The sequence below is a fragment of the Clostridium lacusfryxellense genome, assembly GCF_018861735.1.
GTDB lineage: Bacteria > Bacillota > Clostridia > Clostridiales > Clostridiaceae > Clostridium_AD > Clostridium_AD lacusfryxellense.
Window position 1 is genome coordinate 1 of record NZ_JAHLEB010000044.1, and the last position, 43,393, is coordinate 43,393.

The 43,393-nt window shown below is 29.2% G+C and carries 66 protein-coding genes and 1 riboswitch; of the genes, 53 read left to right on the forward strand and 13 right to left on the reverse strand.

Going from position 1 to position 43,393, the window contains the following annotated elements; genetic code table 11:
- Positions 1-179: 179 nt before the first annotated feature.
- On the reverse strand, positions 180-956 hold the full coding sequence (locus tag KPL55_RS19120) for a nitroreductase family protein (protein WP_216308350.1): 777 nt from the start codon (positions 954-956) through the stop codon (positions 180-182).
- 191 nt (positions 957-1,147) lie between these two features.
- Positions 1,148-1,285: a hypothetical protein gene (locus KPL55_RS19125; RefSeq protein WP_216308351.1), complete on the reverse strand. Its 138-nt coding sequence runs from the start codon at positions 1,283-1,285 to the stop codon at positions 1,148-1,150.
- A 373-nt stretch (positions 1,286-1,658) separates the two neighbouring features.
- Here KPL55_RS19125 and KPL55_RS19130 point away from each other — a divergent pair, with 373 nt between their 5' ends.
- Positions 1,659-2,048 (forward strand): iron chaperone, encoded by a 390-nt coding sequence (locus KPL55_RS19130; RefSeq protein ID WP_216308352.1) that lies wholly within the window; start codon positions 1,659-1,661, stop codon positions 2,046-2,048.
- A 32-nt stretch (positions 2,049-2,080) separates the two neighbouring features.
- Positions 2,081-2,635 carry a hypothetical protein gene (locus KPL55_RS19135; protein WP_216308353.1) on the forward strand — a complete coding sequence of 185 codons (555 nt, stop codon included), beginning with the start codon at positions 2,081-2,083 and terminating at the stop codon, positions 2,633-2,635.
- A gap of 32 nt (positions 2,636-2,667) precedes the next feature.
- Here KPL55_RS19135 and KPL55_RS19140 read toward each other — a convergent pair whose 3' ends face one another.
- The 3 genes from KPL55_RS19140 to KPL55_RS19150 are packed head-to-tail and all read right to left on the reverse strand — an operon-like array spanning position 2,668 to position 3,433.
- Complete coding sequence (locus KPL55_RS19140; protein ID WP_216308354.1) at positions 2,668-2,943, reverse strand: hypothetical protein; 276 nt, start codon at positions 2,941-2,943, stop codon at positions 2,668-2,670.
- A gap of 51 nt (positions 2,944-2,994) precedes the next feature.
- Complete coding sequence (locus KPL55_RS19145; RefSeq protein ID WP_216308355.1) at positions 2,995-3,237, reverse strand: hypothetical protein; 243 nt, start codon at positions 3,235-3,237, stop codon at positions 2,995-2,997.
- A gap of 28 nt (positions 3,238-3,265) precedes the next feature.
- Positions 3,266-3,433: a hypothetical protein gene (locus KPL55_RS19150; protein WP_216308356.1), complete on the reverse strand. Its 168-nt coding sequence runs from the start codon at positions 3,431-3,433 to the stop codon at positions 3,266-3,268.
- A gap of 208 nt (positions 3,434-3,641) precedes the next feature.
- Here KPL55_RS19150 and KPL55_RS19155 point away from each other — a divergent pair, with 208 nt between their 5' ends.
- Positions 3,642-4,088 carry a MarR family winged helix-turn-helix transcriptional regulator gene (locus tag KPL55_RS19155; RefSeq protein WP_216308357.1) on the forward strand — a complete coding sequence of 149 codons (447 nt, stop codon included), beginning with the start codon at positions 3,642-3,644 and terminating at the stop codon, positions 4,086-4,088.
- 19 nt (positions 4,089-4,107) lie between these two features.
- Complete coding sequence (locus KPL55_RS19160; RefSeq protein ID WP_216308358.1) at positions 4,108-4,905, forward strand: nitroreductase family protein; 798 nt, start codon at positions 4,108-4,110, stop codon at positions 4,903-4,905.
- Between the two features lie 433 nt (positions 4,906-5,338).
- Here KPL55_RS19160 and sugE read toward each other — a convergent pair whose 3' ends face one another.
- Positions 5,339-5,659 carry a quaternary ammonium compound efflux SMR transporter SugE gene (sugE, locus tag KPL55_RS19165; protein ID WP_216308359.1) on the reverse strand — a complete coding sequence of 107 codons (321 nt, stop codon included), beginning with the start codon at positions 5,657-5,659 and terminating at the stop codon, positions 5,339-5,341.
- 96 nt (positions 5,660-5,755) lie between these two features.
- Positions 5,756-5,859, reverse strand: a riboswitch (guanidine-I (ykkC/yxkD leader).
- Positions 5,860-6,111: 252 nt separating this feature from the next.
- On the opposite strand from sugE, the gene KPL55_RS19170 reads away from it, so the two are divergent.
- From KPL55_RS19170 to KPL55_RS19200, 7 genes are all read left to right on the forward strand, one after another.
- Positions 6,112-6,744: a DUF1361 domain-containing protein gene (locus KPL55_RS19170; protein WP_216308360.1), complete on the forward strand. Its 633-nt coding sequence runs from the start codon at positions 6,112-6,114 to the stop codon at positions 6,742-6,744.
- Between the two features lie 323 nt (positions 6,745-7,067).
- Positions 7,068-7,304, forward strand: a complete 237-nt coding sequence (locus KPL55_RS19175; RefSeq protein ID WP_216308361.1) for a PspC domain-containing protein — start codon at positions 7,068-7,070, stop codon at positions 7,302-7,304.
- Positions 7,305-8,114, forward strand: a complete 810-nt coding sequence (locus KPL55_RS19180) for a YdcF family protein (protein ID WP_216308362.1) — start codon at positions 7,305-7,307, stop codon at positions 8,112-8,114. It begins immediately after the preceding gene.
- A gap of 17 nt (positions 8,115-8,131) precedes the next feature.
- Positions 8,132-9,172 (forward strand): D-alanine--D-alanine ligase family protein, encoded by a 1,041-nt coding sequence (locus KPL55_RS19185; protein WP_216308363.1) that lies wholly within the window; start codon positions 8,132-8,134, stop codon positions 9,170-9,172.
- A 366-nt stretch (positions 9,173-9,538) separates the two neighbouring features.
- The gene (locus tag KPL55_RS19190) at positions 9,539-9,751 is read left to right on the forward strand and encodes a helix-turn-helix transcriptional regulator (protein ID WP_216308364.1); all 213 of its coding nucleotides are present in this window, start codon (positions 9,539-9,541) and stop codon (positions 9,749-9,751) included.
- Between the two features lie 64 nt (positions 9,752-9,815).
- Positions 9,816-10,064 carry a hypothetical protein gene (locus KPL55_RS19195; RefSeq protein ID WP_216308365.1) on the forward strand — a complete coding sequence of 83 codons (249 nt, stop codon included), beginning with the start codon at positions 9,816-9,818 and terminating at the stop codon, positions 10,062-10,064.
- 155 nt (positions 10,065-10,219) lie between these two features.
- Positions 10,220-10,633 carry a YkvA family protein gene (locus tag KPL55_RS19200; RefSeq protein WP_216308366.1) on the forward strand — a complete coding sequence of 138 codons (414 nt, stop codon included), beginning with the start codon at positions 10,220-10,222 and terminating at the stop codon, positions 10,631-10,633.
- Between the two features lie 457 nt (positions 10,634-11,090).
- Here the strand turns inward: KPL55_RS19200 and KPL55_RS19205 are convergent, their stop codons facing one another.
- Positions 11,091-11,414, reverse strand: a complete 324-nt coding sequence (locus KPL55_RS19205) for a hypothetical protein (RefSeq protein ID WP_216308367.1) — start codon at positions 11,412-11,414, stop codon at positions 11,091-11,093.
- 407 nt (positions 11,415-11,821) lie between these two features.
- Between KPL55_RS19205 and KPL55_RS19210 the strand changes: the two genes are divergently transcribed.
- The 8 genes from KPL55_RS19210 (at position 11,822) to KPL55_RS19245 (ending at position 16,602) form a co-directional block, all read left to right on the forward strand.
- The gene (locus tag KPL55_RS19210) at positions 11,822-12,199 is read left to right on the forward strand and encodes an HIT family protein (protein ID WP_216308368.1); all 378 of its coding nucleotides are present in this window, start codon (positions 11,822-11,824) and stop codon (positions 12,197-12,199) included.
- Positions 12,200-12,234: 35 nt separating this feature from the next.
- Positions 12,235-12,768 carry an HIT family protein gene (locus KPL55_RS19215; RefSeq protein ID WP_246599665.1) on the forward strand — a complete coding sequence of 178 codons (534 nt, stop codon included), beginning with the start codon at positions 12,235-12,237 and terminating at the stop codon, positions 12,766-12,768.
- Between the two features lie 178 nt (positions 12,769-12,946).
- Positions 12,947-13,135 (forward strand): hypothetical protein, encoded by a 189-nt coding sequence (locus KPL55_RS19220; protein WP_216308369.1) that lies wholly within the window; start codon positions 12,947-12,949, stop codon positions 13,133-13,135.
- Positions 13,136-13,314: 179 nt separating this feature from the next.
- Positions 13,315-13,782, forward strand: a complete 468-nt coding sequence (locus KPL55_RS19225; RefSeq protein WP_216308370.1) for an HIT family protein — start codon at positions 13,315-13,317, stop codon at positions 13,780-13,782.
- A 91-nt stretch (positions 13,783-13,873) separates the two neighbouring features.
- Positions 13,874-14,320 (forward strand): NUDIX domain-containing protein, encoded by a 447-nt coding sequence (locus KPL55_RS19230; protein ID WP_216308371.1) that lies wholly within the window; start codon positions 13,874-13,876, stop codon positions 14,318-14,320.
- A 131-nt stretch (positions 14,321-14,451) separates the two neighbouring features.
- A complete protein-coding gene (locus tag KPL55_RS19235; protein ID WP_216308372.1) occupies positions 14,452-15,072 on the forward strand; it encodes a nucleoside deaminase in 621 nt (206 codons plus the stop codon).
- A gap of 135 nt (positions 15,073-15,207) precedes the next feature.
- Positions 15,208-15,894: an HAD family hydrolase gene (locus KPL55_RS19240; RefSeq protein WP_216308373.1), complete on the forward strand. Its 687-nt coding sequence runs from the start codon at positions 15,208-15,210 to the stop codon at positions 15,892-15,894.
- Between the two features lie 60 nt (positions 15,895-15,954).
- Positions 15,955-16,602, forward strand: a complete 648-nt coding sequence (locus KPL55_RS19245) for an HAD family hydrolase (protein WP_216308374.1) — start codon at positions 15,955-15,957, stop codon at positions 16,600-16,602.
- Positions 16,603-16,739: 137 nt separating this feature from the next.
- Here KPL55_RS19245 and KPL55_RS19250 read toward each other — a convergent pair whose 3' ends face one another.
- Positions 16,740-17,324 (reverse strand): hypothetical protein, encoded by a 585-nt coding sequence (locus tag KPL55_RS19250; RefSeq protein ID WP_216308375.1) that lies wholly within the window; start codon positions 17,322-17,324, stop codon positions 16,740-16,742.
- Positions 17,325-17,503: 179 nt separating this feature from the next.
- On the opposite strand from KPL55_RS19250, the gene KPL55_RS19255 reads away from it, so the two are divergent.
- The 7 genes from KPL55_RS19255 to KPL55_RS19285 all read left to right on the forward strand — a co-directional run bounded on the left by KPL55_RS19255 (position 17,504) and on the right by KPL55_RS19285 (position 22,526).
- Positions 17,504-17,950 (forward strand): hypothetical protein, encoded by a 447-nt coding sequence (locus KPL55_RS19255; protein ID WP_216308376.1) that lies wholly within the window; start codon positions 17,504-17,506, stop codon positions 17,948-17,950.
- A gap of 195 nt (positions 17,951-18,145) precedes the next feature.
- Positions 18,146-18,745 (forward strand): P-loop nucleotide/nucleoside kinase family protein, encoded by a 600-nt coding sequence (locus KPL55_RS19260; RefSeq protein WP_216308377.1) that lies wholly within the window; start codon positions 18,146-18,148, stop codon positions 18,743-18,745.
- Positions 18,746-19,169: 424 nt separating this feature from the next.
- Positions 19,170-19,760 carry a hypothetical protein gene (locus KPL55_RS19265; RefSeq protein ID WP_216308378.1) on the forward strand — a complete coding sequence of 197 codons (591 nt, stop codon included), beginning with the start codon at positions 19,170-19,172 and terminating at the stop codon, positions 19,758-19,760.
- Between the two features lie 32 nt (positions 19,761-19,792).
- On the forward strand, positions 19,793-20,386 hold the full coding sequence (gene plsY, locus KPL55_RS19270) for a glycerol-3-phosphate 1-O-acyltransferase PlsY (protein WP_216308379.1): 594 nt from the start codon (positions 19,793-19,795) through the stop codon (positions 20,384-20,386).
- Positions 20,387-20,663: 277 nt separating this feature from the next.
- Complete coding sequence (locus tag KPL55_RS19275; RefSeq protein ID WP_216308380.1) at positions 20,664-21,266, forward strand: glycosyl-4,4'-diaponeurosporenoate acyltransferase CrtO family protein; 603 nt, start codon at positions 20,664-20,666, stop codon at positions 21,264-21,266.
- 39 nt (positions 21,267-21,305) lie between these two features.
- The gene (locus KPL55_RS19280; RefSeq protein WP_216308381.1) at positions 21,306-21,911 is read left to right on the forward strand and encodes a sugar O-acetyltransferase; all 606 of its coding nucleotides are present in this window, start codon (positions 21,306-21,308) and stop codon (positions 21,909-21,911) included.
- Positions 21,912-22,064: 153 nt separating this feature from the next.
- A complete protein-coding gene (locus KPL55_RS19285; RefSeq protein ID WP_216308382.1) occupies positions 22,065-22,526 on the forward strand; it encodes a GNAT family N-acetyltransferase in 462 nt (153 codons plus the stop codon).
- Between the two features lie 147 nt (positions 22,527-22,673).
- On the opposite strand, the gene KPL55_RS19290 is transcribed toward KPL55_RS19285, so the two are convergent.
- Both KPL55_RS19290 and KPL55_RS19295 read right to left on the reverse strand, forming a co-directional pair.
- Positions 22,674-23,309: an oxygen-binding di-iron domain-containing protein gene (locus KPL55_RS19290; protein WP_216308383.1), complete on the reverse strand. Its 636-nt coding sequence runs from the start codon at positions 23,307-23,309 to the stop codon at positions 22,674-22,676.
- 237 nt (positions 23,310-23,546) lie between these two features.
- Complete coding sequence (locus tag KPL55_RS19295) at positions 23,547-24,107, reverse strand: TetR/AcrR family transcriptional regulator (protein ID WP_216308384.1); 561 nt, start codon at positions 24,105-24,107, stop codon at positions 23,547-23,549.
- Between the two features lie 123 nt (positions 24,108-24,230).
- On the opposite strand from KPL55_RS19295, the gene KPL55_RS19300 reads away from it, so the two are divergent.
- The 19 genes from KPL55_RS19300 (at position 24,231) to KPL55_RS19390 (ending at position 34,104) form a co-directional block, all read left to right on the forward strand.
- Positions 24,231-25,478 carry a glycosyltransferase gene (locus KPL55_RS19300; RefSeq protein WP_216308385.1) on the forward strand — a complete coding sequence of 416 codons (1,248 nt, stop codon included), beginning with the start codon at positions 24,231-24,233 and terminating at the stop codon, positions 25,476-25,478.
- Positions 25,479-25,691: 213 nt separating this feature from the next.
- Complete coding sequence (locus tag KPL55_RS19305; RefSeq protein WP_216308386.1) at positions 25,692-26,192, forward strand: GNAT family N-acetyltransferase; 501 nt, start codon at positions 25,692-25,694, stop codon at positions 26,190-26,192.
- A gap of 34 nt (positions 26,193-26,226) precedes the next feature.
- The gene (locus KPL55_RS19310) at positions 26,227-26,532 is read left to right on the forward strand and encodes a hypothetical protein (protein WP_216308387.1); all 306 of its coding nucleotides are present in this window, start codon (positions 26,227-26,229) and stop codon (positions 26,530-26,532) included.
- Positions 26,533-26,811: 279 nt separating this feature from the next.
- A complete protein-coding gene (locus KPL55_RS19315) occupies positions 26,812-27,300 on the forward strand; it encodes a GNAT family N-acetyltransferase (RefSeq protein WP_216308388.1) in 489 nt (162 codons plus the stop codon).
- A gap of 104 nt (positions 27,301-27,404) precedes the next feature.
- Entirely contained in the window at positions 27,405-27,767 is a 363-nt protein-coding gene (locus KPL55_RS19320) for a VOC family protein (RefSeq protein WP_216308412.1), read from the forward strand.
- A gap of 87 nt (positions 27,768-27,854) precedes the next feature.
- Positions 27,855-28,421, forward strand: a complete 567-nt coding sequence (locus tag KPL55_RS19325; RefSeq protein ID WP_216308389.1) for an L-2-amino-thiazoline-4-carboxylic acid hydrolase — start codon at positions 27,855-27,857, stop codon at positions 28,419-28,421.
- Positions 28,422-28,997: 576 nt separating this feature from the next.
- Positions 28,998-29,378, forward strand: coding sequence for a DUF4829 domain-containing protein (locus KPL55_RS26615; protein ID WP_312887345.1), 381 nt, complete (start codon positions 28,998-29,000; stop codon positions 29,376-29,378).
- 67 nt (positions 29,379-29,445) lie between these two features.
- A complete protein-coding gene (locus KPL55_RS19335) occupies positions 29,446-29,652 on the forward strand; it encodes a hypothetical protein (protein ID WP_216308390.1) in 207 nt (68 codons plus the stop codon).
- Positions 29,653-29,798: 146 nt separating this feature from the next.
- On the forward strand, positions 29,799-30,041 hold the full coding sequence (locus KPL55_RS19340) for a hypothetical protein (protein WP_216308391.1): 243 nt from the start codon (positions 29,799-29,801) through the stop codon (positions 30,039-30,041).
- Between the two features lie 17 nt (positions 30,042-30,058).
- Positions 30,059-30,562, forward strand: a complete 504-nt coding sequence (locus KPL55_RS19345) for a GNAT family N-acetyltransferase (RefSeq protein WP_216308392.1) — start codon at positions 30,059-30,061, stop codon at positions 30,560-30,562.
- 167 nt (positions 30,563-30,729) lie between these two features.
- On the forward strand, positions 30,730-30,933 hold the full coding sequence (locus KPL55_RS19350; protein ID WP_216308393.1) for a hypothetical protein: 204 nt from the start codon (positions 30,730-30,732) through the stop codon (positions 30,931-30,933).
- 79 nt (positions 30,934-31,012) lie between these two features.
- Positions 31,013-31,540, forward strand: a complete 528-nt coding sequence (locus tag KPL55_RS19355) for a GNAT family N-acetyltransferase (protein WP_216308394.1) — start codon at positions 31,013-31,015, stop codon at positions 31,538-31,540.
- A 56-nt stretch (positions 31,541-31,596) separates the two neighbouring features.
- Positions 31,597-31,809: a hypothetical protein gene (locus tag KPL55_RS19360; protein ID WP_216308395.1), complete on the forward strand. Its 213-nt coding sequence runs from the start codon at positions 31,597-31,599 to the stop codon at positions 31,807-31,809.
- A gap of 159 nt (positions 31,810-31,968) precedes the next feature.
- Entirely contained in the window at positions 31,969-32,337 is a 369-nt protein-coding gene (locus KPL55_RS19365; RefSeq protein ID WP_216308396.1) for a hypothetical protein, read from the forward strand.
- A 268-nt stretch (positions 32,338-32,605) separates the two neighbouring features.
- Complete coding sequence (locus KPL55_RS19370; protein WP_216308397.1) at positions 32,606-32,773, forward strand: hypothetical protein; 168 nt, start codon at positions 32,606-32,608, stop codon at positions 32,771-32,773.
- 18 nt (positions 32,774-32,791) lie between these two features.
- Entirely contained in the window at positions 32,792-32,953 is a 162-nt protein-coding gene (locus KPL55_RS19375; protein ID WP_216308398.1) for a GNAT family N-acetyltransferase, read from the forward strand.
- 145 nt (positions 32,954-33,098) lie between these two features.
- Positions 33,099-33,458, forward strand: a complete 360-nt coding sequence (locus KPL55_RS19380; RefSeq protein WP_216308399.1) for a hypothetical protein — start codon at positions 33,099-33,101, stop codon at positions 33,456-33,458.
- A gap of 185 nt (positions 33,459-33,643) precedes the next feature.
- Positions 33,644-33,823: a hypothetical protein gene (locus KPL55_RS19385; RefSeq protein ID WP_246599671.1), complete on the forward strand. Its 180-nt coding sequence runs from the start codon at positions 33,644-33,646 to the stop codon at positions 33,821-33,823.
- Between the two features lie 8 nt (positions 33,824-33,831).
- Positions 33,832-34,104: a hypothetical protein gene (locus KPL55_RS19390; RefSeq protein ID WP_216308400.1), complete on the forward strand. Its 273-nt coding sequence runs from the start codon at positions 33,832-33,834 to the stop codon at positions 34,102-34,104.
- A 512-nt stretch (positions 34,105-34,616) separates the two neighbouring features.
- Here the strand turns inward: KPL55_RS19390 and KPL55_RS19395 are convergent.
- Positions 34,617-34,781 carry a hypothetical protein gene (locus tag KPL55_RS19395; protein WP_216308401.1) on the reverse strand — a complete coding sequence of 55 codons (165 nt, stop codon included), beginning with the start codon at positions 34,779-34,781 and terminating at the stop codon, positions 34,617-34,619.
- A gap of 173 nt (positions 34,782-34,954) precedes the next feature.
- A complete protein-coding gene (locus KPL55_RS19400; protein WP_216308402.1) occupies positions 34,955-35,605 on the reverse strand; it encodes a hypothetical protein in 651 nt (216 codons plus the stop codon).
- A gap of 300 nt (positions 35,606-35,905) precedes the next feature.
- Here KPL55_RS19400 and KPL55_RS19405 point away from each other — a divergent pair, with 300 nt between their 5' ends.
- The 6 genes from KPL55_RS19405 (at position 35,906) to KPL55_RS19430 (ending at position 41,350) form a co-directional block, all read left to right on the forward strand.
- Entirely contained in the window at positions 35,906-37,063 is a 1,158-nt protein-coding gene (locus KPL55_RS19405; protein WP_216308403.1) for a MerR family transcriptional regulator, read from the forward strand.
- 85 nt (positions 37,064-37,148) lie between these two features.
- Positions 37,149-37,754: a VanZ family protein gene (locus KPL55_RS19410; protein ID WP_216308404.1), complete on the forward strand. Its 606-nt coding sequence runs from the start codon at positions 37,149-37,151 to the stop codon at positions 37,752-37,754.
- A gap of 60 nt (positions 37,755-37,814) precedes the next feature.
- Positions 37,815-38,339 (forward strand): ribose-5-phosphate isomerase RpiA, encoded by a 525-nt coding sequence (gene rpiA, locus KPL55_RS19415; RefSeq protein WP_216308405.1) that lies wholly within the window; start codon positions 37,815-37,817, stop codon positions 38,337-38,339.
- 155 nt (positions 38,340-38,494) lie between these two features.
- Positions 38,495-39,733, forward strand: coding sequence for an RNA-guided endonuclease TnpB family protein (locus tag KPL55_RS19420; RefSeq protein WP_246599673.1), 1,239 nt, complete (start codon positions 38,495-38,497; stop codon positions 39,731-39,733).
- A gap of 291 nt (positions 39,734-40,024) precedes the next feature.
- Positions 40,025-40,894 carry a PhzF family protein gene (locus KPL55_RS19425; protein WP_216308406.1) on the forward strand — a complete coding sequence of 290 codons (870 nt, stop codon included), beginning with the start codon at positions 40,025-40,027 and terminating at the stop codon, positions 40,892-40,894.
- Between the two features lie 39 nt (positions 40,895-40,933).
- Entirely contained in the window at positions 40,934-41,350 is a 417-nt protein-coding gene (locus KPL55_RS19430; protein WP_216308407.1) for a hypothetical protein, read from the forward strand.
- Between the two features lie 122 nt (positions 41,351-41,472).
- Here KPL55_RS19430 and KPL55_RS19435 read toward each other — a convergent pair whose 3' ends face one another.
- Positions 41,473-41,661: a hypothetical protein gene (locus tag KPL55_RS19435; RefSeq protein ID WP_216308408.1), complete on the reverse strand. Its 189-nt coding sequence runs from the start codon at positions 41,659-41,661 to the stop codon at positions 41,473-41,475.
- A 209-nt stretch (positions 41,662-41,870) separates the two neighbouring features.
- On the opposite strand from KPL55_RS19435, the gene KPL55_RS19440 reads away from it, so the two are divergent.
- On the forward strand, positions 41,871-42,368 hold the full coding sequence (locus KPL55_RS19440; protein WP_216308409.1) for a hypothetical protein: 498 nt from the start codon (positions 41,871-41,873) through the stop codon (positions 42,366-42,368).
- 236 nt (positions 42,369-42,604) lie between these two features.
- Complete coding sequence (locus KPL55_RS19445; RefSeq protein WP_216308410.1) at positions 42,605-43,336, forward strand: tyrosine-type recombinase/integrase; 732 nt, start codon at positions 42,605-42,607, stop codon at positions 43,334-43,336.
- The last annotated feature ends 57 nt before the right edge of the window (positions 43,337-43,393 follow it).

The window sequence follows — 43,393 nt, forward strand, 5'->3', positions numbered from 1 at the left end:
AAGTAATGATAAAGTAACAACTTTTATCTACTTTAATGACATATTTTTAAAATTAAATAGTCCAATTATTTTGCTTAAAGAAAGAGAATACACAAAATAATTTACACCCTCTGTAAATTTGATATTTTAGTTAACTACACCCTTATTATATTTAATAAGAGTGTAGTTATTTATATTTTTTATTTATTTAAAATTGCACTTATAATGTATTGGGGACTTCCGATGTCGTTATGGGAAGTCTTTTTTAGTTCTACTTCATAACCTAGTTCAATTGCCGAGCTATATAGATGACTAAGACCTATGCCCATATCAATTCGGTTGGTGTCTTTAAGTATTTTTTTAGTTAAGATATTTTTATTTTCTAAAAATAAATCAAATTTATTATCTTTAATCAATAATTTCCAAGGCTGAGAGTTAATTGCAGAGGGGGCGTCAATAAGTGATTGTACAATAACTTCATATTTATTATCATAAGCACCATTAACTACTTTGCTTTTATCAAATCTCTTTCTAGATGGCACTGGTTTTAACTCAGTAGCTGGGTTTCCAAAAGCAATTAAAATTATATAATTTTGTTTTTCTTTCACATTGAATAATGATTTAAATAGTTCCTGCTTTATTGCACTACCTAACCAACATGTTCCAATTCCGAGCTGAGTTAGCCTAAGAACTATTTCCTCCCCAATGAAGCCTATGTTCTCTAAATGACCCTCCTGAATTTCAGAAGTAAAGGCTAAATAATGAGGAGCATCTACTTTTGTATACTTGGACATAAGTCCAGTATATGTATCTGTGATTTTTTTGCCATCTTCTATTAGTATTACTTCCATTGGTATATTCTCAAATAGTGGTTTAACATTTTTTATAATAGTTTTAATTTTTTCAAATTGCGCAGGCGACACTTTTTCATCTTTATACTTTCTTATGGATTTTCTTGAATTTATAGCTTGTAACATAATTAATTCCTCCATTTTGATTTATCTATATTTATTGTTTATATTATACCATGGCAATTTTAAATTAAGCACTTTAGAAAAAGTTTTTTAGTGTATAGATAAGTAAAATATAACGTTTATAATATAATAAAAAAAGAAAAAGCTGTGAACGATACTAACTTCACAGCTTTTTAGTCTATTTTATAGAGTTATTATTTAACTGATTTTAATTTCGTAATGTCTTTCCAGTTACTTGCCGTTATAGATTCGACCTTATTTAAATTCTCTGTAATCTCCTCTAATTTACCAAGTGCTATGCTCCTAAACTCGGGTAAGTCTGCCGTTAGCATTTTGAGATTCTATAAGAGTCAGTTTCTTATTTTTATAATTATTAATATACTATTCTTCGTAGAAGTTAAAATTTATTTTCACTCTCCTAAGTATAACAAATTTCAAACTAAAATAAAATACATTATAATAATATTATTACCGAATTACGAACATATATTCGCATAATGCTTTTTTAATATTATTATAAAAATTCACATGGATCTTATAAAAAACCATAATAAGCGTACATAATGTAATAACTTGCCCAAATAATAAAAAGAATTATTTTATATATTATACTGCTATTTAAATTAAATATGTTTTCGATTATAATTAGATTTATATAATTATCAGAAAATTATATACATAAAAAGAATTACGTAAGGAGATATTATGGAAGAAAATAAAATTACTTTTAAAACAATAGATGAATATATTTTAAACTTTCCTCCGCAAACTCAAGAAATACTTAAAACACTTAGAAAAGTTATAAAAGAGGCGGCGCCAGAAGCACATGAAAAGATAAGCTGGCAAATGCCTACTTTTGAGTTTCATGGTAACTTAGTGCATTTTGCTGCATTTAAAAAACATATAGGACTATATCCAGCTCCTAGTGGAGTTGATTCATTTGAACTTGAGTTATCCCAATATAAAAGCGGAAAAGGGTCTATACAATTTCCTATAGATAAACCACTTCCTTATGATTTAATAAGTAAAATAGTTAAATTTAGAGTCATAGAGAATATAAAAATGGCAGAAGATAAATTGAAAAAGAAAAAATAAATTCTTAACAATTTAAGAGGAGGAGGAGCAGCATGGATGAAATAACTAAACAATATATGGAAGATATACATTCGTTGGATAAAGATATTCGATATGAGGCCTATATAAAGTTAATGGAAATTACAGAAAATGAAGTAGATTGGGCATATGAGGTCTGGGAAACATTAATTCAAGATTTGAAGGACAAAAATAATCATTTGAGATCAATTGCGGCACAATTGTTATGTAATCTATCTAAAAGTGATAAGGAAGCTAGGATTATTAGCGACTTTCATCATTTGATTTTACTCACTAGGGATGAGAGATTTGTTACGGCGAGGCATTGTTTACGCTCCTTATGGAAAATTGGAATCATTGGTGAGAAACACACTGACTTAGTTTTAAGTGGTCTTGAAGAAAGATATAAAGACTGCATCAATGAGAAAAACTGTACATTAATTCGTGCGGATATCATTGAGGATTTAAAAAATATGTATACTATCTTAAATGATGAAGTGATATCGACGAAGGTACTTGAATTGCTGGAAATGGAAACAGATGATAAATATAAGAAAAAGTATTTAAGTATTTGGAGAAAGAAAGTTTAAGTAAAGATATAGATTTTAATCTATATCTTCTTTTAAAATTTCTTTCCACATTTTATGCATACTCTGTGGTTCTTATTTTCACTGACTCCATTTGGTAAGAAATCAAGTCCTCCTGATAATGCACCACCTCTAGAGAATTTCTTTAATAATTCAAATCGTTTCTTTATAGTAATAGAAGTTGAGCCACATCTTGGACATGTGATAGGCTGGTTACCTAATTCTGAGTTTCCCTCTCTGTTCTCCTTTTTAAGGTTCGGAAATATACCCCAAATACACAACCCAAAGAATATTAATAATATTATTATCATTTAATTATTCCTCCATTTTTTAATTTAATAAGAAGTAAAGCAACGATTATATTAAAAAAATGTTGTAAATACAGAAACAAATATTACAAATAATCCACTTAGAATTAACGAAATAGCTTCTGCTTTTTTGTGCTTAATATATGAATAATACCCACCTAATATATTCATGATACCTAATAATAGTAATATAATTGGCATCACGATTTTTATATTAAGGATATTAAATATACCTAAAAGTGATAATATAACAACTATTACTGAAAATAATATTTTTATAACTTTTAATTTTTTCAAATGATTACCCCCAATAAAAATAGTCTTCTTAATTTCCTAACCTCTTTAGAATAATATCTATCTTTTTTTCCATTTCTTTATTTCTATTAACAAAACTTTTAAAGGATTGTATTACCTTATATATCACTACTATAATTGCAAATAATAGTACAAAGTTAATAACTGTAAACATAATTGTTGTAAAGTTAAGTCCCATATAAATCCTCCTTACATATTTATTAGTGGTCATAGTTTTTTATCGTTGTGAAACAACTCTTATATAGATTGTACCAATATTTTACATGGAATTATATGATTTCTACGAATTATTAACAAATATAGAGTATTAAGAATTATATAAACTTGACATAAAATCAACTTCAATATAGTATATGTATATACATATATGTACTGGAGTTGATTTTATGTGTTGCTTAATTTCGCCTGATAATAAAAATACGCAAAGTTGTGCTTGTGGAAACTTAAGAAAAACCACGCGTACAATTACTCAATTTTATGACAAAATGCTTTTACCGACTGGGCTACGAAGTACCCAATGTTTGTTATTACTAGATATTTCTTATAATGAAAATATTTCTGTTTCGAGTCTAGGTAACATATTGCTCATGGATCAAAGTACTGTAACACGAAATGTTGAGTTACTTAGAAAGAGTGGTTATATTGATATTAAGAAGGAAGAACAGGACTCTAGGAAAAAATGTATAACTATAACTAATAAGGGGTTAAAGACTCTTGAAGTGGCTATACCATTACTTAAGAAAGCGCAAAGTAAGATTGAAGATGGTATTGGCAAAGAAAGAATAAATGAATTATTAAAAACCTTAAAGGATATTGAAAAATTAGTAGAGTGAAATTTTAGGAGATGACAAAATGGGTCTAATAACTGTAAATGAAGAAAAATGTATTAAATGCGAACAATGTATTAAAGAATGTCCATCATTTGTTTTAAAGATGGGACAAAAGGGACCAGAAGAAGTAGCAGACAGTACTTGTATTGCCTGTGGACATTGTGTTGCTGTATGCCCGACTGGTGCTATAGATAATAGTAAAACACCATTAGATAAACAAGTTGATGCAAAAGATCTTCTTAAATTAGATGCGGAGCAGGCTGAGAATTTCCTAAGGGCACGTCGTTCAATAAGAAATTATCAAGATAAGTCTGTATCTCGTGAAAAATTAACAAAGTTAGTTGATATAGCAAGGCTAGCACCTACAGGTAGTAATAGTCAAGGTATATCATTTATAGTAGTTGAGGACAAGCAATTAGTTAAAAAAGCTGTTGAACTTACTATTCGGATGATTGAAAAATCTCCACTAAAGGATTCATTAAAAGGATTATTAAGTAGATATAGGGAAGATGGAATTGATACAATTTTACGTGGCGCTCCAAACCTAATTATAACTACTGCAGACAAAGACTTTTCTGGAGCTAGGGGTAACTCTATTTCTTGTTTGACTTATCTAGAACTATTTGCTCCGTCAATAGGACTTGGAACATGTTGGGCTGGATTCTTTGAGTATTGTGCAGGGATTAAGGGTTCTCCACTGCTTAAATTATTTAATATTCCAGAAGGAAAAATTATAACAGCAGCTGTTATGGTTGGATATCCTAAATATAGTTATAAGAAGTTAGTTGATAGAAATCCATTAGAGGTTACTTATTTATAATAATATTATAAGACAACGATACTCAATAACATAGATATAGTTGAAACCATCTGGAAATCAGGTGGTTTCAACTATATTATGAATTAATTTTGGATTTTGCCAGCCAAGTTACAGATATAAAATAACCTATTATAGGTGAAATTCCATATCCCATAAGTGGAACTGGGAAATTTCCAAATATAGTGGAGATTAAAATGATTATAAAATACAGACCAATGCTTTGTGATAAAAGTTTGTACTTTTCTGTCGAGAAAAATATAAACGGCAATGGCAATATTACAAGAGAAATCACACCTAAACTAAGCCATATTCACCCCCCTAATAAATAAATATCACCTTATTTTTGTATTTCTTAGGTTCTAATTTATAGATTAATTATACAAATTTAGAAGGGGAATAACAACATATTGTAGAAATATTTGAGATGCATTAATTATTTGGGTGACACCAACTTGAGGCCTACAATTCCTATTATTATAAATCCAATACATAATAATCTCATTGTACCCATGGGTTCTTTAAATAATATTATTCCTAAAATTACAGTCCCAACCGTTCCAATCCCTGTCCAAATTGCGTATGCAGTTCCTAGCGGCAGACTTTTTAATGCTAAGGATAGGAAAAAGAAACTTGCTACCATACCTGATATTGTAAATAAACTTGGTACAAGTTTTGTGAATCCTTGTGAATATTTAAGTCCTATAGCCCAACCCATTTCAAGAAATCCAGCTATAACTAAAAATAACCATTGCATATTTTCAACTCCTTTCTTAATATTTAAAATTATATTTGGTGATTATCACCCCTGGTAATATACAAAATAAAAAAGCCATGGACGATATTGTATAATATCTCCCAGGCTTTTGTCCTTCCGTGAACACAGTTAAACTGCGCGTTTTATCTCGGACCAGACCAGTTTTAATTCAAAACAGCGGAACCCTATAAAACTTTAAATTATTTAAGTTGCTTATTTTTAAATAATAACAAAAATTATTTGTGTTGTCAATATTGGCTTTTATCATAAAATTTTTGATTTTTCATATAGAATTCGAGGTATAAATAGTATAATTAGGTAAATCGTATATTTAGTATATGTATTATTATTTATAATTGGTTGGGAGAGGTGAGTTTGTTATGACTTTTATTCTAAAAAAATATAGTGGCCTGCTGTTTTTTTTGCTTGGTTACCTGATACTCTGCTTATTAATGAGTATTAAGGATCTTAGCTTTTTATATGTTATGATGGTTTGGAATATGTTGCTAGCAGCTTTGCCATTATTTTTTATTGAATTTTCAATGCTCCAATATAGAAAAAACAAGTATATAGGGGCAATTGTTTTTGGGATACTGTGGCTTATATTTTTCCCGAATTCTGCGTATATGATTACTGATTTAATCCATATACACAGTGAAAAACTATTATGGATTGAAGCTTCAACTCGCTATTCTTTCAATACTGGAACCATCTATAGCACTGAAATAGTTAAATGGGTGAAACTATTGGTTATTGGGATAGGTGTTATCTATGGAATACTAATGGGGATGGAATCACTTAATATCTTTTATCGCTTTTTAAATAAAAAGATACCAAAACTAATAAGTTTTTTACTCATTGCAGGAGTATCGTTAATAAGTGGATTTGCGGTTTATATTGGTAGGTTCTTGAGATTTAATAGTTGGGATTTACTTATGCCAATAGCCTTGTTAAGAGAGGTATTCACTAACATTAATAGATTCGCAATTGAATTTACAGTTTCATTTGCTGGATTTATTATGATAATGTTTCTGCTTTATAATTTATTTAGCAAGGTTATGGTAGAAGCTTCAAAACAAGAATAAGTTGAATTATGATATAGAAAATTCAATAATTAGTATATCTAATAATTATATTTACTGCTATTATTCTAGGTGCATCAAACTATATATTTGCTGCAGTTGGTGAAAAATATGTTAGATTAATACCTAAAGCTTCTTTATAAGCGGTTAATCTAAATAAAATAGTATATAACATTTATGATATAATTAGTATGTACAAATAGTATGTATAATTAGTATGTATAATTAGTATTTTTGATTGTAGTAATAATTAAATTCTTTATATCATATAAGATAAAAAAGTTAATATAGCGACCTTCTCAAAATTAAAAATTGGAGGAATTAATATGCAAAAAAAATTATATAAGTCTACTACAGATAAACAAATAGATGGAGTTTGCGGTGGTATTGCAGAATATTTTAATATAGATTCCACACTTGTAAGATTAGCATGGGTACTATTAACACTATGTTTTGGTATGGGTATATTATTTTATGTAATATGTTGTGTTGTTTTGCCGGTAAATCATAATACTCATATTGGCGATAGTAATGACGCTTCTCATTTATATAAAGAATTATAAATGAGTCATTTAATTGATGTTGAAATAGTAAATGATATTAACAATATTATTACATTCTTAGCAAAACGAGATATAAATGAATTATCTAAAATAGAGTTAGCTCGTAAGTTCGGAATTACGCAAGTTGATATGGTAATAATTTTAGGAAACAGTATTCCATTTATAGCAGAACTGGGAGCAAAAGCTTATAAAAGTAATTTAGCTAAAGATATAATGATAGTTGGTGGTATAGGTCATTCAACCAAATATCTTATTCAAAATGTATTACAAGATGATAATTATAAAGATATTGATGTATATGATAAATCTGAAGCAGATATATTAAGACAGATTATAGTGCTAAAAGAAAATATAGAGCCAGATAAAATTATAATTGAAAGTAAATCAACGAATTGTGGTTCGAATGCTAGTGAAGCATTAAAAATATTAAAAGATAAAGGACAAATTCCGAAATCTATAATATTAATTCAAGATCCTACAATGCAATTAAGAAGTCATGCCTCTTTTTTCAAAGACTGGGAGGAAGAAAAAACATTAATTATAAGCTACTCTCCATTTATACCTAAAGTAAAAGCAACTGGAAGTGGTTATGAATTTATAAATGATGAAATAAGAGGATTATGGGATAAGTCCAGATTTATTGATTTAATTATGGGAGAGATTCCAAGATTAAGAGATGATAAAAATGGATATGGTCCAATAGGAAAAGGATTTATAACACATGTAGATATGCCCCAGGAAGTATTAACTTCTTATGAAAGATTATTATCCTACTATACAGAATATAAAGAAATTAAAAATAGAATATAAAATTGAGAGGTGAAGTTATGAAAATAGTTGTACTCGCAGGTGGATTAAGTCCAGAAAGAGATGTTTCATTATCTTCTGGAAGCCAAATTGCTAATGCTCTTAGAGAAACTGGTCATCATGTTTTGCTGTTAGATGTATATGAAGGTTTACAAGCAGATAAAAGCGAATTTGATGATTTATTTCAAGACAATATTATTGGTGAACCCTATTATTATAAGGTTAAAGGTGTTGAGCCTGATTTAGATGAGATTAAAAGAAAAAGTAATAATGGGAATTCCCTCATAGGTGAAAACGTATTATCTCTTTGCCAATTTGCTGATATTGTCTTTATAGCACTACATGGTGCAATGGGTGAAAACGGTCAATTGCAGGCAACTTTCGATGTAATGGGAATTAAATATACTGGCACTGGTTATGTTGGTAGTTTACTTGCAATGGATAAGGATTTAACTAAGAGACTGTTGCAACAATCAGGTATTCCAACGGCTCAATGGTTGACTCTCACTAAAAATTTAGTAACTACGGAACATATAGTAGAAATGATTGGTATGCCATGTGTAGTAAAACCCTGTAGTGCTGGGTCAAGTATAGGTGTATCGATTGTTTATAATATTGAGCAGTTAGAAGCAGCGATTACTATAGCTAATAAAATTGAATCAAATCTGCTTATTGAGAAAATGATAGTAGGACGAGAGTTTTCTGTAGGTATATTAGAGGGAAAAGCATTACCAGTTATTGAAATAATACTAAAAGAAGGATTCTATGATTACAAAAATAAATACCAATCAGGATTTACTCAAGAGATATGTCCGGCAAAACTTTCGGAATACAATACAAAGCGGGTTCAAGGCCTAGCATTAAAAATATGTGAAATTTTGCGGCTTGGAACATATTCGAGAATTGATTTTATTTTGGATGATAACGACGAATTTATATGTCTTGAAGCTAATACACTTCCTGGAATGACACCTACAAGTTTAATTCCTCAAGAAGCGTTAGCAAATAATATTTCATATGTGGAATTGTGTAATAGGATTGTTAATGCTACGGAAAAATAGTAATGGAATATACAGAATATAAATAAGTTAAATTAGAAAATAAGATTAAAAACTACAAATAAACACTAAGCTATATTTCTACATTTTGTAGGAATATAGCTTAGTATTTTTTAAGATAAAATTAATTCCAATCTAGTTAAATTTTACAGAAATCTAATTCGAAAAACTAGCTAAGCGGTAAGCAAAGGCTTGAAAACATTGAGTTAAAATGAAGTTAAGTCAATGTTAAAAATGTTATTATACTTAATTAAATTTAACAAGGCCTTAACTGTGAGAATATTGAGTGTAAATATATCTTTACATATGATTCGATTTTATCTATAATATAAGTAAAGATATCTTTACTTATTAATTGGAGGTCTACTAATGAGAGTTATAAACAATATTCGAAGAATTCGCCAAGAAAGGGTAATAACACAAGTTAAAATGGCTGAAGATTTACAAGTTACAAGGCAAACTATTAATGCAATTGAGAAGAATAAATATAATCCTAGCTTGGAGTTAGCACTAAAATTAATACAGTATTTTGATGTTCCAATTGAGAAATTGTTTTATTTAGAGAAATTAAAGGGGGAATAACTGTGAAAAACCTAGCGAATATGTAATCCCTATTATAGGTGGGGTAGTCCTTGGAAATGTCATAATGCTAATTTTCTATAAGTTGAATAAAAGAAAAAATGGGAATGTTCCGGATATTGACGAACGAACTGTGTTAAATTTGAAAAGTTATCTTATGATTGTACTTTATGTTGTACTTATTGGTAGTGGTGCTATTGTACTTGTTTTATATTCAATGGGTGTCCGTTCTATTGAAACTGGTATGATAGCAGTCTATTTAATAGCTATATATTTATTAATTGGAGTCGGTGATATTGTAACAAAACATTTATAAAATCTTATAATTATTATAGAATTAGAAGGCTCGTACTTTTACCGAGTATATGGTAAAATAAGAATATAAATTAACTAGAACTTACGAAAGAACATATAGATAATATAATGATATAGATCGTAAAAAAAATATGCTAAATGTAGGAGGATAACAATATGAAAAATAATAAACAATCTGATATTAGTAAATATGCAAAGGACTTTACGAAGAGTTCATTTTTAAAGAAAATAAAGCGTACAGCAAAAACAGCAGGTATAAGTGTTGTTTATGCAGGTCTTTTATTGTATTACACTTTTCAAAAGGCTACAACTCCTCGTTGGGCAAAAGCATCAATAATTAGTTCATTGGGATATTTTATTTCACCACTAGATGGAATTCCAGATATAATTCCAGCACTTGGCTATACAGATGATTTAGGAGTGCTAGTATTAGCTATTGGAACAGTATATATGTTCATTGATGATAAGGTAAAAAAAGAAGCAAAAGAAAAAGTAAAAGATTTGTTTGGAAAATACGATGATAGTTTACTAAAAAATGTAGATAAACGATTAATAAAAGAAATAAAATAGTCAAAAAAATATGAACTCGACATCTTTTGATGTAGGGTTTATTTTTATTGGTGTTTAGAGGGGTATTTGCCAATTGGAATGTAGAATAAGGACGAATTCATTTAAAAAAAACAATAAATAAAAAAATAGCTAGAGTTAATATCATACTTAATTAGGAATTAGGTGCCTTATGTCTAGCTATAAATGTTGCCGAGACCCCATATATATCTTTTAAATTAAAATGCCATAATAATCTCACAATTTTTAGACCTTTATATTTTAGAAAGTTTAACTTAATCCAGACGGTATATAGAGACCATCTGTTTGGGAACCTGATTTTTTAATTTTTCAAGTTCGTTTTTCAATGTGTATACTAAAAGCTATATAAATATAGATTGAAAATATTATATAATATATAAAAGTTGGGAATATCGCTAAAGATATTCCAAAAAATAAAGTGGGAATGTAGTTACTTTTATCATTCAATAGCTCTCACATTTATTTGGTTTAAAAATAAGTAACGGTTTTTTAAAAATGTTATGTAAATAAAAATTAATAACCTCTTTAATCCATTGATTGAATTACCACAATAAAATTCTAGTAACTCATTACTGTTAACAGTGAAGTTTGATTTTTTACTTCTATACCAATCAATTTTTAGATAAATTGAGTGTTCTCCATTCTCAATATCTAATTCTTTAATTTCACCATCTTTTATATCACCACAATATATCTCATCAATATAAATTTTATAACTTCTGAAAGAATCAAAATATGTTGTTTGTCTTGATATTCTTATCATAAAATATTCATTCCTTTTTGTGAAATTTTACTGTTGCTTGATAAATCATAGCTTATTTTAATTATATGCTGATTATAACATTAATTCCAAGTATAAGGAATTAAATTATCTTAAAATTGGGGGTCTACCGTTATAGGTAACATGAGTGCAAAATCATAAAGATTTTGCACTCTCTTTATTTTATATATGGTAAAATAAAGATATAAATATGTTAGGTAAAAGAAATGGAGATGGTAATATCACTACTAAGGATAATAATATTGAAATTATTTCTTCCAGTGTAATAGGATTAGTGGATAAATAATTTTTGTATATAATACATAGATTACATGGAGTAAAATCAAAAATATAGACGTGACGAGGGTATTAATGCCTCGTACACTAGAGATATAAAGGAGAGAAAAATAATGAGTGAATGTATATTTTGTAATTATAATGAATCAGAAATAATAGTAGAAAATAGATTGGCTTTTGCAATACTTGATCATTTCCCAGTAAATAATGGTCATTGCTTGATTATAACTAAGAGACATTTTGCTAACTTCTTTGAGGCAACTGAAGAAGAAATCAAAGCAATATATAAATTGATGCACGAGGTTAAAGAAATGTTTGATATTCAGTATGAACCATCAGGATATAATATAGGTATTAATGTTGGAACTTATGCAGGACAAACAGTAAACCATATGCATGTGCACTTAATTCCTAGATATATAGGGGATGTTGCTGACCCAAGGGGTGGAGTTAGGAATTTAAAAGAACCGTTAGTTGAATATGATTTATAAGGTTAATGTAGTTGCTAAAATCTAATATATAAACAATGAGAATGAAAAGGGGTGGGGTTAAATTGTACGTTAAGCAATTATCAGAAAACGAGAAAAAAGAGCTAGAGCAAAGATTTGAAAGAATAAAAGAATTGCAAGAAAAAGGTATATGTTTTGGATGCTATAACTTTAAAACAGGAGATGTTTTCCCAGATGATGGATTAATTTTTTACGAAGATGACCAGGTAAGGTGTCAATTTGAAAGATACCCAAGAGCAACTGGCCAGACAATTATTGTATCAAAAGAACATTATGAGGACATATCTGAAATGCCTCTAGAATTAGGGACTCATATATTAAAAATATCAAACGCAATAATTAAACTTCATAAAGAAATTTTGGGTGCAGAAAAAGTGTATATGTGTACAATTTGTGATGGTAAAAGGAATCATTTACATTTTCAACTCTTGCCACGATTAAAAGGAGAACCGAGGGGTTATCAAAATTTCGTAAGAGAAGAAGGAATTATTATGGATTATCATGAAACAGCTGAACTCTATAGATGTAAAATGAAAGAAAATATATTATAGTTCAGGAAGTAAAAGTTACCATTTGTAGAATGTAATCTGAAAAAGTCCATATTTCATATGAATAGGGCTTCATCTTCTCATATTGTTCAACTATTGTAAAAAAATGCGACATATGAAGGATGAAAGACAAATCAATAAATAGTAATTTGTTGTGATGTGATGATTATTTAATAACAGGATGGTGAAATTTAATGAAAAAAGAATACTCAACTATACCAAAGTCAATGAAAGAGATGGTGAAAAAGGATACCTTTACAATGTACATTATCCTATAAACCCAGAAAATTTTGAGGGCAAATCACATGATTGGATAGCAATATTGAAAAAGCAGAAGGATATGGGGGGACTTGCTTTAAAGGTATATTGATATTCTGAATGTAACTCAATGTAATTGTGTTACTTTCACACCGATGCTATTACCCATTTTAAAACAATTGTAAATATAATTATTTTATGGTAATTATGGTATAATCAAATATATATTATTATTCGCAATTGTATTCCATAGAGATGCGACTTGACAACTTTAAATGGAGGTAAAATAGCATGAATGATTGGAAAGAAGACAGAATCGGCTCAGCAATAAAAGGTGAAAATCCAACAGTTTTAGCAAAGATGAAAAGTGGTTTTGCAGTTATAGGCGACCCGCAGTTTCTTCCAGGGTATTGCATTTTGCTTGGTTATCCTCAAGTAGATAGTTTAAATGATTTAAATATTATCAATAGACAAAATTTCTTAATTGATATGAGTTTGATAGGCGATGCTATTACTGCTGTATGTAAACCATTAAGAATAAATTATGATATATTGGGTAATACGGATCCTTTTCTCCACGCACATATTTTCCCACGGTATGAGTGGGAGGAGGAAGAACGAAGAAAGTACCCAGTATGGTTATATCCAAAAGAATATTGGAGCATGGAGAAATACCAGTTTACACAAGAGAAACATATGGAAATGAAAAAAAGATTAACTGAGAAACTTCAACAGTTAATGGATAAAAATTATAAGTAGTATTAATTTGCAATGTTCTAAAATTGCTTCGAAATAGTAAATTATCCCGAAGTAAGACTATTTATATTGATGATGTAAAAGGAGATAGATGATGGAAAGAAAAATACGTAATTCTGCAAAGGCATTGATTATTAAAGATGGAAAAATGTTAGTATCAATAATCAATGATAAAGGCAATGTTTTTTATATTATGCCAGGTGGTGGTCAAGACACAGAAGAATTACTTACAGATACAGTAAAACGTGAATGCGCAGAGGAAATGGGTATAGTGGTAGAACCCAAGTCTCTCTTATTTGTAGTAGAAGGCTTACACGGAGAATCATTCCATAGAGTTGATTTAGTTTTCTTATGTAATTACATTAGAGAAATAAAAAATGCAGAAATACATGGGGATAAAAACCAGACTGGATTTAAATGGCTTTCTATTGAAAATTTGATGAATGAACCGCTATACCCGTCAAAACTTCGGTTGCAAATAATCCATCTTTTTAACAATGAAAAAACAGAGGTTTATCTTGGAAACGAAAGCATGAAATAGACCCATAAAACGAGAAAATTCTTAGTTAAAGTAATTTGCATTGTTCATAAATACTGCATCAATCCTAAAACCAATCGATGAATAATTGTATTTTAATGGGACGTATAGGTTTATATTTTGGAGGTGATATAATGAACTGGAACGATATTGAAAAGCCTTGGCAAGTGTCATTTGAACAAGGTTGGAAAGCATTCAAAAAAGGCTCTATACCTATCGGTGCAGTAATTATAAATGAAAAGAGAAATATAATTTCCATCGGTAGAAATAAAATTTATGAATATGAAACGCCAAACCCAAAAATTGCACATGCTGAAATGGAATGCTTACTCGATTTAGATATATTAAAGCATCCAAATGTAAGAGAATATACCCTTTATACCTGCATGGAGCCATGTCCAATGTGTTTTGGAACAATAGTAATGAGTAATATTCGTAAAGTGAAAATTGCTTCAAGAGATAGTTATTGTGGGGCAGCCCACTATTGTAAAGACGACACATATATAGCATCTAAAAATATGCAGGTTTCATTCGATAGGGGTATATTAGAAACTGTTCAGTTGGTACTGCAATCATATTTTGAAATTCGTGCTTGTAATGGGGAAATCAATAGAGTTGTGAAGGCTTTTCGAAAAGATAGTCCACTATCAGTAAAAATTGCAGAGGAATTCTTTAGGGATAGGTATTTGGATGTTTGTTCCCAAAATGGAATAGATATAAGTGAAGTGTTTAATGACATTGTATCAAGGTTATAAACATAGCCTTTGCTCAGAATATTCTTAGATACTGCATCAATCATAAAACTACGATTAATGAATAATCGTAAAATAATGTATACTATGATAGTTTGTTTTGAAAATAGTTTTTAAGTATGTTGATGGAGGTAAGGGATGATTTTTTTCGATTTAGATGGAACATTATTAGACCATAAGCGCTCTGAATTTCTTGGGGTTAAAGCTTTTTATGTAGAGTATAAAAATTATTTTCGAATAGAAGAAAAAAAATTTTATAAACTTTGGTGTCAAATATCTGATAAATATTTCAATAAATACTTGAAAGGTGAATTAACATTTACTCAGCACCGTATTGAAAGAATAAAGAAATTATTCAACTATTCAAATATTAAATTATCTGATGAAGATGCTATGACTGCGTTTAAGAGATATTTAATTAACTATGAAAATAGTTGGATGCCGTTTGATGATGTAATACCTTGTTTACAAGAATTATCAAAATACAAACTGGGGATTATAAGTAATGGGGATTTAGTGCAACAGTTGTTAAAGTTAGAAAGAATGGGTATTAAACAGTATTTTACTGATGTCATTACTGCTGGTGAAATTGGTATTGCCAAACCAAATATAAAATTATTTGCTATAGCTTGTAAACGAGTTAATAAGCATCCACAAGAATGTTATTATATTGGGGATGATTTATATACAGATATTTTTCCGTGTAATCAGATAGGGTTGAATGGCATCTGGTTAAATAGGAAATGTGAATCGGTATCCATTGATAAAATAAAGATGATTTATAGTTTAGATGATTTAAAAAATATTTTACCACATGAAGATTGATGTATCGAAAAGGTGAAATAATGTAATTTAAGATGATTTATATTTGGTGGTGGTTATAGTATGCGTAAACTAAAACTCGTTTGTTTTGATTTAGATGATACTCTGATTAGAGAAATACATTCCGTTATGTTGCCATGCATTTTAAATGGGAAAGAAAACGAGCACTCTTTTATTCAAGAACAGGAAGAAAAAGGACTTATTAACTACAAATCAGCAGATTACCTTAGGGCAGAATTACTGGTAGGTCTTGAAGAAAGTAAAATATCTCAATCTTTTTTGGATATTGCAAAACCTTTGAAAAATATCAAGAGTGTAGTTGAGGCGTTACATGAACAAAATATTAAATGCATTGTTGTTACTGTCGGTCCTAAGCAGGTAGCCCAAGTTGTATGTAGTATTTGGGGGTTTGATAATTATTATGGTAGTGATTATGAAGTGATTAAAGGAGTATTTACTGGAAGAATTCTTGATTATATTGGGGCTGAACAAAAGATTGAATGTTTACAAGAATTTTGTAAACGTAACAGTATAAATCCCCACGAATGTATTTCTGTAGGCGATGGTTCAACAGATATTCCAATTTTTAAATACTGCGGAAAGTCTATCGCTATAAACAGCTCTTTGAAAGTTCAACAGAGTGCAACTTATGCAGTTGATACAGACGATTTAACAGACATACTTAAATACATATTATTGGGAGGAGATTGAAAATTGAGAGTTTATTGGGATCGAATTACAATGAGCATTATGATATTGATAACCTTATATTAAAAACCATCTTATAGTAAGATGGCTTTTCGAAAAATTATTAAGTATACTCTCTTTGATGTTAGGAAAATTTTAATCTAATCTTTTTCATTAGGAACATTCGATATATCTTCTTCCTCTATTACTATGGGTTGAATTTTTGAACTATCAAAGTAATTGTCATTATCATTTTCAGGGATTTCATAAAAATCATCGCTGTTAGTATTAATTTCACCTTTTTTCTTTATAGTTGAAGAATTATTTTTAAAGGTTACTTGTTTAAAGAAAAGCATAAATTTTGCATTTGGTTTATTTTTAAAACTATTAATGAAACTAAACTTATTTTCTGTATCTTTCTTTTCTGTTTTAATGTTTATTGGGCTCTTTTTAAATGTTTTATTAATATTTCTATTATGGCGTGGCTGCTGTAAGAGTTTTAAAGTAACAAGTAATTTTGCCATACTAAGTTTATAGCAGATAGGAATATTTGATTCTGAATCATTTTCAATAATTGTGTCTTCAATTGGAGGAGTAAATTCTGTGGATTTTTCTTGTTTGTTATTTTCTAGGGCATTTTTAGATGTTCTATTAATATTTATAAAACAAGATGGTTGTTGTAACATGTTAAAAATAAAATATTTTTTTATTAGCCTTAATTTGTCGCGGTTATCATCTGTTTTCATTTATAAACACTCCCTTTATTATAAGAGTTTGGTATAGGAATATACTCTATATAATATGTGGGAAATATACAAGTGTTACGTATGAATCAATAAATAAGGTAACGCTTGTCTAAAGATAGATGGTGTCATTTTCAATTTTGTCGCGTATAATATACTGAATAAAATTTAGGAGCGATGTTATGTCAAATATTGAAATGAAGTATCATCCTGAAGACTGGTGTGTAGATAAAAATGATTGTGAAGACCAGTGTGATTATAAGAAACAAGATAATAAGGACGAAGCTAAAGATAAATGTGAACATGAAGTAGAACATGAAGAGAAAGAGAAAGATAAATGTGAACATGAAGTAGAACATGAAGAGAAAGAGAAAGATAAATGTGACCATGAAATAAAACATGAGGATAAAGATAAATGCAATTGTAAAAAAGAAAAAGAAGATAAGTGCAATTGTAAGAAGAATGATAAAGACGAGTGTGATTGTAAAAAGAAAAAAGATGAAAAAGATAAGTGTGATGATAAAGAAAAAAAAGATGATAAAAACAAAGATAGATGTAAGTTTGTAAAAAAACAGCCTTATGACCCTGAATTAATGGAAGTTGAAAGAGATAATTGGAATATTAAATAAAGGGTAGCATCAGTAATAAGTTAAATCATTAAACACAAGGTGGGGATCATTGCATGGAGAATAAAAATGAATTATATTCATTTTATCCACTTGCAGAAGATTCCCACCTTTTGCTTTATTTATGGTAAAATGTAAGAGAAATTAATGTTCTACTCTATTTTAGAATTAATATTTTTTGACTAGGAGAGGATTGTTGTGAAAAAACTAATTTTAGTAACATCACCACCAGCAAGTGGTAAAACTTATATCTCAAAAAAGCTTGCTGAGGCATTAAGCCATGTTGTCTATCTTGATAAAGATACACTCATAAATCTATCGAAACAGATTTTTGTTGTAGCAGGTGAAGAATACAATAGAAGTTCGGATTTTTTCAATGAAAATATACGTGACTATGAATACGAAACAATAGTAGCACTTGCACTGGAAGCTCTTAATTATGATGATATTGTGCTAATTAATGCACCATTTACAAAAGAAATACGAGATTTGAACTATGTCAAGAATCTAAAAGCGCTATTAAAAGATAAGAACGCATCTTTAGTAGTTATTTGGGTAGAAACTTCTATAGCTGTAACGCAGCAAAGAATGATTGAAAGAAATTCTGATAGGGATACATGGAAACTTGCTAATTGGGATGAATATGTTGAAGGAATTAATTTTGATATTCCTATCTCATTGGATGATCCCAGCATAAAAGATGATTTGCTTATTTTCAAAAACTCTTCTAATGAAGAATTCGAAGGTTCCCTAATAAAAACAATATCTATACTGGAGGAAACGTCGGGTAGAAAATAGATACATATTTATAGATAAACCATCTGAAAGTTAGATGGTTTTTGGTTTAAGGCCATGAAACTAACGTGACCCAAAACTTATTAATGAATTGGGGAGAATATACGAGGAGATAAATTATAATGAAGTTCTTATTATGAGAAAATAAATGGGGGGAAATCTTTATGAAGAGGCTTAAACTAACTAGAAACATATATATAATTTGCGGAGTTTGTTTTTTGTTATCTACCTTTTTGCAATTCCGTATTTTTCAATTATCAGCCAGTAAATCTGTTATAGGGATAATTTTACATGGAATTTCATGCATCCTCATGTTTACTAATGCTTATATTAATCATAAGAAAATTATCAAAGATAATTAGAATTAAGATAATGAACAATAGAAGTTAAAGAAAGTTATTATACTTAGAAAATGGGGGTAATAATTATGAAAAAAGTAATAAGAATATTTTGTATTCTGTCTTTAGTTACATTAGCTTTAGTTGGATGTAGTGGTTCTGATGAAGGTGCTGCTAAAAAGGTTGCCGAAGAATTAATTAGAAACATCTATACGGTAGATGCAAAAAAAGTTGCTGAGCTTAAGTTACTGTATGGACAAGCTGCACCAGGGTCAGATATAATTGGTGAAGGTGTTCCAAAAGGAAGTACAACACCATCTAATGCAGAGTATACCAAAACTATGCAATCACTTAACAAAAATATAGAACCATTAATGACAAAAGGCGGGTATGAAGCGATTATAGCTAACCAATTTAATACTGCAATTGCTAGAATCTGTGCTGATGGTAATTATACCACCCAGGTTACAGACCTTACTTTAGGTGAAAATGTGTATAAAGATAACGAAGATAAAAATACGGTGAGATATTATTATGAAACGAAATCAAAGTTTATTACTACTGATGGAAAATCTGAAAAAATAGACACTTCTAAGGGGGTTATTGAGCTTATAAAAGAAAACAGTAAATGGAAAGTGCAGGAGCTTAGTATAAATCAATTGCCGAAATTAGACAAATAGTTAATTAACAGTAAAAAAGGGGGGTGAAGTAAATGATTGTTATAATAACCATTGTAATTTCTTTTTTGTTTGGTTCAATCCCAACAGGATATTTGATTACGAAAAAAGTCTGTGGAATTGATATTAGAACAAAAGGTAGCGGGAATATAGGATCAACAAATGTGAAAAGAATTGCTGGAACTAAAATAGCTATAATTACTCAAACAATTGATGTTTTAAAAGGTTCCACCCCTGTAGCTTTAGGAATATATTTATCGAGAATTATTAAATTACCCGTTTCAACCAACACTTATCTTTCTATAATTGCAATAGCAACAATTTTAGGGCATGATTATACACCTTTTCTTAAATTTAAAGGGGGGAAAGGTGTAAATACAAGTCTTGGTGTATTTATATTTATTGCACCTATTCCAACATTAATAGGACTTGCGATCTATTTTATATTACGCTTATGTACAAATATAGTATCTATTAGGTCGATTGCAATAGGAATAACAATACCCATTATGTGCATAATTACAAAACTTCCAATTTCAATAATAATTTCTACTATAATAGCCTGTGTTCTAATAGTATTTAGGCATAAAGACAACTTAGTAAGGATTATACGAAAAGAAGAAAAATAATTTAAAACTATTAAGGGATTACTCGAAAAAGAATAAGGCATTGTGCTAAATTTGGAATAGCAATTGATATACAATATTGTGGAATGGGTATGGTAGTTATACAAATGGCTATGCAATGGCATTATTACTGTAGTTAATATTTTTAGAACAAAAGTATAAACTATCTATTTTACAACAACATTGATATTAAATGTTGTGAGATTAAAAAACGAAATAGAGGGATCCGTTGAGGACACTTATATATAATTATTTATATAAGAAGGGTGGTGCGTACAACATGATTCAGGTAAAGCAAAACACCTTTATTGAGGGTGTTATTGTAGTGACGGCAACATGTGGGATAGCTTCTTTCATTCTAATTCCATTTATTAGTATGAATTCTTTAGCGTATAGTATTTCGCTGAATTTTTTACTGATGATTTGGATGTCTATAGTGCAAACATTATTGAGACCGGAACTAAAATTATCATATTTTAATTGTCACCCTATTGAAGAAGAAGGTAAAATATACAAGTATCTTGGTGTTCATTTTTTTAGAAAATTATTAGTTTTTAGTGGTTGGGAAAGAAGTAGAAAAAAGGAAACTCCTATCAGAAAATCTTTGGTTTCATTAGAATATTATGAATACAGGACCCGAACTTCTGAATTTGGTCACGTAATTATTGCTATTATAATTTCAATGATTATCATATATGTTTCTATGGTATACTCCTTTAAGGAGACAATATGGTTATTACTTCTTAACATATTTATGAATATATACCCTATTATAGTTCAGAGGTATAATCGTCCACGGGTACGGAGAGTTATTAATAAACATAAATTAAATCATTCTAATTTTGCTAAAGACATTGATGATGTAGTGAAGTTTTATCAGTAAGGTTTAGAAGAAATATTAAAATATGAAAGGAATAAGATAATGGATTTTACAGAAATTATGAAACAAAACAAAGGATATTGTTCAAAACATACAGATATGCCCTCGGAACTACAACAAAAATCGAAAGAATTATGTTGGAGATATAATCAGACTGGGCCATCAGAAGGAGAAAAAAGAAGTAATATTTTAAAAGAATTATTAGGAACTTATCACCCACTAACATTTATAGAACCGTCATTTCGTTGTGATTATGGTTTCAATATACATACCCATGGACTTACTGTTATTAACTATAATTGTGCGATACTAGATACTTCGCCAGTATATATTGGTGCAAATGCATTTATAGGTCCTGGGGTTTGTTTAGCGTGTTCAGGACATGCTGTTCATCCAATGCAAAGGTCAGAAGGAATTGGAACGTCAAAACCGATTACAATAGAAGATGATGTATGGATTGGTGCTAATGTTACAGTATGTGGTGGAGTTACTATCGGAAGCGGTAGCATTATTGGAGCAGGAAGTGTTGTAAATAAAGATATTCCAGCAGGGGTAATTGCAGTAGGTAATCCTTGCAGAGTATTACGTGAGATTACTGAAGAGGACATAATTAACTTATCGGCTGAGTATACAAATTCAGATTTGTAGGGAAGGTAGTATTAGTTTAGATTCAGTTCTGCCGTATCTTTCTTATATTCAATCTCAGATACCATCATATCTAACGATGTGGGGGTTTAATATATTTAGATTATATTAAATAAAGTGTGAACTAAAGATTTTAAATATAAGGTGGTGCAAAACATGAAAGTAAGAAAAACGTTTAAAGAGGATATTGACCTCCTCATAAAGATTCGTATGGAATATCTGTTTGCAGAAAAAGGTGTGTCTTCTTCGGAAGAAGTGCAAGATATTAGAACGAAGTTAGAAGAATATTTTACTCAACACCTTAACAAGGGATTTATTGCTATCATTGCCGAGAATGAAAATGAAGTAGTATTAGCAACTGCATTTATGTCAATCGTGGAAAGACCTCCGCTAATAGCGTTTTCATCATATCTTGTCGGTACGGTATACAATGTTTTTACATACCCTCAATATAGAGGAAAAGGCATTGCAACGAAAGTTATGACTGAACTTTTATCGGAATCAAAGCTATTAGGCGTTGCCGCAGTTGACTTAATGTCGACTGAAAAAGGAAAACCATTATATGGAACTCTTGGATTTCGAGTATCAAATTATACATCAATGAATAAGTTCCTCTAACTCCCGCAAAATAAGCATAATCAGAAGTTATATTAATTCACAATATTCATATATGTTGGTTATGTAGTAAGAAAAAAGCAACATAACCTATTAAGTGTTATGTTGCTTTACGTAGATGCTTAATTAGAAAAACTTTTTTATTTCCCATTAGAACTTAAGACATTGACCATGACCTACAGCCACAAATTTTGGCTTTAACTTAGATAAAGTTTGCTGAACCTTTGCCCTTTGTTCTGTGCTTGGTATCTGCTCTAAGGTGATATTATCTACTTCTTTCTGCCAGTTTCCATCTATTACTTCACCATTAAATTGACCCATACCGAATATTAAATCACTGCTGAAGAATATTCCGCGCTTGTTCTCCATAAGAAGAATACCTTCCCATAGATGCATTTCTGAAGGGTAACTAAAGAATTCAAGTTCATAGTTACTGCTAATCAATTTCTCTCCAGGTTTTTTAATTATTGCTTCATCTGTGATCCCAAATCCAATTAGCTGCCTTGCTGTGATTTCTGAACAAATTGTCTTTGCTTTTGGAAAATTCTTTAACAGCAAAGATAAGCCACCGCATTCGTCTGATTCGAAATGAGAAACAAAAATATATTTTAATTTTTTGTCGCCCAGGAGTTCTTTCAATTGTGGTATTAGAGCTTCTGTTTGCTGTATGCTACCTGTATGAACTAAAACTGGTTCATCTGTTAACAAAAGATATTGATGAAATGAAAGGTTAATAGGTGAAACATAACTGTTGAATTGGTATAAATCATTATAAATCTTAGGCATAGTACTATCTCCTTTACGTATTTAAATTTTTATTCTAATGTTTATGAATATTACATTTATTCTACAATAGTATTTTTTACTTGTAAAATAACTAATTTATTGTCTCCATTGTTTGTAAATCCATGGCTTTCATAGCAAAGGAAATTATTCATAAGGAACCCACAATATAAATAGGTCCTTTAGTTTTATTACATTATGATTTGTTTTTAAATGTGAAATCACTCTAATCTTATTTTATTAGGTAAGTTTATTCATAACTTCGTTATCCATAAGCTCATACATAAGCTCTATTAAATCTTCTGCAGGCAAAATCTTATTCACCCTAAACCAATAACTGAGGATACCAATCATAGCTGAAAGAATATATTCTAAAATAAAATCAAGTTCAATGTCACTTCTGTCAACTTTTCCAGAAATAGTTTTCATAATTAATGGCTTTATTGAACTCTTAATTTTACTTGCAAAAGCCGGATCTCCATTATCTCCAAATAAAACCGAGTAATATTTATAATTTTGCTCGTATAGCTTAATGAACATATTAAGGGGCATATCCATATTATTATCCAATTTAGCTGTTGGTGGCAATTCATCTAAATTAGGCACTAGCGACTGCTCAATCTGATCAAGGACGTCATAAATATCAGTAAAATACTCATAAAAGGTTCCTCTATTATATCCTGCTCTCTGCGCAATCTCTTTTACTGTTATTTTCGCTATTCTTTTTTCGAAGTACAGCGACCAAAATGCATCTATTAAATTCTGTTTAGTTTGTGCTGTTACCTCTGGCTGCTTGTTCATTTGCTATTCATCTCCTATAAATCTAACACTTATTATCATATTGTCGGTTGATGGTATGTAAAAACATGAGTATACTATTAATATACAACAGGTTGTCGGTCAATACAAGAGGAGATGAAATATATGATTACAATACTTTGTGCGGGTTCACGTGGTGATTTTCAACCATATTTAGCTCTAGCGATGGAACTTAAAAAACTGGGTAAAGATGTACGTATAACTGGAATGAGAGAATTTGAGAGCTTCATTCGAAGCTACGGTATCGATTTTTATCCCATTCAAGCTGATTTTAAATCACTTAATGTTGATGAAAATATGCTTAAACAAGCTCAATCTGCAGACAACCCTTTAAAAATGCTTTTAACATTTAACAAAATGAAAAAATATGGAGCTCTAATTGCGAATGAATATTATGCTTCATGCGAAGGCAGTGAACTCATTATTTATCATCCAGGTGTTACGTTAGGTTATTTCGCTGCAGAAAAATTAGGCATACCTTCTATTTTAGCTTCACCATTTCCTATGCACAAAACAAAAGAACAGACTTCTGTTATTCAATATGGAAGGAAAAAGTCTAAGCCATTCACAAACCAGATTAGTTATTTTATGCTTCAAGGTATGCTTTGGCTGGCATCTAAAGATTCTGTTACAGGTTTTTGGAAGAAAAAATTTGGAGGTAGGCCAAAGGGATTTGGTCGTCCCTACGAACGTCACAATAATAAACAAAATCCTGCTGTTATTTCCTGTAGTAATTTTGTCTTTAATAGACCAAGTGACTGGAATGAGAACATTCACCAAAGTGGCTATTGGTTTGTTGAAGAAAAAATGGATTATACGCCTTCAAAAGAGTTGTCAGATTTTTTAAGTTCTGGTGAAAAACCAGTTTATATTGGATTTGGTAGCGTTTTTCATGCTGATAAAAAAGATACTTTGTCAAAATTAATTATCGATGCGCTCACAAGAAGCGGAAAACGTGGTATTATTTGTGGCATGGGTAAAATAGATAATCTTCCTAAAAATGTAATTGCTATTGATAGCATACCTCATTCATGGCTTTTTGAGAGGGTTTCAGCCGTGTGTCATCATGGTGGTGCAGGAACAACTGCCGCTGGATTTAAGGCAGGTATTCCAAGCATTATAGTGCCTTTTGCCAATGATCAATTTGCTTGGGCTCATAGAGCTCATGACTTAGGAGTTGGCTCAAAACCTATACCTGCAAAAACACTTACCGCTGATAATCTCGCAGCAGCAATAGATTATGCACTTCAAGACAACATTAAAATAAAGGCAAAAACTCTTGCAGAAAATATTGCTACTGAAAGTGGTGCATTGGATTGTGCAAAAGTAATTGTTGCAAGTCTAGCGAGGTAACCTTAGGTATTAAAAAATCATCTAAAATTAGATGGTTTTTTTATTTTAGTAAAATATTAATGGGTTACTCTCCAATCATTTAATCTTTTGGTAAAAATCATATATTTTTTATATTTAATATAAGGTAATAATGGTATAATTTAATAAATATTTGAGAGAAAAAGTAAAATGGAATTCATTAACAATAATATAATAGGGGAAGGTGGGATAATTATGATTCGTTTAAGGCCATATAAATTAAGTGATAATGAGTATATTTCAAATTGGTTTAATAATGAGTACACTTTCAAACAATGGTGTGCAGATAAATTTATATACCCCTTAACTAAGGAACAGATCAATGAGTATTATCACAATTATGAAAATGATGATAATGCATGGATAATGACTGCCCTTAATGAAGAAGGAACGCCTGTTGGTCATTTCTTAATGCGTATGGCAGATTACAAAAATGAAAGTATACATTTAGGCTTTATTATTGTAGATCCACAAATTCGAGGAAAAGGATATGGAAAGGAGATGGTATCTTTAGCTATAAAATATGCTTTTGACATATTGAAGGTAAAGAGAATTACTTTGGGCGTATTCGATAACAATTTCTCAGCCCATTATTGCTACAAAGCAACAGGATTTGTAGATGAAAAGTATAATGAATGTGTCTTCCCATATGAAAATGATAAATGGGGGATTTATAATATGGCAATAGAAAAGTAAGAATACATTAAACTATAGTTGGGGGGATGCTTGTATGAAAAGAATAAAGCCTAAATATTTAGTAATTATCATTCTTATTTTAATTGCAATAATAACACTGCAATATAGAGAAAATGAGAAAATTAAAACGGCACAAGGAGCACTCATTGGAAGCAAAATTGACTCATTACGATTTCAAGTTGAAAGTATTTCACGATATCTTTCTTCAACCGAAATTCCAGAAAAAGAATACATAAATAGAATTTCTGGAGGATTTTCTGAAGATATCACAATGCTACCTGGAACCGTATCTAACGATATGTTGTCAGTCTATTTAGGTATGATAAGACTTATTAAATGAACTCAATTATATTATGGATAACTGTAAGACGAATAACATTAAGTATTATCAATTAAGTAAACCCAATAATCCAATAATGAAAAAAGTAAGTGAAGAAATGCTTGATTATCTTAATAAAAATAATATTCATTAGTGTTAATTAAAGATTAGAAGTATTACGTATCATTCATAATCATTCATCAATCGTAAAAGTACGATTAATGAACAATAGTAAAAAATGACGAACTATAGATTAAATAATTGGTCTATATATAATAGCAGAGTATTAGGAGGCGGAAAATGCGATTAACAACAGAACTTATAAACCAAGGTTTTTCATTGCAAGAAGTAGGAATTGATGATTTGGGTAATTACATAGACGTTAAAAGAGTTTGCTATAAAAAATACGTTGATGAATATTACGGAGGATGGATTGAAAATATTCAAATTAGAATAAACACTGATGCTTTCAATGATATGATGAAAGAAATATGTTTTCAGAAATTATTACTAAATAATGTACCCGTAGGTTTTTTTGCCTATAATGAACTGGATGATAAAATTGAAAGCATTTCTATTCAAATACTTGAAGTATCTCAAAATAAAGGCGTAGGTTCATTTTATTTGCAATATATTACATCACTTTCCCAAAAGGTGAATAAACCTATATTCCTAAAAGTATTTAAGTCTAATCCTGCCCAGAATTTATACAAACGATTTGGATTTGACAATTATAGTGAAACAGAAACGCATTATTTAATGAGGTATAATCCGATAAAAAGTCAATAATTTCAGATAAACAATGGAGTTTTTAATTAAATATAAAGTTGAGTTACTACGCAGTTTTCTTATAAAGTGAAGTAAGAAATATTATATTAGTTGAATAACGGAGGATAAATATGGAGTTTAGAATAAGTTCATTATACATATGTGTTAAAGATATGGAACGTGCAATTAACTTTTATGAAAGGTTACTAAATAAGACAGTAACAGAACATGATGATATATATAGTGTGTTTAATATTAATGGTTTTCGATTTGGTCTGTTTGCTAATGAAAAAGTAAATGAAAGGCACATTTATGGAGATAACTGTTTGCCAAGTTTTGATGTAGATAATATTAAATTGGTTCAAGAAAGGTTGTTATCTTTAAATTGCACTATTGTATTTCCACTAACAAAAATAAAAAACAATTGGATATTAGAATTTGCCGATAGTGAAGGAAATCATATTGAACTAACATCACCTGTTAAGTAGTAAGTACGAGTATGATTTTTAGTTATGACGGAATCGTATTAAACTACGCACTAACGATTATTTACATATGATTGAAAGGTGGTAAGTATGAAGAAATTTTTAATAAATGAGTATGGGAAAGAACAAGGGGAAAAAACATATAAACAACAACAAGAAAGATTTTATATACTTGTTAATAATAGTAATGGAAAAAGTAAGAATCAACTTAAAACTTTAAAAAATCATATTCTCCCTATAATATCGCTTTATCAAGTTCTACAGGAAACATCGGGGGATAAAGAGACATCCTTACAAATTGCAGAAAAATATTCTTTTGAGGGTGTACATGCTAAAGTAAACCTTATGCGTAAAATCGAAAAATTGCCATTCTTTTATGAAATTTTTCGTAGGATATTTAACAAGGAACTAAAAGCCGACAACTGGGAACTTACAGTTGAACAGAATAACACTGAGGCTATGGTATTTATTATAAAAAAATGCTTATGGCACTCTACTTGTGTAGAGCATACTTGTCCAGAAATATGTAATATGTTCTGCAAAAGCGACAATATGTGTTATGATTCCATGAAGAAAATCACTTTTAGAAGGACGCAAACTTTGGGAATGGGTGGAGAATGTTGTGATTTTAAATTTATAAATAATAAAACAAAATAAGAATAATATTTAGTTAGTCTTTGTAAATTAATTCGCATTGTTCTAAAAGTTTTCATCAATCGTAAAAGTACGATATATTTACTTATGGTATGTAATTGTGATTATAATAAAATCTTTGATGTCATTAGAATATTATAAATACGTTGAGGGAGTTATAATTATGGAATTTATTATTGGATTTATATTTGAATTATTTAAGGGTAAAAACCCTAAAGACACTAAAGATAACGATTCCGTTAATGCTCTTATCTTTTTATTGATGTTTTTCAGTGTCATCGTTGCCTTTCTTTGGTTGTGTAGCAAGCTAGGATTATTCTAAACTTGCTACACTATTGTAATTTAATTTTCAACAAAAATCATTTACATAATTGAGTGAATTTTATTTGCTTCATTATAGAGCAAGACTATAGATTAGAAAAGAAGGGAGAACTATGTCGAGATAGATATGTTAAAAAAGAAAAAACTTAAATTATAAGTAAAAATTAATCAGTGTCTAAATGACTTTAAAATGAGGTGGGGATTTATATAAAAAAGATTTTATTTTTTGTTTGTCTAATCTTATTTGCGTTTTCGTTAGTGGCTTATAAACAATTTGCTAAGCCTAATAATGTTGTAGTGAGTATTGAAAAATCCGATAAATTTAGTGAAAAGGAAATAAATAATGCAATAAATTGTGTAAAGAAAAAATTCAAACAATTTGGAGGATGTAAACTTACTAAGTTATGGTATGATGAAAAAAAATCAAACATTTATATTCAAGAGTATTTGAGTAATGGTAAGGGTTCTTTGAATGGCATCAAGGCTGAAAATGTAATTATCTTGCTGTCTGATTTTGATGTAAATTCTTCAGGTGGTGATGGAAGTTTTAATCCTAATTCAACTTATTCACATTGGAGTTGGACACTAATAAGGGATAGTAAAACTGGTAACTGGAAAGTTGTTGATTGGGGATATTAAAAAGAGCTTTAAAATAAATGTTCATATGAAAATGATAAATAGAAATTTATACGAGGAGTGAGATGTTATGAGTAAATATAATGCCCTATGGGAATACATTCAAAAGAATGACAGTCCATCAATGAGACTATCCTTTGCTGAGATACATGATATCGTAGGAATTGAGATAGACCATTCATTTTTGAACTACAAAAATGAATTAACACAATATGGATATCAAGTAGGTAAGATATATCTTAAAGAAAAGGCGGTAATTTTCAATAAGATTGATTAAGGGTTACATATTCCAATTTTGTTATGGTACTTAAACTATATTAAGAAGAAATTTAAGTGGAAAAGACTCTAGTATATAAAGTAAAAGTACCTATTTTAATTAAGTACTTCTCAGCATAAAAAAAGATTGATATGGGGGTGAGTTTTATGGACAAGTTTAAGAAGTATAGAAAGATTAGAAGATGGCTTGAATTTGCATCAAGTATGATTGCCATTATAATAGGTAGCATAATAAGTTCTTATTTAGGAATTTATAATAAGAAATTAATTTCATTAGATACTGCTCTAAACGTGGCTATTATAGTAGCAATTGTCTTTGTGTTAAACAACATCTCTATAAAAATTGTAGATAATTGGTATAAAAAAGATCTGGATAAGTATAAAAATTAATAACTGAAAGGAGCATTATGGAAATTATTGAGACAGAAAGATTGTATCTGAGGGAATTATTAATTGATGATAAAAAAGATTTAATGAAAGTACTTTCTAACCCGGAATCTATGAAATTCTATCCAAATCCATTCAGTGAAGAAATGGTAGAAAGGTGGATTCAATGGAATATTGAAAATTATAAAAAATATAAACATGGACTATGGGCTGTAATATTAAAAGAAGGTCAGTTATTTATTGGGGATTGTGGCATAACAATGCAAAAGATTGGTGATGAAACTGTACCAGAAATTGGTTTTCATATCATTAAGGAATACTGTAATAAGGGATTTGCAACGGAATCTGCTCTTGCATGTAAGGAATATGCGTTTAAAGTTTTACATTATCATGAAGTATTTTCATACACCACAGTACGAAATATTCCATCACAAAAAGTTGCTGAGAAGATTGGTATGAAGGTTTACAAATATTTTGAAAAGAATGATGAAAAGCAAATTGTTCAAGTTGCAAGTAAAGATTAGTTGGTAAACTTGTATAATATTACGCTGTATTAAGATAAAATATAAAAAATGAAGGAGGTTTGTTCATGGAACAAATCATAATATTTGTTATATGTTCTATATGCTTAGTTTTAGGGGTTATTATTAATGCTCGTAAAGAAAAAAATAAGTAAATGGAGGATATAGTTATGAAAAATATCGTGTTTTGTATTTTATCAGTTATTTTTTATATTTTCTACTACAATGTATTGTTATGGATCTTTAATAGGTGGGTACCTTTAAATGCTACAACAGATGTTTTAAGTTTATTCATTTTTATTTTTGTTAACATTCCACTTTCTGTTATAAGTGCTCAAATGACTATTAAAATAATTAAGAAATTCAATTATTAGAAAGGAGGGAGGTCCATATTATATCTAATTGCAGCATTAAATATGGTCTATAGATTTTTTTATTGAAGGAGAGAAGTAAATGAAATATTTTAAAAAAATAGTAGGTAAACATGTTTATCTATCACCTATGAATGCTGAAGATGCAGAAATATATGTTAAGTGGCTTAACGATTCTAGTGTAACAGATGGATTGGGAACATCGTGCATAATCACATCTTTGGAAAGTGAAAAAGAGTGGATTATGAATAATTCCAATAAATATCAGTTCGCAATCATAAGGTTAGAAGATGATAAATTGGTTGGAAATTGTGGTATTCAGGAAATTGAGCAATTAAGACAATGTGCAGAAGTTGGTTTGTTTATTGGAGATGAAGAAAATCGCAATAAAGGATACGGAGAAGAAGTGCTTAATCTATTATTAGGTTATGGATTTGATTATTTAAATTTAAATAATATAATGTTAAAAGTTTTTTCGTTTAATGAAAGAGCTATTAATTGCTACAAGAAAGTAGGGTTTAGTGAAATAGGAAGGAGAAGACAGTGTTATTATTTGAAGGGTAAATTTTATGACAACGTATATATGGACATATTAAAAGAAGAACGATAAGCAGTAACCGTTATATACTGTTATAGAATTAAATATGTTGCATCGCAACATTAAACATGTCATTTTTGGCATATACCAATTCTAGTATGGCATGGACTCAATTAAAAAAAGTAGAAATTTATAATAAAACACATGAAGTGCATATTCTGTATTACAATAAACGAGGTTGCAGCGATTTAACTTTTGAAAAGGAAAATCTTAATGTGATTTTAAAAGTTTTAAGAGAACATTTAGATGATGAAATCATTAAGGTTATCAATAAGACATAAAGCTGATGGCGATTAGCTTAGGTTCATTCTCACAGGTTTCATATACAACATCCCTAGAAATTCCCATTTTCATTTTTTATATTTGGTGAGTCTTTTTTAGCAGTTTTATTAATACATATAAAACAGTATGTTATCAAATATAATAGAGGAGGATAAGCAATGGTCAAGGGAGACAAACAAAGGGGAATGTGGTTAACTTCAATTTTATTGGTATTTATCATTATATATATTTTTTGTATACTAAATAATTTATATATTGCTTCAAGAGAACCTGGAGGTCTAATGAATCTGCTTGCATTAAAAACAATGATTTTACCTTTAATCCAACTTTCAGGTCTTATGCTGATATTAAAGTGGAAGAAATTAGGCTTATACATGTATATATCTGTGTGCTTATTTTTAATAGTAACAGGTTTTATAAATTCCTCAAGTTATATATTAGTTGCAATTATGAATATGGTAATTTACTTAATAATCTCACTATCATTATATTGTTTAATATGTCCGATATGGGATAGCATGGAATAGTGAAAGTAAAACAATGCGCAATTTAGCCTGAAATTGTTCATTGCTTTTTTGCGTTTAAGTTAAAATCCTGGGTAAGTTCATAGATAGGGGGTAGTTCTACGCCTATTTTCAGTAATAAGCAAAATTTAAAAGGATTACAGATACATTTGTGGAAGTTACAGTTAATAAGCTTAATGTTAAAACTAATTTCAGATTGGTAATTTGTGTTTTTAGTGGTAACGTTCTAAGCAGGATAATATTCGAAAAACTTAAGGGGGATTACTATTATATGAAAAAATTTAAAGCCAGTAACTTAAATTTTATTTCAGGAAGCTTATTTGCAATTGCATCATTAATATATTCTAGTTCAAATAATAAAATACAAGTATTTATATTTATATGTTTGGGATTCATATTTATTGCATTGGGATTTATTCAGAAAAAAAACGAAAAATAATTAATTGGAGGAGTTAGAATGCCCTTTAATGATATAAAAACGGAAAGATTAGAAAATCAAAGGTCAATTCGTCTTATAGAAAACCTTGGGTTTGTTTTATCTGATTCAAGTTATGAATTGTTTAGAGGGAAGGAATACTTGCATAATACATACTCTCTTTATATACCCCAATTAATATAATCTATAATTCAGTTAATATACTAGAATGATGTAGCAGATTCCACTTAATATTATGCTGGTTATGTTGAAATAGGTGATTTTATATTTCCCATTAACGTTGATAAATGAAGAAATAGATAAATTATAATAATGAAGAGAGGTTAATATGATGACTAATAAACTTAGAAGCAAAATTACTGGGATGTTTTTTTATAATATAATGTTATTGGGATGGGTACTTCTAAATTTGAGAATGATAGCTAAAGGAATACAATCTGCATTATGGGCACCTGTTGGTGAGGCAACAAAAGCTATAACAGCATGTAGCTATTCTTGGACTGGCTTAACATTAATTATATCTGAAAATGGTAAATATAGCGAGACCGTAATAGTAAATAATTTTTTATGCGTAACGTTGGTTATAGCAGTATTGTACAATATATATTGTATTATTAGAGTCTTTAAATTGCAAGATAGTGAAGCACTTTCCGAGAATAAAACTATGTTCAATGACGGATCTAAATAATAACGAGTGTGTTCCAGTTACTTTGCCACTGGTTACATGGAGGATGGAACAACCCAATTATCAAAAGGATTTATAACTTTAGATTATTATTCAAACGGGTCTAGCTTAGTCAACAGTATAATTACACCAACAATAGTAATCAAAGACTAATAATTATTATTTCTATTTTATTGGGGAGGTGTAGTATGGACAAGCGTTTTACTTTTAATGAAGACGTTAAGAATTATGATGAATGGAGACCAACATATTGTAAAGAATTATACAATGATATTATTCAATATTCAGAACTTAATCAAAATAAAAAAGCAATGGAAGTTGGAATCGGTACTGGGCAAGCAACTATGCCCTTTTCTACTATAAGTTAAGTGATGGTTTGAGCATTGCTACAAATAAAGATAGACAAGTTATTAGAATAGTAATAGATGATGAAACTGATATAAGTATAAAAACAAGCAAAAATATTAATCTAAAAAATTCAGTTGATGATGTTATTAAGGCTTATGGTACAAATTATTATAAGAGGATTGATGATACTGGGATGTCCGTAATTGGGTATGTAGATAAGAAGAGTAAAGTAACTCTTGAATTTTTCAATAATCAAAACAAGGTTACAATGATTCGATATGATATTTCTTCAATGCAGTAATAAGTAATCCATAATTTTCTTGTGAGTCTAAATGCTTCCTAATATTATTATTGTTTTTATTAGAAATTACTGGTAGTATTAAACAAATAGTTTGTGTGATGTATTGTACACATTTATCTTGAAAGGAGTATATTATGTTTGGTTTGCTTAATCTTGGTAGCCTCATACTTGGTTTAATTGCTTGGATGCTTCCAGTTGTTAATCTCATGCGATATAAAAAGTATAGTCATAGGAATTGGGTCGCTTTTTCCATTGTGAGCATCAGTGCTTGTGCTATTTCGCTATGTTTTCAGATTTTCTATAACTATCATCTGGTAAAGATTGCAGATTGGTCTGCTCTTATGGACACGGCGGGTGCTACGGCTCTTGTTGCGGGAGTTCTTCTCATTGTTACTATCATATTAAATGCGATTACTCTCATTGTATATCATTGCAGAACAACAAAGTAGGATGCTCAAATTCCAATTTATATAATAGAAATAACAAAATATATTTATAATTACTTAGATTTTTTATATAATCTCTTTTTTATTTCTAGTATCTACAAAAATTATTGCAGATAAAATAATACATATAGCAGAAACCATATATCCCTTAGTTCCAAAAGTATCTCCAAACAGTAACCCTATTGTACCTAAAAAAAGAAAAAACATGTCTACAAATTTCATTTCTTTCACTTAAAACATCTCCTCTTTGTTTTATAGATCAAATTTATTATTATTACTTTTAGTATATTCTCATTTGTAATATTATACAACAAATGTTTTTAAATGTTATATCATAGAATTAAAAAGTATTCTTTGTAATTTAAACACTTGTAATTACTTAAAAATGGTAAATAGCTAAATATTTAATAGATAAATTTTATAAATATTGGTATTACAAAAATAAACGGAATAAATGTTGCTGGGAATCCTTTATACCATTTTTTATTATATATAAATGAAACTATAATCCAATTTATTGTACATCCTAAGAATATTAGACAGGCTCCATAAAATAAAAAGTCAAAATTGTTACTCATTTTATATATACTAGAAAGTAATATTGAATAAAACAAAAAATCACCGAATCCTTTTGTTGGTATTGGTTTTTTATCTTTAAACGACTTACCGTATACGATTAGTTTCCACATCAAATGTTTATTTGCCATAATTTTAGCATTTGTAGTTTTTGACCCGATTTTTGTGAAACTGAGAATATCAAATATTGACATTCCTATACCGAGTCCAATTAAACTTGATAACGGAATAATTATTCCAATCATACTCCCAATAAAAGCAACACAGATCAAGCATATCCAACTATTAATAATTAAATGTTCTTTATTATATGGTTTTCTAATATAGGTTATTAAAAATAGTACCCCAATTATAGAACTCATTGATATTAAAAATAAGGATAAATTCATAATAACCAAACATGTTATGAACAATGAAATTATCATTATAATAATTGAATGTAAAATTGATTCTATTAATTTTTCTTTTAATTCTGTCATTATTGGTATACCTCCTTAATCTAAAATACGAGTTTATTACTATACAATTTAAATTCATGATATATATTCAATGATACCATAATTATTATAATTATTACAATTATCATAAATTAAGTAAAATTGTTAGGCTATGATCCGCAAAGAGAATTAACTCTACTAAAAAATTACAATAAAGTGTTGACACTAACACAATGTCATAGTGTAATATAAAAATAGAGCTTCAGTATATTGATAAAACTCATAGCCGGCGGAGTGTAGACAGTATTGATAGGCTCTAAAATTAAAGTTGGAGGTGCAGCAATGAAAACAATAAAACAAGTTTCGGATTTGACAGGAATAAGTGTGCGTATGTTACATTACTACGATAAAATCGGATTGTTAAAACCAAATGATTTTACAGACGCAGGTTACAGGCTTTATGACGATGAAGCTCTTGAAACCCTACAGCAAATTTTATTTTTTAAGGAACTTGATATACCTTTGAAAGAAGTTAAAGAAATCATTGCTAGTGCCCACTTTGATAAAATGCAAGCTCTAAAAAGCCATGAAAAGTTGCTTGTTATAAAACGCAACAGATTGAATGCTTTAATAGAACTTGTAAATAAGACATTAAAAGGAGAAAGTACAATGAGTTTTGAAGAATTTGATATGACTGAATATTATAATGCACTAGAAGAGTTTAAAACTGAACACAAAAATATTATAATTAAATCTTATGGTAGTATAGATAAATATGATAAATTTATTGAAACATGTAAATCTAAGGAAGTTGAAATTGCTAAAATGGCTATAAAGGAATATGGGAGTATAAAAAAATATGTTGACGCTATGAAGAAAAATTTTAATAGTGATATGTTTATTAAAGAAGAGCAATTTAATCAGTTTAAAAAAGATTGTTTGGAAGGTAAACATCCCAAATTAAAAGAATTATATAAAAAGCTTGTATCTGACTTAAGTAAAGATCCTTTTTCAAAAGAAATTCAACAAATTGGTGAAGAAATAACAAATACAGCTAAAAAAGACTATGAAATTTTCAAAATGGATAATGGAGATGATTATTGGTACTCTATGGTACAAATTTATTTAGTACTTTCTGATTGGATTGAACTAGTTGATAAGAAATATGGCTCTGGCGCATCTAAATTTATAGGAGAAGCCCTAAAAAAATATTTGGCTAATAAGTTGCCTAAAATAAATACATTATATGAGAAACTTACATCTGACTTACTTAAAGACCCTTGTTCAAAGGAGATTCAACAAATTGTTACGGAAATAGCAAATGAGACCCAAAAACAGAATGAAGCTTTAAAAGTGGATGCGGGAGAAAATCATTGGGCTTATACAGCAGAACTTTATTTGTCAGATTATATATGGATAAAAGTAGCTGATAAGAAATATGGCACTGGTGCATCAAAATTTATTGGAGAAGCTATAAAATTTTATTCTGAAAATTATTAACTTTTGTCACTAAACAAAATTTATGGTAATTATGGTATGATTGAATATATATGGTAAGGCTAAATTAAGTAGGAAGGGGTTACAAATGCTGAAGAATATCTTGAAAAACTCTATTATAATATTATTAAGTTTGATTGCGTCATGGGCATTACACTATTTTATTATTTCAAATGTTTTAATGCGATTTATGGAATCATCCAATATTCTAAGTATCTCAATAATGATGATTAGTGCATTTATATTTTATAGCTTAGCTATTTCAATTATTAATAAGAAAGTTAGTGAAATTCACATTGATATAATTGCTATATTATATTACCTTGTTGTAATTGGATTAACTTTCTTTAAGTCATATTATAGTACTGGCTATATTAACCTTAATCCTTTAAGTATATTAAATGATTTTCAGGACCATTTTCATCACGCTTTACTTCTTACAATTAGTAACACACTTATATATTTGCCTTTAGGAATATATATTAAAAATAAAACGAGGGTTAGTAATAAGAAGCTATTTTTAGGCTTTTTATTTTATATTTTGTTAGTTGAGATTATTCAATCAATTAGCCATAGAGGTATTTTTGATATTAATGATATTATTACAAATACTTTAGGCTTTTTTATAGGTGTTTTATGTGGTAGTTTCGTTACAAAATATAGTACAAACAGTTATAAACAAATTGCTGACTAGAAGAGGTGGAATAACTTTCTTTGAAAATAATAAATAAGTTATATGAAAGTGAGGGATGAAATGAATTGCAAAAAATTAGCAGGTGAAAAAGCAGTTGAATTTATTAAAGATGGTATGATTATTGGTCTAGGAACAGGTTCAACTGTTTATTATACAACTGTAAAATTATCTGAAAAAGTAAAAGAAGGACTAAATATTAAAGCAGTTTCTACATCAAGTTCAACTACCCAACTTGCTAAACAATTAGGTATATCTGTAATTCCTTTTGAAAAGGTAGATTACATTGATTTGACTATAGACGGTGCAGATGAAGTTGATGGTTCGCTCAATGGAATTAAAGGAGGTGGTGGAGCATTATTATATGAAAAATTAGTTGCTACTGCATCAAATAAGGTTATTTGGGTGATCGATGAAAATAAAAGAGTTAAATATCTTGGTAAGTTTCCACTTCCTATTGAGGTGGTACCATTTGCATATCATCAAATCTTTAATAAGTTAAAAATATTGAAATTAAATCCAGTTATTAGAAAAAGTCACGATAATAAATATATTACCGATGGACAGCATTATATAATTGATAACTAAACCACGCACACTCGTTACTTCAGTGGTGAGTTAGTGGTTCTTTTACGGGAGTAAAAACATGGTTACAATTTAAAAATAGAATATAAGTTCGCATTTTTGTTATAATAGCTGTATATGTAGGACATAATAATAGTATTAAAAAGGAGGCGTTTATCATGTCTATGAGATTAACTGTAAAGGATAAGAATAAGTTATTATTGGATGAAGGTAAACAACTCTTAAACTATGGTTTAGTACTCAGAATTTATCCCAGTGAAGAACAGGAAACTCTAATAAATAAGACATTTGGGTGTTCACGGTTTATATATAATAAATATTTATCTGATAGAAAAGATTGTTTTTCAAATACAAAAACAACACTAAGAGTGAATAATTACAAGGCGGAGGTTATGAATCCCCTTAAGCAGAAAAAAGGCTTAGAATTTCTTAAAGAAGTAGATAAGTTTGCACTAGAAGCTGCCCTTGAAAATGTAGAGGATGCTTATTCTCGATTTTTTAAACATCAAACCAATTTTCCAAGGTTTAAATCTAAGAAACACGCTAAAAAATCTTATACTACTAAATACACGAATGATAATATTAGGGTAGATTTAGATAAAGTAGTTATTAGACTTCCAAAGTTAAAAGAAGTCTTGTTTGCCTTACCTAAACAAAATAAGACTAATAATAAAATTTTAAATATTGGGAAAGAAACTACTAAGATAACCAAGGCTATAATTTCTCAAAAAGGAACTCGGTATTATGTTTCATTAACTATTGAAGAGGTTATTCCACTTATTAAAAAGTTGGAACTAAATAATATAGATAATTCTAAGATTATAGGATTGGATATGGGCTTAAAGGATTTTCTTATTGCCTCAAATGGAAGGGATAATTTTAAAACTTCGAATCCTAAATTTTTAAGGAACTCTGAAAAGAAGTTAATTAAACTACAAAAGAAACTCCCTAAAAAAATAGAGGGGTCAAAAAACTACTTAAAAGCTAAAGAAAGATTGAATTTAATTCATGCACAAGTTGCCAATCAAAGAAAGGATTTCATGCATAAACTAAGTCGTAAACTTATTAATGAAAATCAAGTTATAGTAGTTGAAGACTTAAATATTAAAGGTATGATAAAAAATCATAAATTAGCGAAATCAATTAGTGATGCAGGTTGGTATAAATTTGTAACATTTTTAAAGTACAAGTTAGAATGGCAAGGAAAACAATTAGTGAAAATAGATAGGTTCTTTGCTTCTTCAAAATTGTGTAACCATTGTGGTACTAAGAATATTATGTTGACCTTAAGCGATAGGGAATGGACTTGCAGCAAATGTAACCAAAAACATGATAGGGATATAAACGCCTCACTAAATATACGAAGTGAAGGAATGAGAATATTAGGTTTAGTGTAATATATACGTAAGGCACCGCTTGGGACAGTGGTAAGCGCCTGTCTTCTAGTTATAGAAGAGCAAAAGTATTTCTTTTGTAGGAGAACATGTTAGACCATTATCTCGCAAGAGTTAAGGCTGTGTTTGATGAATCAGGAATACTGTGACTTTTAGTCATGGGTAGTTCAAACAGGATTATTTCTTAATATTGCTGACACAATTATAATTGGAAAAGAAAATACAGTTGAAATCATAAATAGATAATGGCAAGGATTTTATATAATATTAAGTTGTACTAGGGAGGAATGATTTATGAAGGTAAAAGCTTATACAGTAAATTCATTTGCGAAATCTATTGAGGGAGGAAACCCGGCCGGAGTTGTTCTTAATGCTGATCATTTATCAGAAAATGACATGAAAAAGATAGCAGGTATAATTGGTTTTAGTGAGACTGCCTTTGTAATGAAGTCAGATTTGGCAGATTTCAAGGTGCGATTTTTTACCCCTAAAGAAGAGGTTGATCTTTGTGGTCATGCAACAATAGCAACATTCTATACACTCTCAATGCAAGATTACATTAAGATAGGAAAATATTCTCAAGAAACCAAGGCTGGAATTTTAAATGTGGAATTAAAAGAAGACTTATTAATTATGATGCAACAAAATACCCCAAGCTATTATGAAATAATAAGCAAGAAAGAAATTGCTGATTCCTTGAACATTACTCTAGCTGAAATGATTGAAGATCTCCCAGTACAGATCGTATCTACAGGCCTTAGGGATATAATTGTACCTATTAAAAATATCGATATGCTGAACTCCATAAATCCAGACTTTAGAAAGGTCGCAGAGATTAGCAGTAAATATAATACAATCGGTTATCATATTTTCACACTTGAATCACTTAATAGTTCAAGTGCCTACTGTAGGAATTTGGCACCCCTCTATGGAATACCAGAAGAGTCAGCAACTGGTACATCCAATGGTGCCCTTGCTTGTTATCTATTTAAATATGGTAAAATTAACAATGATCATACATCTCATATAGTTATTGAACAAGGTTATTCAATGAAAAAGCCGTCAGAAATAGTTGTAGATTTAACTACTCAAGAGAAAGAAATTCTTGAGGTCAAGGTCGGCGGAAAAGCATCAAATTTGTTTGAAATTGAAGTTGAAATATAACCGCTGAGCATATTTATAGTACAAGAAAGGAAGGGGAAAATGAAAAAAAGACATTATTTTATACTTATGATCGCAATAATTACCCTAATTCTTACTATGAACAATCTTAATATTATTAAAAAAGATAGGTTATACTACACAGGGAAAATTGAGAGTATAAATCAAAAGCACGGCACTACCACAGTCGAAGTTTCACCTGTTTCAAGTAATCGTTATTTCATAACTGAAATTAAAGCGAATCATCAAATAGAATATAAATTAGATAGTATAACGGTTTCGGGACTGAGCGACCCAATCAAAGATTTTAAAAGAGTTAAAATGGGTGAACTTGGTGAATTGGTCACAAAATTTAAAGTTGGCGATACTATTATATTTAAAGTTGTGAACAAGGATTACGACAAGAATGAACATAATTTAAAAATTAATGAACTTGCAGTAGACAGAACTTTAGAATAATAATCCAGTTAAATTTAACATGTGCGATATTCATTAGCATTTAAAGAGGCCACTTTAGGTTATGATTCAAATGGGTCTACTGGTCGCAGGCATCTGGAGCAAGAACAAGAATTTTAAAATAATTATTTATCTTTTGTAATAGGCTTATTCACCATTATAATTACACCAACAATAGTAACTACAACTGCAAGAACATAAAAATAAAATCCAACATCGGATGAAATCTTTGATGTTACTATAACTGATATTAATGCAATTATACCGCCTATGTAGGGCAGCAATGCTTTTCTATTAACGTTTCCCTTCTTCATAAATGATATCTCTCCTTTGCAATTATGAAACAACTAATATAAATATTGTACCATAATGAATTTCTCTTAGAGTTAATAATAATTTAATTAAATTTAACTATAATATAAAAAGATAGAATATGCAAATATACAAAATATGCTATAATTTATATAGATTTAAGCCGAGATCGTAGAAAAATATGAAACAATTTAATTATTGGGGGTGTATTTTGGGTTATAAAAAAAATTGGTTATTAATTTCACTATTAGCTTTAGTTTTTATGATTACATCTTGTTCTAGTGGTCTAAAGTTTAGTACAATTGCGGGACAATTCTCCAAAACAACTGATAAGATAGCAGTTGAATATAATAATAAATCAACTAAAGGCTTTTATGCTTCACTTGATTTTGAATTAACAGAAGGTAGAGTTGAGTGGGAAATTGTTAATGCTAAAAATGAACCTGTTTTTAAAGGTTATATACTTTATGAGAATGGGAAGACATATAGGGAACTAACTTATCCACTAAATTATATGAATGGTAATGGAAATTTAAATAGCAAAGAAGAAGTTCTGAATGGTTTAGATGTAAATGGTAATAAAATACTAGACTTTGGCTATCTTCAATTTGATACAAGTATATTTGGTAAGTACAATCTTAAATTAAAGCCAATAAATGCAGCGGGAAGTTATAAATTGGTATGGAGTGATAAATTACCACGAAAATGATACATGTAGAATGGATATTATGATTTTTATAATATATAGTTTAGTTAATTCGGAATCGTAGAATAGAACTAAACCGCTAACAGCGGTGGCAGACGAGTGCTAAGTACATTAATTTGATTTTTACTTAAATAAAATAGAAAGAAGTATCTTATTTGACTAAGATACTTCTTTATTATAATGTACACTTCCTTTAAACTTTTATTGTTGAAATAAAAAATAAGGGAGTGTTATTATTTATGTCAGAATTAAGAAAAAGAATGAAAATGGATATGGAACTAAAGGGCTACAGCCCAAGGACTATAGAAAACTATACCCGCCAAGTTAGTAACTTTGCTAAGCATTACAATAAATCACCAGAGCTTTTAAGAGAAAAAGAAATACGTGAATATCTACATTATTGTATCATGGAAAAGAAATTAAGTGAAGGTACTGTTAATTATATTAATGCAAGTCTTAAATTTTTTTATACTAAAACGCTTAATAGATATTGGAATATGGATAAGCTTTTTAGAATTAAAGAGCCAAGAAGATTACCTTCCGTTTTATCACCAGAGGAAGTTAAATCTATCTTTGATGTTACTGAAAACCTTAAGCATAAAGCAATTCTTATGACGATTTACTCCGCAGGATTAAGGGTTAGCGAAGTTTGTAATTTAAAAATAACAGATATTGATAGCAAAAACATGCAAATATTAATAAGAGAAGGTAAAGGTAAAAAAGATAGGTACTCATTGTTATCAAATGCAAATCTTGAAATTCTCAGAGAGTATTGGAAAAGATATCACCCTACGGAATATTTATTTTCTGGAAGGGGACGTACAGATTCTATAACCCCACGTAGTGTTCAACATATAATGGAAAAATCTATAAAAAAAACTAATATCACTAAAAAAGCATCAATTCACACGCTTCGTCATTATGTAGAGTGTTATATTATGGTGAGTACTCAAATAAATTGGCTTATCTAGAGGGTTCCTATGTTATTTACTCACCATAATTGTTCATAATAAGTATATCAATGTTTT

What these genes read in the sequence shown, in the direction of transcription:
- KPL55_RS19235 (WP_216308372.1), top strand. Translation starts at nt 14,452, where the DNA reads ATGAACTGGAACGATATTGAAAAGCCTTGGCAAGTGTCATTTGAACAA.
- KPL55_RS19385 (WP_246599671.1), top strand. Translation starts at nt 33,644, where the DNA reads ATGGACAAGCGTTTTACTTTTAATGAAGACGTTAAGAATTATGATGAA.
- KPL55_RS19345 (WP_216308392.1), top strand. Translation starts at nt 30,059, where the DNA reads ATGGAAATTATTGAGACAGAAAGATTGTATCTGAGGGAATTATTAATT.
- KPL55_RS19445 (WP_216308410.1), top strand. Translation starts at nt 42,605, where the DNA reads ATGTCAGAATTAAGAAAAAGAATGAAAATGGATATGGAACTAAAGGGC.
- KPL55_RS19125 (WP_216308351.1), bottom strand. Translation starts at nt 1,285, where the DNA reads ATGCTAACGGCAGACTTACCCGAGTTTAGGAGCATAGCACTTGGTAAA.
- KPL55_RS19360 (WP_216308395.1), top strand. Translation starts at nt 31,597, where the DNA reads ATGTCATTTTTGGCATATACCAATTCTAGTATGGCATGGACTCAATTA.
- sugE (WP_216308359.1), bottom strand. Translation starts at nt 5,659, where the DNA reads ATGCAATGGTTATTTTTAGTTATAGCTGGATTTCTTGAAATGGGTTGG.
- KPL55_RS19370 (WP_216308397.1), top strand. Translation starts at nt 32,606, where the DNA reads ATGAAAAAATTTAAAGCCAGTAACTTAAATTTTATTTCAGGAAGCTTA.
- KPL55_RS19240 (WP_216308373.1), top strand. Translation starts at nt 15,208, where the DNA reads ATGATTTTTTTCGATTTAGATGGAACATTATTAGACCATAAGCGCTCT.
- KPL55_RS19120 (WP_216308350.1), bottom strand. Translation starts at nt 956, where the DNA reads ATGTTACAAGCTATAAATTCAAGAAAATCCATAAGAAAGTATAAAGAT.
- KPL55_RS19285 (WP_216308382.1), top strand. Translation starts at nt 22,065, where the DNA reads ATGAAAGTAAGAAAAACGTTTAAAGAGGATATTGACCTCCTCATAAAG.
- KPL55_RS19135 (WP_216308353.1), top strand. Translation starts at nt 2,081, where the DNA reads ATGGATGAAATAACTAAACAATATATGGAAGATATACATTCGTTGGAT.
- KPL55_RS19410 (WP_216308404.1), top strand. Translation starts at nt 37,149, where the DNA reads ATGCTGAAGAATATCTTGAAAAACTCTATTATAATATTATTAAGTTTG.
- KPL55_RS19380 (WP_216308399.1), top strand. Translation starts at nt 33,099, where the DNA reads ATGATGACTAATAAACTTAGAAGCAAAATTACTGGGATGTTTTTTTAT.
- KPL55_RS19300 (WP_216308385.1), top strand. Translation starts at nt 24,231, where the DNA reads ATGATTACAATACTTTGTGCGGGTTCACGTGGTGATTTTCAACCATAT.
- KPL55_RS19265 (WP_216308378.1), top strand. Translation starts at nt 19,170, where the DNA reads ATGAAAAAAGTAATAAGAATATTTTGTATTCTGTCTTTAGTTACATTA.
- KPL55_RS19130 (WP_216308352.1), top strand. Translation starts at nt 1,659, where the DNA reads ATGGAAGAAAATAAAATTACTTTTAAAACAATAGATGAATATATTTTA.
- KPL55_RS19215 (WP_246599665.1), top strand. Translation starts at nt 12,235, where the DNA reads ATGAGAATGAAAAGGGGTGGGGTTAAATTGTACGTTAAGCAATTATCA.
- KPL55_RS19425 (WP_216308406.1), top strand. Translation starts at nt 40,025, where the DNA reads ATGAAGGTAAAAGCTTATACAGTAAATTCATTTGCGAAATCTATTGAG.
- KPL55_RS19190 (WP_216308364.1), top strand. Translation starts at nt 9,539, where the DNA reads ATGAGAGTTATAAACAATATTCGAAGAATTCGCCAAGAAAGGGTAATA.
- KPL55_RS19220 (WP_216308369.1), top strand. Translation starts at nt 12,947, where the DNA reads ATGGTGAAATTTAATGAAAAAAGAATACTCAACTATACCAAAGTCAAT.
- KPL55_RS19315 (WP_216308388.1), top strand. Translation starts at nt 26,812, where the DNA reads ATGCGATTAACAACAGAACTTATAAACCAAGGTTTTTCATTGCAAGAA.
- plsY (WP_216308379.1), top strand. Translation starts at nt 19,793, where the DNA reads ATGATTGTTATAATAACCATTGTAATTTCTTTTTTGTTTGGTTCAATC.
- KPL55_RS19175 (WP_216308361.1), top strand. Translation starts at nt 7,068, where the DNA reads ATGCAAAAAAAATTATATAAGTCTACTACAGATAAACAAATAGATGGA.
- KPL55_RS19225 (WP_216308370.1), top strand. Translation starts at nt 13,315, where the DNA reads ATGAATGATTGGAAAGAAGACAGAATCGGCTCAGCAATAAAAGGTGAA.
- KPL55_RS19295 (WP_216308384.1), bottom strand. Translation starts at nt 24,107, where the DNA reads ATGAACAAGCAGCCAGAGGTAACAGCACAAACTAAACAGAATTTAATA.
- KPL55_RS19400 (WP_216308402.1), bottom strand. Translation starts at nt 35,605, where the DNA reads ATGACAGAATTAAAAGAAAAATTAATAGAATCAATTTTACATTCAATT.
- KPL55_RS19245 (WP_216308374.1), top strand. Translation starts at nt 15,955, where the DNA reads ATGCGTAAACTAAAACTCGTTTGTTTTGATTTAGATGATACTCTGATT.
- KPL55_RS19160 (WP_216308358.1), top strand. Translation starts at nt 4,108, where the DNA reads ATGGGTCTAATAACTGTAAATGAAGAAAAATGTATTAAATGCGAACAA.
- KPL55_RS19310 (WP_216308387.1), top strand. Translation starts at nt 26,227, where the DNA reads ATGAAAAGAATAAAGCCTAAATATTTAGTAATTATCATTCTTATTTTA.
- KPL55_RS19250 (WP_216308375.1), bottom strand. Translation starts at nt 17,324, where the DNA reads ATGAAAACAGATGATAACCGCGACAAATTAAGGCTAATAAAAAAATAT.
- KPL55_RS19350 (WP_216308393.1), top strand. Translation starts at nt 30,730, where the DNA reads ATGAAAAATATCGTGTTTTGTATTTTATCAGTTATTTTTTATATTTTC.
- KPL55_RS19435 (WP_216308408.1), bottom strand. Translation starts at nt 41,661, where the DNA reads ATGAAGAAGGGAAACGTTAATAGAAAAGCATTGCTGCCCTACATAGGC.
- KPL55_RS19140 (WP_216308354.1), bottom strand. Translation starts at nt 2,943, where the DNA reads ATGATAATAATATTATTAATATTCTTTGGGTTGTGTATTTGGGGTATA.
- KPL55_RS19290 (WP_216308383.1), bottom strand. Translation starts at nt 23,309, where the DNA reads ATGCCTAAGATTTATAATGATTTATACCAATTCAACAGTTATGTTTCA.
- KPL55_RS19405 (WP_216308403.1), top strand. Translation starts at nt 35,906, where the DNA reads ATGAAAACAATAAAACAAGTTTCGGATTTGACAGGAATAAGTGTGCGT.
- KPL55_RS19355 (WP_216308394.1), top strand. Translation starts at nt 31,013, where the DNA reads ATGAAATATTTTAAAAAAATAGTAGGTAAACATGTTTATCTATCACCT.
- KPL55_RS19255 (WP_216308376.1), top strand. Translation starts at nt 17,504, where the DNA reads ATGTCAAATATTGAAATGAAGTATCATCCTGAAGACTGGTGTGTAGAT.
- KPL55_RS19305 (WP_216308386.1), top strand. Translation starts at nt 25,692, where the DNA reads ATGATTCGTTTAAGGCCATATAAATTAAGTGATAATGAGTATATTTCA.
- KPL55_RS19195 (WP_216308365.1), top strand. Translation starts at nt 9,816, where the DNA reads ATGCTAATTTTCTATAAGTTGAATAAAAGAAAAAATGGGAATGTTCCG.
- KPL55_RS19205 (WP_216308367.1), bottom strand. Translation starts at nt 11,414, where the DNA reads ATGATAAGAATATCAAGACAAACAACATATTTTGATTCTTTCAGAAGT.
- KPL55_RS19325 (WP_216308389.1), top strand. Translation starts at nt 27,855, where the DNA reads ATGAAGAAATTTTTAATAAATGAGTATGGGAAAGAACAAGGGGAAAAA.
- KPL55_RS19170 (WP_216308360.1), top strand. Translation starts at nt 6,112, where the DNA reads ATGAGTATTAAGGATCTTAGCTTTTTATATGTTATGATGGTTTGGAAT.
- KPL55_RS19275 (WP_216308380.1), top strand. Translation starts at nt 20,664, where the DNA reads ATGATTCAGGTAAAGCAAAACACCTTTATTGAGGGTGTTATTGTAGTG.
- KPL55_RS19375 (WP_216308398.1), top strand. Translation starts at nt 32,792, where the DNA reads ATGCCCTTTAATGATATAAAAACGGAAAGATTAGAAAATCAAAGGTCA.
- KPL55_RS19185 (WP_216308363.1), top strand. Translation starts at nt 8,132, where the DNA reads ATGAAAATAGTTGTACTCGCAGGTGGATTAAGTCCAGAAAGAGATGTT.
- KPL55_RS19340 (WP_216308391.1), top strand. Translation starts at nt 29,799, where the DNA reads ATGGACAAGTTTAAGAAGTATAGAAAGATTAGAAGATGGCTTGAATTT.
- KPL55_RS19230 (WP_216308371.1), top strand. Translation starts at nt 13,874, where the DNA reads ATGGAAAGAAAAATACGTAATTCTGCAAAGGCATTGATTATTAAAGAT.
- KPL55_RS19150 (WP_216308356.1), bottom strand. Translation starts at nt 3,433, where the DNA reads ATGGGACTTAACTTTACAACAATTATGTTTACAGTTATTAACTTTGTA.
- KPL55_RS19430 (WP_216308407.1), top strand. Translation starts at nt 40,934, where the DNA reads ATGAAAAAAAGACATTATTTTATACTTATGATCGCAATAATTACCCTA.
- KPL55_RS19155 (WP_216308357.1), top strand. Translation starts at nt 3,642, where the DNA reads ATGTGTTGCTTAATTTCGCCTGATAATAAAAATACGCAAAGTTGTGCT.
- KPL55_RS19180 (WP_216308362.1), top strand. Translation starts at nt 7,305, where the DNA reads ATGAGTCATTTAATTGATGTTGAAATAGTAAATGATATTAACAATATT.
- KPL55_RS19200 (WP_216308366.1), top strand. Translation starts at nt 10,220, where the DNA reads ATGAAAAATAATAAACAATCTGATATTAGTAAATATGCAAAGGACTTT.
- KPL55_RS19280 (WP_216308381.1), top strand. Translation starts at nt 21,306, where the DNA reads ATGGATTTTACAGAAATTATGAAACAAAACAAAGGATATTGTTCAAAA.
- KPL55_RS19420 (WP_246599673.1), top strand. Translation starts at nt 38,495, where the DNA reads ATGTCTATGAGATTAACTGTAAAGGATAAGAATAAGTTATTATTGGAT.
- KPL55_RS19335 (WP_216308390.1), top strand. Translation starts at nt 29,446, where the DNA reads ATGAGTAAATATAATGCCCTATGGGAATACATTCAAAAGAATGACAGT.
- KPL55_RS19210 (WP_216308368.1), top strand. Translation starts at nt 11,822, where the DNA reads ATGAGTGAATGTATATTTTGTAATTATAATGAATCAGAAATAATAGTA.
- rpiA (WP_216308405.1), top strand. Translation starts at nt 37,815, where the DNA reads ATGAATTGCAAAAAATTAGCAGGTGAAAAAGCAGTTGAATTTATTAAA.
- KPL55_RS19365 (WP_216308396.1), top strand. Translation starts at nt 31,969, where the DNA reads ATGGTCAAGGGAGACAAACAAAGGGGAATGTGGTTAACTTCAATTTTA.